The sequence below is a fragment of the Clostridium sp. DJ247 genome, from assembly GCF_014231265.1.
This window is the reverse complement of sequence record NZ_JABAIW010000043.1, coordinates 1-45,080: the sequence shown is the minus strand read 5'-3', so window position 1 is coordinate 45,080 and position 45,080 is coordinate 1. Positions and strand designations below refer to the sequence as shown.

Genomic DNA, 45,080 nt, shown 5'->3' with positions numbered 1-45,080 from the left:
AATAAGTCATTATATTCTGGAGTTCTTAAATGTCTAACAAGTCTTAGTTTTATAACAAACTGATCTATTATTTCCTGAGCTTCTTCTTCTGTTATAACTCCGTTTACTAAATCTCTTTCGATGTATACATCTAAGAAAGTTGTAGTTCTTCCAAGAGACATAGCTGCTCCGTTATTTTCTTTTACTCCAGCTAAATATCCAAAGTATAAGAACTGTACTGCTTCTATTGCATTTTCTGCTGGGTTTGATATATCATAGCCATAAGATTTAGCCATTTCCTTTATTTCTTTCATGGCTCTAATCTGCATAGACACTTCTTCTCTGATTCTTATAGTCTCATCTGCTGATCCTGTTAACTCTGCTAAGTCTTTTTTCTTCTGCTCTATTAAATAATCCATTCCATAAAGAGCTATTCTTCTGTAGTCACCTATTATTCTTCCTCTACCATAAGCATCTGGCAGACCTGTTAAAAGACCTACAGTTCTAGCCTTTCTTGTACCTTCTGTGTAAGCATCAAAAACTCCTTCATTGTGAGTTTTTCTATATTTCTTAAAATTCTTTGCTATATCTTCATCCATCTTAAAGCCATATGCTTCAAGTGACTGTTCTACCATTCTGAAACCGCCAAAAGGATTCATTATTCTCTTTAGTGGAGCATCAGTTTGAAATCCTACTATAGTTTCATTTTCTCTATCTATATATCCTGGTTTAAAATTATTAATACCTGAAACTTCATTTGTTTCTACATCAATAATACCTTTTTTAATTTCTTCTATAATAAGTGCTTCTGCTTTGTCCCAAACCTTTTTTGTTTTTTCTGTTGGAGCTGCTAAAAAGCTTTTATCTCCTTCATATAAACTATAATTCTTTTGTATAAAGTCTCTTACATCTATTTCTTCTGTCCATTTTCCTTCTCTAAAACCATTCCAAGCCTTTGTACTCATAAAATATACCTCCTCAATATAAAGTGAAACTTTAATCAGATGGGGTTTTGACCCCATCTGATTCTTAGTTGAACGAATCCAGGGACGTAGCCGCTCTTTACTCCCAATTTGTAGAAGCTGGGAGTATTAGAGCGGGTAGTCATCGGATAAAAATTTAAAACCATTTATAGGAAACTCCAAAAAGCATAAGACCGCCTAGACTTTTAGCCCAGGCGGTCGGCAATTCTTACATACAGTCACACTCCCTGTGGTAAACTCCACTTCCGCCAGTTATGTGACATAATCTTTACCTAAATTATAAAAATTATTAATTAAAAATTTACATTTATATTTTATATAATAAATACAAACCTTATCTTTGTCAATATGTTTATCATAAATAATTTAAGCTTACTGCCTTTCAATACCACACATAGATTTTTTCTAAGTACATAACCTATTTTTAAAGCACTTTGAAATATGTAGATATAAAAACCAGTAGTAAAAAAAATTATTTATTATAAAAGAAGAATATAGTAAACAAGGTGGTGAGTATATGATAGAAGAACATTTATCAGACATTATAAAAGTTCAAGAAACCCATAGTCAAACTGAAGCAAATGATCTGCTTAGACAAGGCTGGAAACTTTTAAACATTTATACCACAACCTTCTCATACGAACCTAACGATCAAGCTACTATATATGTCTTAGGCAAAACTGATGATAGATAAGTTGTAGGTATATGCTAGGTTTCAGATACGAACCCCAAAATTAGGCTTCATATAATTCAATAGGAAGATCATCAGGGTCACTAAAGAATGTGAATTTTTTACCTGTATTTTCATCAACTCTAATAGGTTCTACATTTATATTCTTAGATAAAAGTTCTTCAACCGCTTCTTCTATATTGGTTACTTCAAAAGCTAAATGTCTTAAGCCTCTAGCTTCTGGATAGCTTGGTCTTTCTGGTGGATTAATGAAGGAAAACAATTCGATTATATATTGATCTCCCACCTTCAAGTCCAGTTTATATGAACTTCTTTCTTCTCTATATATTTCTCTAACTATGTCTAACCCAAGTATGTTAACATAAAAGTTTTTAGATTTTTCATAATCTGAACATATTATAGCAATATGATGAACTCTATTTAATTTCATAATATACTTTATCATCCTTTCCAATTTAATTTTATAAGCAGAATTTCAGCTACATGGGCAACTTGTTAATGATCATTATGTAAATTACTGATTATCACCAGCATGTATACACGTTAAAATATCATTTAAGCATTTAACCTCTGTATGAAACGTAGAAGTTGTTATCTCATTGATACCAATTTCTATTATAACTCACACCCATATATAAAAATAGTATAAATTTACACATATATTTCATAATATACAACATTATTAGTAACTTAAAGTGTTTATGTATAATATTATAATTATTAGAGTTTATTTATATATAGATACCCACAGCTTAAATTTAACTTATACGCAGGGATATATTGCTAATGTTGAAGTCACATTTAAATATGTTTTTATTAGTCTTAGCGAAAATTTGATAAAAATCTTAGAACTTTTGATATGGTTAAAAGCCTAAATGGCTTTTAACCAGCGACTTATCAATGGTAATTGATAAGTTGGTCCGAACTGAGGTACGAGTTTATCAAAGTTCTTTTATATTATTATGAAACTCCTCTTCCTTACAGTCAGAGGAGTGCTCACAGAGTAAGCGACCATATCAAAATCACAGATTTTGTATGTCTGCTTAACCGATTCGCACAAAATCACAGATTTTGGCTCTGTGCTTAAATTTGAACTTTAGACTAATTAAAAATATTTAACGTGACGAAACATGGTAATATATCCGGTGGTATAAGTTAAATTTGGGGCATGGCTATCTATACTATATAATTTTCTAGGAGGTGAAGTAATGAATTTCTCTATACCTTTTATGATGCGTTCTAATGGATATTCAGACTACGTAATACCAGTTTCTTATAAGACCTTGAATCAAGCACTATCATTAATAAAACAGGCTGCTGAAATGAAAAAGGAATCTGAGCTATTTTATGATTATCTAATATCTGCTGCTCCTACAAATGAAGAAAGAAGCATTATAACTACTATTCGTGATGACGAAAAAAAACATATTACTATGTTTAAAGAAATATATAGAATTTTTGCATCACAAGAGCTTGTAACTTCAGAAGACATACAATTTGAAAAGCCAACATCATATATTGATTGTATAAAGAAAGCTAAATTTTCCGAATTAAATTCTATGGAGCTGTGCAGAAACATTAGAGCCGGTGTTCCCGATAGATACTTTAGAGATATGTTATTTGAGATGTTAACTAATGAATTTAAACACTCTAGTAAATTTGATTATATCTTAAATTTGATTTTAGAGAATAAGTTAAATAGTAAGCCTATGCTTAAAGATACAGCAACTACACCAAGGGTTAATTTTACAACTGAAGAAGCAGCTAAAGTAGCTAAGGCTCTTGGCATCGACTTTAGTAAGGAAAAATTTGATGTAGAACAGTTCAAAAATGGCATGAATGTGGAGCTTGAACATGGAAGAAGATCTAGTGTTACTAATGTTACCAATGATGATCCTATTCTAACTGGTAAAATTGCATTAGCACATCTTAAAGAATTTCCTGACTATTATATAAGACTGAAAAAACTTGAAGAAGAAGCTACAGCATATTGGAAGAATATTTAAACATTATTTATATTTAATATGTAAATTTATAAAGTTATAATAAGCACAGCAAAATTAGCTGTGCTTTTAAAATAATTAATTTCTCTGACGTATATAACTTAATGAAACTAATTATATTAGCTGCTGAACTTCCTTCTATACCCACATTTTCTACATAGCTCTTCCACAGCTTCCCTTCTAGAAAAGCCATTGTAAATACTATTAGCTCTTTCACTATTCAATATCTGTGAAAATTCGGTTTCATGAATATTACCTAGCCTAATTACGCCTTCCCCATCCAAACAGCAAGGTACTACAGTACCATCAACTAAGACTGCTATTTGATTTCTAAGACCATAACAAAAGCTTTTACCGTGGTCCTCTGTTTCTTTTAAATCTGGCCATTGAAATTCATGGTCTTGATTTAAGTAAATTCTATGTGAAACTTTAATTCCTCTACCTGGATTTATTTTTTCTTCTATTTTATAAGGCAGTTTAAATTCTTTTTCAATTATTTGAAGAATTTCACGATTTTTTTGTATTTCAGCATTTGTCTTATTATCCTTATCCAAATTCCAAAGTCTGAAGGATATTAGCATATTACTTTTATCAATAGCTTCCTTTGCAAAGGATATAATATTATTAACATATTCATCTTTATTAGCTGTGACTTCATTTTCATCAAAACTATGTAGTGAAAAGTTAACTTGTCTTAATGCCGGCTTTTCTATTATGTTATCCTTAACTTTATTTACAAGAGTTCCATTAGAGGTTATATTTACCTTTAAGCCTTTTTCATAGCTTAAGTCCAAAAATTTGTCTATATATGGATGCATTAAAGGTTCTCCCTTAACATGAAAGTATATATAATCCGTATAAGGTTGTATTTGATCTAATATTTTTTTAAAGGTTTCTATGGTCATAACTTCAGGTTTCCTCATTGTTTGAGGACAAAAATTGCAGGAAAGATTACATACATTGGTAATTTCAATATAAAATTTCTTAAATTTTCTCATTGGTTTATACTCCAGTTCTAGATATTCTTATAGGTACGGAACTTTTAAATTTAATTTATGTGGAGTAAATTGAATTTAAAAGTTCCAGCTCTATACATGTTTACTAAAGATGTGTATACTATAAACAAGCTGCAATTAAATTCATAAAAATAATCTATTTACATTTTTAATAAAGTGTATTACCATTATATAAGATTTTCATTACAAAGTCTAACTGTTGTTAAGTCATATAATACAATAGAGTATATTTTTATTTGGTATTGAATCCAATATACTCTAGTATATGAATCATAGTCTAAGTTTAAAATATTATTATCTCACTAAAAAGGGAGGCCCAACAATGAAATCATTTCAAGCTCTCATTAATGAGACTTTAGAAGCTGAAGATCTGGATGAATTAGAAGCAGCCGCAGATTTATTTCAATATGGTGTTGAAAAAGGATATTACAATAAAAGGCAAGCAGATGAATTTAACGCTACTTATTGGAAGGTAAAAAACATATGTTTAGCTTATGAAGTTGCTAAAGAAGTAAAAGGAAACAAGTTAGATATTATTACTATAGTTTCTAATGCGCCTTCCAATATAAAGAACAATAAACAAGAACTTATTAATTATGTAAATGGACGTCTAAGAGCACTTAAAGGTAAAATTAAAGGAATAAAATAGGCGTCTAAATGGCTGTGTGGTATTATAAGAATAACCTTATAAATTATAAGCAAAATATCACAATAAATGGATTTTAAATATAAATTCAAGGATGTGTAATTATACGGTTCTTAAATTTATATTTAAATATCTATCTTTTACATCCAAGAATAAAAAAGTTAGACATAAGCTGCCTAACTTTTTTATCTTATCTATATATTATTTTAAACCTTGTTCATAAGCTTCAACCATTTTCTTAACCATATTACCGCCAACTGAACCTGCTTCTCTAGAAGTAAGATCTCCATTGTATCCTTCTTTTAAGTTTACTCCTACTTCTCTAGCTGATTCTATTTTAAACTGATCTAATCCTGCTTTTGCCTGTGGTACTAATACTCTATTACTTCTGTTTGCCATAATTTTGTTCCTCCTTAAATTTTAAATTTATTTTTTCTGCTTTGTAATTAAAGTTTATGTAGTTATAAAATTATTACTCTATTAAATTACATACATAATAATGAATTATTACTACATCTGGTAAAATAAAGAAATTGAATTTCCATTATGCAACATTTTTATAGATACCCACAATCTAAATTTAGGGTATGGATATCTGTATAATAAATACCTGTTATTATTCATAACAGGCATATCCTCCCTCTTGTCTTTTTCTTTTAGCAGTTTTACTTATATAAGATCCTTCTATAATATTGTTATAGCCTTTTTTAGAAACAATATTATTAATATAATCAACATGAGGGCAACTATCATAATGATAGTTATCTGTAACCATACAAGAAGATAGATGAACTACAACTTCATCTTTGTTAATGTTATTTTTACTCTTCAGCTTCTTAGAGAAATGCTCTAATTTTGCTGCAACACTCTTTCCACAACATCCTCCGCAGGTAAAAGAAATATATCTTACGTTATCATCATAGTTTTTAAACATTTCTTCTCTATTATAGAAGGCATTTGTACAAGCAAACCCGCTGCACCTTCTATGTGCAATATCACATTGAATAATAACTACATATTTTTTATTCATATTTTACTCCCCCTCTATTTATATATACAAAGTTATTAATAATATAATTTTTAAAGGATTTTAATAAATCTAAGTTACTTTATGGTGACTTAGTAACTAAAATATTTTTTGTTGATTATGAAACTAATTGCATTTATACTGATATTATAAAATGCAGTAAATATGAAAACAAGTATAAAAAGGTGAATGCAAAAATGGATAATAAAATTTATTTTGTCTTTAATAACAATAATTTATTAGTAAAGTCCCAGGATAACAATATATGTTTTCCTAATGAAAATGACATAAGAAATTTAGGGCTGGATATATGCTCTTTAGATTTTCTAACATCTAAAGGTAACCAAGAATTTCTTTTTGGAGAAACAAAACAATCACTGAATAAATTTAATTACATGAAATTTTTGAGTTTTAGATCTCTTTCTGGATTAATTGATGAATCTCTTTATTATCTAGCTGGAAAAGCCTTTCATTTAATTAATTGGGACAATACATACAAATTTTGTAGCAGATGTGGTTCTATAGTGGTACACAAACAGGATGAAAGAGCAAAAGCTTGCCCAAAATGCAACTTAGTAAGTTATCCTAAAATATCTCCTGCTGTAATAACAGCAATAATTAAAGAAAACAAGCTATTGCTTGCTCATAATACTAATTTCCCAAATAAAATGCATAGTGTAATTGCTGGTTTTGTAGAGCCTGGAGAAACCTTTGAGGAGTGTGTTTCTAGAGAGGTTTTTGAAGAAACAGGAATAAAGGTTAAAAATATAAAATACTTTGGTAGCCAACCTTGGCCATTTCCTGACTCATTGATGATAGCCTTCATCTGTGAATATGCTAGTGGTGAGTTAAAAATTGATGGTATTGAATTAGACCATGCTTCTTGGTATAGTGCGGATGAATTGCCTAATATTCCTGTTAACGGTAGTATAGCACGAAAGCTCATTGATTGGTTTGTTGATAACTTTGGAGAAACCTCTAAAAACTAAGTTTCTAAATTAATAGAAAATCTTTTAAGTATCATATATTTCTTAACCTTTGTCTTCATAATTTCTACATAACTATTATATATAATTAGAATTGTTAAACATATATATGTTGATAAGTATACAACATATATCTTATATGAATTTATTATATTCTAATAACATAATAAAATATATAATGGGGTGAATTTATGAATATAAAAAATACAAGACTAAAAGTATATGATATGACTTGTACATCTTGTGAAAAAACTATTGAAAGAACATTGAAAAAGTTAGTTGGAGTTTCCAATGCTGCTGCTAGCTACAAAAGTCAATGGGTAGACGTAGAATATGACTCAGACCTCTGTAGTTTACAAGATATAAAAAATGCTATACATAATGCTGGATATAGTATTAATAAGTCATCTGGTACAGCCTTTGCTGGTATATTAATAATAGCAGCAGCTATTATTCTTATAGGTAATTCTACTAGTGGTTTTGACATGAATAATATGTTAAAAGGAGCTACATATATTGTGCTCTTTATAGTTGGAATTCTTACATCTATACACTGTGTAGGAATGTGCGGTGGAATAATGCTCTCTCAGAGTTTATCAAAAGAAAACACTAATAAATTAGGAGCAATTACACCAACACTTCTATATAATTTAGGAAGAATAATATCCTATACAATTCTTGGAGGAATTGTAGGAGCATTAGGCTCAGTTCTTTCATTATCAATAAAAACTCAAGCTGCACTTCAAATTTTTGCTGGTTTATTTATGATTATTATGGGATTTAATATGGCTGGCTTTAGCTTATTTAGAAAGCTTCAGATAAAACTTCCATGGAGCTTCTGTTCAGTGAAAAATAAGCCAAAAACTCCCTTTATGGTTGGGATTTTAAACGGTTTAATGCCTTGTGGTCCACTGCAGACAATGCAGTTATATGCCCTTGGTACAGGAAGTGCAGTTAAAGGTGCTCTTGCTATGCTTATATTTGCATTAGGTACAGTTCCTTTAATGTTAGTCTTTGGAGCAGTATCTGGAATGTTAAGCAAAGGGTATACTAAAAAAATCTTGAAGTATAGCGGAATTCTTGTAATTGTTTTAGGACTTATAATGGGTAATAGAGGATTATCTTTAGCTGGAATAGACTTTGTTACACCTTTAACCTCTCTTTTATCTGGTAATAGCAAATCAGTTGGTGCTTCTAGATCTAATAGTACAAAAGCTACTTTAAAAGATGGAGTTCAAATTATAAACATGACTGCTGATGGAAGTGGATATAATCCTAATGTACTATACGTGAAGAAAGGTGTACCTGTTAAATGGGTAATAGATGGTAAACAAATAACTTCCTGCAATAACACAATTGTAGTCCCATCCTTGGATATAAAGAAGCAGTTAAATAGTGGTGAAAACACCATAGAATTTACACCAAAGGATAAAGACATAAACTTTAGCTGCTGGATGGGTATGATTAGAGGAGTAATTAGAGTAGTGGATGACTTAGATGCTGTTGATACATCTAAAACAGATCCTTCTGCACCACTTGCTGGTGGTGGTGGTTGTTGTGGTGGAGCTGCACCACCTAGTGATGGTTCTTCTAGTTCGTCACAACCTTCTAGTATATATGGTAATGATCTTAACGTAGTTCCTACAGAAACTATAGTTAACTCTGCTTTAGTTATAGGTAAAAATCAGAATACTATTCAAAGTGCTACAATTAAAGGCATAGGTTACGATTTTAAACCTCTTATAGTTGTTGTAGATAAAAATATAAAAACTAAATTAACCTTTGATCTAACTTCTTTTGACAATGCTGAAGGAAAATTTGATTTAATATCAGCAGAAACCGGTGATACATTTAAGTCCTTTGTAGGTAAGAAAGGTGTGGTTGACTTAGATGTTACCTTTAATAAAACTGGAGGATATGGAATAGTAAAAGACGGTAGCATTCTAGGAGTTATAGAAGTAGTTGATGATATTAAAAAAGCTGACTTTGAAAAAATAAGAAAAACATATACTAAATAGAATATAGTTATAAATATTTATATAAGGAATAGTTAATTATACCAAACTATTCCTTATTATAATTTTTACTAAGGGATTTATTATGGTTTGATATAATGAATATAATAGAAATGGAGGTGAAATTAATCATTGAATAATGTATCATTAATATTAGCATTTTCTGCAGGGTTGTTATCATTCTTGTCCCCTTGCGTTTTACCACTAGTTCCAGCATACATAAGCTACTTAACTGGTAATACAATAGAAAATCTTAATAGGACAAACACTAAACTTAATACATTATATAAATCTATAGGTTTTACTATAGGATTTTCTATAATTTTTATTGCCATGGGAGCATCAATAACCTCAATTGGAAAGTTGTTAACAAAATATCAAAGCTTTTTTAGACAAATTGGTGGAATATTAATAATTATTTTTGGAATACATACTATGGGCATATTTAAGATAAAACTGTTATTTTATGAGAAAAGATTTTTATCTTTTCATAAATCCACAGGTAACTTAGCTTCAATTTTAATGGGAATGGCTTTTGCAACTGGTTGGACTCCATGTGTAGGCCCAATTTTATCATCAATCCTTATTTATGCTGCAAGTACCAATACTCTTAGTAAAGGTGTACTATTACTTATATTTTATTCTTTAGGTCTTGCTGTTCCGTTTATTCTAACTGCAATGGCTATAGAAAGCTTCTCAATTCATATACGAAAAATATTGAAATATTCCCCTATTATATCATTTATTAGTGGTGTTATCATGATATTCCTGGGTATTATAGTTTTTACCAATAAAATTGCCACTTTAAATGGCTATTTAAACTTTATAAACTTTTAGAAACGGAGATGTGAGTCATGAAAAAAATTATTTGCCTATTAGTATTAGTGCTTGTATTTGTTGGAGCATTTTATGAAGTAAAAAACTTTAACAATTCCTTAAATAACAAAAAATCCTCTCAACAAAATAGTACAGCTTCAACTTCTAATGTATCCTCAACAGGAATTGATACTAATGCTTTTAACTTGAAAGCTGCTGATTTTAAATTAAAGGATTTAGAAGGTAATTATGTATCTTTAAGTGATTTAAAAGGTAAAAAAGTATTTCTAAACTTCTGGGCAAGTTGGTGCCCGCCATGCAAGGCTGAAATGCCTGATATTGAAAAAATATATGAAGAAAATCAGGATAAAGATTTAGTAATAGTTACTATAAATCTTGGGGAGGATGTAAACACAGCAAAATCATTCATAGATAAAAATAATTATAAGTTCAAAGTATTACTTGATTTTGATCCAAGTGTAGCAATTGATTCTAATCAAAGTGTAGCAATTAAATATAATATAACATCAATACCAACTTCTTTTTTTATAGATAAAAATGGATTAATTACCGCAAAACATGTTGGATCTATGACATATGAACAGATGAAAGATTATATTAATAAAATTAATAAATAGGTTACATCAACATATAGATTTAGAACTTTTAAATTTAATGTATGCAGCATAGCATACTACTAGATTTGTGCCACATTTAAATAGTTTATTAGAAAGTCTTAGTCTTAAATTAGTAGAAAAGCTTAGCACTTTGATACTGTTTGAGCCTAAGCGAGTTTATCAAAGTGCTTTTATATTATGAAACTCCTCTTCCTTTAGTCAGAGGAGTACTCACAGAGTAAGCGACCATATCAAAATCACAGATTTTGATATGGTCGCTTAACCGATTCACACAAAATCACAGATTTTGGCTCTCTGCTTAATTTGAGGCTTAGACTTTCTTAAACTATTTATCAGTAGCATAATCTAGTAATATGCTATGTGGAATAAATTAAATTTAAAAGTTCCAGACCCATTGTATAGTTCCCATATAAATATAATTTTTATGAAGAAATTCTTTTGAAATTAATAGTAAATGTAGTTCCTTGGTTGACTTCACTTTCCACATCAATAGAAGCTGAATGCAGCATCAGTATATTTTTAACTATAGTTAACCCTATACCACTTCCTTCAATTTTGTGTCTACTCTTATCCCCTCTGTACAGTCTTTCAAATATAAAAGGTAGATCTTCTTTACTAATCCCTATACCATTATCTCTTATACTAACAATGATATGATTCTTACTCTTAGTTAGGTTCACCCATATATTACCACCCTGATCTGTAAATTTTACTGCATTAGATAGAATATTTATAAATACTTGTTTTAACTTATCTTTATTACCTAAAATAACATAACTTTCACCAGCTTTAAAATTATAAGTTAATTTTATATCTTTTTCTTTTGATACAATTGAAAAGTCGTCACATACTGAAGCTATAAGTTCTTCTAAGCATATATTTTCTTGATCAACTAAACTATTTTCTATTTCGAATTCTTTTAATATATTTAAATTATTTAAAAGCTTTCCAAATCTAATAACTTCATCATTAAGAGCTGTTAACTGCTCAGTGTTAACAGGAAAAATACCATCAATCATAGCCTCTAGGTTATTTTGTAATATATTTAAAGGGGTTCTAATCTCATGAGATATATCAGAGACCAGTCTTCTTCTTAATAAATCCTGCTGTTTAAGCTTTTCTCCTAAGGTATTTATACTAATTTTAAGCTTCTCAAGTTCAAGTATATCAGTATCTACATCGGTTCTAGAATTATAATCACCTCTAGAAAGCTTCACAGATATATCTGATACTTCTCTTATAGGCACAGAAAATTGCCTTGAAAAATATAAGCTTACAATTACAACAATAAAAAGTGTGAAAATTATACTAGCTGCAATCCCTTTATTTATTGAAAGTTTAAAATTTATATCATCGGATGATAATATAACTGAAGAATATTGCCCTATTCCTATATATCCTACAATGTTACCATTATAAGTAATAGGAAAATTGGTAGTATTATAAACACCTTCATTTTTAATGTTAACAGATGTAAAATGGTCTTTTTCTCTAATGTCACTAGGATCCATTGTCCACACTAACTTTTTATTTGCATCTAATAAAGTTAAACAATAGTTACTCATAAAAGCTTCATGTTCCATTTCAACTCCAGATTCTTTTGTCCACTGTTTATCTCTTTTATACACTTCTTGAAAGTATTGAACTATTCTATCATTTCTTCTATTTTGAATATTTATCATATACTCATTAAATTTATTGTTTATAGTAAAATTTACAAACAAAGCAATGAGTATTGTAGCCAATATTGAACATACTAGCAATATTATACTTAGCTTTCTCCTAATACTATACATATTATGTTTCACCGCCAAACTTATATCCTACCTTTGTTATTGTTAAAATATACTTAGGATTTTTACTATCTTCCTCAATCTTCTTCCTTATATTTTTTATATGAACATCTATGGTTCTATCAAAGCCGTCAAAATCTATACCAAATATTTTTTCTATTAATTGTTCTCTGCTAAAAGCTCTACCCTTATTTACTGCAAGTAAATATAAAATATCAAACTCATTAGGTGTCAGAGTTACTTCCTTATCTTTTACCTTTACTGTTCTACTGTCCTTAAAAATTTTAAGTTCTCCATTATTAAAGGAAATAATCCCGGAACTTTCAGAACCTATTCTTCTAAACAAAGCATTAACTTTAGCAGTTAGCTCTCTTGGACTAAAAGGTTTTACCAAATACTCATCTGCTCCAATATTTAATCCTTCTATTCTATCTTCTAGAGCAGACTTTGCCGTTAGCATATAAATATATACATCGGACTTAGTTCTTATAACTTTGCATATATCTTCCCCTTGAATATCTGGAAGCATTAAATCTAATATAACTAGCTTAAATTCATTAGAATTGAAAAGTCTTAGTCCATCAGTTCCATTTTCCGCACAATAAACCTGATACCCCTCTTTTTCTAAATATGCCTTCAATACCTTAGATATTTTTTGCTCATCCTCTATTATCAATATTTTGTTCATAAAATTCACCTCAACTAATTAGTATACCATTAGTTTAACAGTTATTTATAAAGATTTTATGTAGAATATATTTAATTCTATATATTTTTCATAAATTAAATATAAAAAATGGCCTCTTGCTAAAGAGACCTCTTAAAAAGTAAAGGTTTTATATTATAGATACCCACAGCTTAAATTTAACTTATACGTAGGAATATGCTGCCAAAACTGATGGCACTTTTAAAAACTTTTTTATCAGTCTTAGTGAAGTGTTTTTTGAAAATCTTAGGAGCTTTGATATGTTTGAGGTACGAGTTTATCAAAGATTCTTAGATTTTCAAAAACACGAACTTTAGACTGATTAAAAGTTTTTAACGTGCCGAAGTTTGGCAGCATATTCCCGAGTATAAGTTAAATTTCGGGCATGGGTATACATATAATTAAACACTATTCATTATATTCTACCAAAGCCGTTTTGAAATTTCTTATACCGCCTCTTGGATTTTGTACATCATATTTATATCTTGGAATTAGGTGAACATGTAAATGCATTACAGTTTGACCTGCATAGTATCCTACATTTATTCCTATGTTATAACCTGCTGGTTCATACTGAATATTCAGCATCTCTTTTACCTCATGCATAAGGCTATACATTGCTTTAATCTCTTCTTCTGTAGCTTCAAAAAAACTTTTAAAGTGTCTTTTTGGTATTATTAAAGTGTGTCCATCATTTACTGGAAACTTATCCATTATAGCAAAAGCAAGTTTGTTTTCTGCTACTATATCTGATTTATTATAGTTACAAAATATACATTCATCCATATGTTATCTCCTTTTGATTCTATTAAACGTTATTGTATATCATGATAAGCAAAGTTAACTACTAGAGCTACAGTATGTTATTTTTTCTTTCTATAAGCAGTATCTTCTAAAGGTAATTTTGTTCTAAACTTACCATCAAGTTTATAGTAAGCTCCCTGTACTGCTGGTGCTGTTGGTACTGATACTATTTCCCCTATACCTTTAGCACCATATGAAACAGAAGCCTTACTCTTCTCAATAATTATTGATTGAATTTCAGGAACACTTGGTGCTCTAAATAACCCTAAAGTTCCAAATTTAGCTGTTGGTACTGAATCTTTTAGAGGATAATCTTCTGTGAGGGCATATCCAAGTGACATTACTACTCCCCCTTCTATTTGGCCTTCTACATTTGTTGGATTTACAGCTTTCCCCACATCGTGAGCAGCCACTACCTTTTGCAGTACCCCATTTTCGTCTAAAATAACCACCTGTGTTGCATATCCATAGGCAACATGGCTTACTGGATTAGTTTTATCTGAACCCATAGGATCTGTAACACCTACATATTCTCCATAGAAATCTTCACCATTAAGCTGTTCAAAGGAATTTTCTCTTAATGCTTCTTTAAGCTTCATAGCCGCTTGTCTTGTAGCTTCTCCTGCAAATAAAGTCTGTCTTGAAGCTGTAGTTGTTCCAGAGTTAGGAGTAATTGCTGTATCCGGTGGATCTATTACAACAATTTCTGGTGATATTCCTGCGGTTTCGCACAACATTTGAGTGGTTACTGTTGCAAGCCCTTGACCTATACAGGCTGCAGCAGTTCTTATATGAACCTTTCCATCTATAACAGTTAATCTACACCTTCCTATATCCGGAATTCCAACCCCTACTCCACTATTTTTTAAGGCACAAGCTATACCTGCATAGGGATGTTTTTCAAACACGTCTTTAACTGCTAAAAGTGTTTCTTTAAGTGCAGTATCTTCCCCTGCAATCTGTCCATTAGGAAGTACTTGTCCTGGTTCTATTGCGTTTCTAAATCTAATTTCCCAGGGTGATATTCCAACTTTTTCAGCTAAAAGATTTAAATTACATTCAGTGGCAAAAGCTGATTGAGTGACGCCAAAACCTCTAAAGGCCCCTCCTGGTGGGTTGTTAGTATAAACAGTTATACCCTCTACCTCTATATCTTGATAGTTATAAGGCCCTGCTGCATGAGTACATGCCCTTTGAAGAACTGGTCCTCCAAGAGATGCATAAGCCCCAGAATCCGTTATAATTCTAGCTTTCATAGCAGTTAATTTTCCATTTTCATCGCAAGCAGTTGTAAACTCCATGTCCGCCGCATGTCTTTTTGGATGAACCATAATACTTTCTTGACGACTTAAAGTAACTTTTACAGGTCTCTTAGTATACCAGGTCAGGAGTGCTGCATGATGCTGCACGCTCATATCTTCTTTTCCACCAAATCCTCCACCTACATATTTACTAATGACTCTTACTTTGTCTGCTGGTAATCCTAAAAGCGCCATGATTTCATGCTGCTCATCATATACGTTTTGTCCACCAGTATATACAACTACTCCATCACCCTCTGGCATACCTACAGCACATTCTGGTTCTAAAAAAGCATGTTCTGTAAAAGGAGTAGAATATTTTTGTGTTACTACATATTTAGAATTAGCTATAACTTCATCTACATTGCCTCTCTTTAGTAGCTCCCTTTTTAATATATTACCACCAGGATGAATATTAGGAGCACCTTCTTTCATAGCCATAGTCGGACAGGTAAGTGGTATTCGTTCTTCATACTCCACATGAACTAGCTTTAAAGCTTCTTTTAAAGCTTTTTTACTTGTGGCAGCAACTAGTGCAATGGAATCTCCTGCGTATCTTGTTTCTTCTCCTTCTGCAATCATGGCTGGCCAATCCTTTATAAGATGACCTAAAAATCTCTTTCCTGGTATATCCTTAGCTGTTAATACTGCTATAACTCCAGGATATTTTTCCGCTTCAATGGTGTCAATTTTCTTTACCAAGGCCCTTGGATACTTACTTCTTAGTGCGGAACCATAAATCATTCCCTCTACTTGTATATCATCTGCATATTGCCCAGTTCCTAGTGCCTTATCTATAGCATCCACTCTATGTATACTTTCTCCTATATGTCCAGTAAATTCTGTCTTAGGTGGAATAATATTTTCTCTTAAAGCCTTTGCTACCATAGCAACAGCTTTTTCTATTTTTACATATCCTGTACATCTGCATATATTTCCTTTAAGAGCATTTTTTATATCTTTAGATGTAGGGTTTAAATTCTTATCTAACAAGGCTTTAGCACTTATAATCATTCCAGGTATACAAAAACCACATTGTACAGCTCCTGCATCAGCAAAGGCCCAAGCATATAATTCCTTTTCTTTTTCAGTTAAACCTTCAACAGTTAAAACTGTCTTATTCTCAACTTTAGCTGCGGTTAAGATACAAGCTCTCATGGCTTTTCCATCTACTAAAACCATACAGGCTCCGCAGGCACCTTCTCCACAACCATTTTTTACAGAAGTAAGTCTTTCATCTTCTCTTAAATATTCAAGTAAATTTTTATCTTCTTCTATTATTACTACATTTCCGTTTAGATTAAATTTGTACATGTTCTACTCCCCTTTTTAAAAAGATCTTCTAAGAAAGATACTTCCCTTTAGGAAATCCTTTGCTTACATTATAAGCAATAAATCCTTTTAATTTACCTTAGCAATAAACGTGCCATATATAATATAGATTTATCAGCAATAAAGTTAAAATAAGAATAACATGAGGTTTGTCTACGATTTAGAGTTTTGCCTATTAAATGCCATTTAGGCATTTAACACCAACTTGATCTTAATTTAACCATCACAAAAGCTTAATAGCAGTTGGATGTAATATAAAAAATATTACTTTAAAGTGTTATACACCTTTTCTTTTAAATTTAAACTTATGTTATTTGTTATCAAAATGATAATAAATAATAATTTTGATAACAAATAATATAAGATCAAGATATGTTATGAAATTTTCTATAAAAAATTGTTATCCATATACCTATATTCAATGATTTATGAAACTATGCAGTGATGACATTAGTTAACTTATTATACCATACATTTTAATAAAATTAATACGTTATTTTATCAATATATCAAAACAAATATATTATATTGATATATTGATAAAACAATTTCTGAATAACTTATGAAATTTAGTAGATTATTTTCAAACTTTCATAAAAAAACTACGCAGATTAATGAATTTTATGTTTCTCATATTGGAAAAGTTTTTATTAAAAATAAATATATGTTGTATTAATTATATAGTTTCATATAAAATGTTATCAAAGCAATATTTAAAATTGGCATAGTTGTTGCTTTAAATTTTAGAAGCACTAGTATTTTAAATTATTACTGGAGGCGAAAATGAAGTTAACAAAACTAATAAACTTAAGCAAGAATTGTATTGTTTCTATTGTAGGTGCTGGTGGTAAAACATCACTTATGTTTTCAATAGCCCAAGAGCTAAGGCACCAATATAAAGTATTAGTAACTACTACTACAAAAATTTACGTACCTAATAAAAACCAGTATGACTTTATAACTATGTTAAAGAATAATTACTTAAATTCTATATCTAATGCTTCAAAAGGAATTTATGTTTATGGAAATCACATTAATTCAGAAGATAAAATAATTGGATTGAGCTCAGACTCTTTAGAAAAAGTATATAAGTACTTTGATTGTACATTAATAGAAGCAGATGGTTCCAAAAGGAAATGCATTAAAGGCTGGCGAGATGATGAACCAGTTATATTTTATAATACCAATAAAACTATAGGGGTATTAGATATATGCTCCATAGGTAAAAAAATAAATGAAGCTAATGTTCATAGAGTAAATAATTTTATTCACATAACTAACTCCAAAATAGATAGATTTATAAATATAGAGCATTTAATATCCTTAGTATTCCATCATAAAGGCCTGTTTAAAAATTCTTTAGGTGAAAGAATACTCTTCATTAATAAAGTAGAAAATATAGAAAATAAAATAATAGCTCAAGAATTAGCAGCTGAAATTATAAAAAGAAATAATAGCTATATAGATAAGGTTATTATAGGTAGCGTAAAAAGTAAAACCTATGAACTAATATAGATACCCACAACTTAAATTTAACTTATACGTAGGCATATGTTGCCAAAACTGAAGCACATTTAAAAACTTTTTTATCAGTCTTAGTGAAGTGTTTTAGAAAATCTTAGGAGCTTTGATATGTTTGAGGTACGAGTTTATCAAAGCTACTTATTTTATATGAAACTCATCTTCCTTACGTCAGATGAGTAAGCGATTCGCACAAAATCACAGATTTTGGCTCTCTGCTTAAAACACGAACTTTAGACTGATTAAAAGCTTTTAACGTGCTGAAGTTTGGCAACATATGCGGTCGTATAAGTTAAATTTCGGGCATGACCATCTATAGGCTAGTAGAAATGGAGGTTATATTTTGATTAGTGCTGTTATACTAGCTTCTGGTTATGGAAACAGAATGGGACAAAATAAACTTCTTCTACCTTATAAAGGAAAAACTATAATTGAACATATTTTGGATACAGTATTAAGTTATCCTTTCCATGAAATAATTTTAATTGGTAGAGAAGAAGAAATTTTAAATTTAGCTGAAAAAAGACATATTAAAACTGTTGTAAATAATCATGCATATAAAGGTCAAAGTGAATCTATAAAACTTGCAATACAAAATATAGATTATACTGATGGCTATATTTTTTTTACAGGAGATCAGCCCCTAATAAATTTAGAAACTATAGAATTTTTAGTGAATACATTTAATAAAAACAGTAATCATATTATAGTTCCTAAATATAAAGAAAACAGAGGCTCTCCGGTTATATTTCCTAAAAAATTTAAGGGTGAACTTTTAGAGTTAAATGGTGATATGGGTGGACGAATAGTAATTAATCATCATTTAAATGATGTAATCTTTGCTGAATTGGACAAAGGACATGTATTATTTGATGTAGATACTCCAGAAGATTACCAAACTTTATTAAACGCAAATTTACGATAAGGATGGATAAAAATATATGTTCAATGATATTGCCATTGTTAGAGGAGGCGGTGATATAGCCTCTGGTACAATACAAAAATTGCATAGAAGTGGTTTTAAAGTTTTAGTTTTAGAAATATCAAATCCTACATCTATAAGAAGAAACGTATGTTATAGTGAAGCAATATATGAAGGTGAAACTACTATTGAAGGTATTACATCTACTTTAGTTAACAGTATTACTGAAATAGAAATTGCTTGGAGTGAAAATAAAATACCTGTAGTTATAGATCCTGAAGGTTATTACATCAATATCATTAAACCAGAAATTTTAATAGATGCAGTTCTTGCTAAAAAGAATCTAGGAACTAAAATCACCATGGCTAATATAACTATAGCTGTTGGACCAGGTTTTGAAGCTGGTAAAGATGTTCACATAGTAATAGAAACAATGAGAGGTCATAATCTAGGAAAACTTATTTTTGAAGGCTCTGCTATGAAAGACACAGGAGTACCAGGAGATATAAAAGGTTTTTCAAAGGAAAGAGTTATATATAGTCCAAGCAACGGAATTATAGAAAATGTCAAGAACATTGGTGACGTAGTTAGAGCTGGTGAAGTTATTGCATATGTAAATAATAATGAAGTATTAGCAACTATTGACGGATTACTTAGAGGTATAATAAGAAATGGAAGTACAGTATGGTATGGCCTTAAAATAGCTGACATTGATCCAAGGATTTCAGAACTAAAAAACTGCTACACTATTTCAGATAAAGCTAGAAGCATTGCAGGTGGTGTATTAGAAGCTGTACTATATTTAAAAAACAAATGATTCTAATACCTTTGACCAAGGCATTACTGCTTCTATAGTTTGAAAAGGATCAAGGTTTTGACTAAGTTCAAAAAGATATAAGGCTAGTATTGCATAGCGCTTATCTTCATCAAATCTACTATTAGTATATCTTGTCTTAAATATCTGCTCAATTGTCTATGACAGTTCAAATGTCTTACTATTTTCCAGTTTATTATTCTAGTTATTATATCACACTTTTAGAACTATGAGCATAAATTATTATTAAAGTTAGCTTTAGGAAACAAGGTTAGTCACATGAAATCAAATTAAATATACTAAATCACTTTTAATTATGTAACTATTAATTCTAAGGAACCTTCGAGCATATTTTACATATTATGATATTAGCTTAAGTTAAAACATTTATTTGAATCTAACATTAATGGATTAAGTTTTTTTAGGAGGAGATTTTATGTTGAAACTTGATAACGTATCTGTAGGAAATTATGTTACCATTGAGAATTTAGCATCTACTGGCATGTTAAGGGAGAGAATGCTTGCACTTGGTCTAACTAAAGGTGCCACAATAGAAGTAGTAAGAAAAGGTCCCTCTGGTGATCCTACTGTTTACAATATTAGGGGCACAATGATAGCTCTTAGAAGTGAAGAAGCATCCTTAATTTTTGTAACTCACAAATAAATCTGTATACAAGCAGGTTAGCCCCTGTTTTTCATAAGCAATAATATTTTCGGAGGTTTATAATGGGTTTAACATTTCAATCCACGCAAAATAATGCCTTAACAGACCTATTTAAAATTGAGAAAAAAGAAGGGCAGTATGTCATTGCTCTTGCCGGTAATCCCAATACCGGTAAAAGCACTGTTTTTAATGCACTTACAGGACTTCATCAGCATACCGGCAACTGGCCTGGAAAAACAGTAGTAAACGCAAGAGGAGAATTCACACATAACGGTAAAGAAAACATTCTGGTAGACCTTCCAGGAACCTATTCACTGTTTGCATCCTCTGTAGAAGAAGTAGTAGCAAGGGATTTTATATGCTTTGGTAATTCAGATGCAGTAATAGTAGTTACAGATGCAACCTGTCTTGAAAGGAATCTTAATCTTGTTTATCAGGTAATGGAGCTTACTGACAATGTTATACTATGTATAAATCTCATAGATGAAGCAAAAAAGAAAAATATAGTGATTGATGCAAAAGGTTTAGAAAAGGAGCTGGGTGTTCCTATAGTTTTATGTTCAGCCAGAAGCGGCATAGGTATAAAAGAACTCAAAGAAGCGGTGTATAGGGTTACTATAGGCCAGATTAGGCCAAAGCCTAAAACAGTAAAATACCAAGATTATATTGAAGAAAAAATTAAATCCATACAGCCTCTTATTGAAAAAAACATAAGCGGCATAAATTCCAGATGGCTTGCCTTAAGAGTTATAGACGGTGATACAAAATTGATGGATTCTATCTTCAATAATATAGACAAGAACTCCTTAGAAGAAATACTTAAAATCACAAACGCATCTACTACACATAATGATAAGAGAAATATAAGAGATGATATTTCAGAGCAGATTTATAGAAAGGCAGAAGAAGTAAGAGATAAATATGTAAAAGAAGATAAGGCTAAAATTGACAGAGATAGAGTAATCGATAATTATATTACCTCAAAAATATTTGGTATTCCACTAATGCTTTTAACTTTAGCTGTAGTATTCTGGATCACTATAACCGGAGCTAATGTGCCTTCTAAAATTATAGCTAATGTACTTTTTGGTATAGAGGACAAACTTACTATATGGTTTAACAACATGAACGCTCCCAGCTGGCTACATGGAGTTCTCATACTTGGACTTTACAGGACTCTGGCCTGGGTTGTGTCTGTTATGCTTCCTCCAATGGCAATATTCTTCCCTCTCTTCACAATACTTGAGGACTTAGGATACTTGCCAAGAGTAGCCTTTAACCTTGATCACCTGTTTAAAAAAGCCCGTGCTCACGGCAAACAGTGTTTGACAATGTGTATGGGCTTTGGATGTAATGCAGCTGGAATAACAGCCTGTAGAATAATAGAATCTCCTAGAGAAAGACTTATTGCAACCTTAACTAATAACTTTGTTCCTTGCAATGGGAGATTTCCTACTTTGATAGCTATATCTACGGTTTTTCTTGTTGCAAAAGGGGGCAGTGGGTTAGGCATTCTATCGGTTCTCTCAGTAACAGGATTAGTCATTATCGGCATAGTTGTGACTCTACTAGTGTCCTATGGACTATCTAAGACAATCTTAAAAGGAATTCCCTCTACTTTTACTCTGGAGCTTCCTCCTTATAGAGTACCTCAAATAGGAAGAGTTCTATATACTTCTATAATTGATAGAACCATATTTGTTCTTTGGAGAGCTGTAATAATTGCTGCTCCAGCAGGTGCCATAACCTGGATACTTGGAAATGTATATATTGGTGACTTAAGTATCATCGGTCATGCTGCAGCTTTTCTTAATCCTTTTGCCAAGATTATAGGTCTTGATGGATTTATATTAATGGCCTTTATACTTGGATTGCCTGCAAATGAAATTGTACTGCCAATACTATTAATGTGTTATTTGTCAACAGGTTCTATGATTGAATTTGAAAGTATAGAATCATTAAGAAAGATATTGTTGGACCATGGCTGGACCTATCTTACAGCACTTAATGTTATGTTGTTCAGCTTACTACACTGGCCCTGCGCCACAACACTTTTAACTATAAAGAAAGAAACAGGAAGCTTAAAATGGACAGCGCTATCAGCAATTATTCCAACCAGTGTGGCAATTGTTGTATGCTTCATAACAACTATAATATTTAGAGCTCTAGGTTTAGGTTAAATTAAGCTCTTGCAAAGGGTTGGTATCTTATAAGGACTGCCAACCCTTTTGCTCTAATTTTACATAAAATTTCCAAAGAACAACTATACAATCCTTTTATATTCTAATATAATATATATTAAGTATTGTTCAATATTTATTATCAGTATATAGACATCTTTACTGTGATAAGTGTTAGGTATTATATAGTAATATCTAGGAGGAGAAAAATGGAGAATATTTTATTTGCTTTCGGATTAACTCTTTTCGCTGGTCTATGCACAGGAATAGGAAGTGCCCTTGCTTTCTTTGCAAAGAAGACCAATACTAAATTTCTTTCTGTAAGCCTTGGATTTTCAGCAGGAGTAATGATTTATGTTTCTATGATAGAAATATTCTTTAAGGCAAAGAATTCTCTTACAGCTGAACTTGGAATAAAGGCAGGGTCCTGGCTTACAGTTGGGGCATTTTTCGGAGGAATGCTTTTCATTGCGCTTATTGACAAGGTTATTCCAAGCGGCGAAAATCCCCATGATGTGTATAAGGTTGAGGATATTAACAATAGGAACAGTCATTCAAATTCTAAACTGTTAAGAATGGGAATATTCACTGCACTGGCTGTTGGAATCCATAACTTTCCTGAAGGTCTTGCAACATTTATTTCTGCACTTCAGGAACCGGCTATAGCCATTCCAATTGCTGTAGCTATAGCTATTCACAATATACCAGAAGGAATAGCAGTATCAGTGCCTGTTTACTATGCTACAGAAGATAGGAAGAAAGCCTTCTTATATTCCTTCCTATCCGGTCTTTCTGAGCCTGTAGGAGCACTTGTAGGTTATTTAATATTGATGCCTTTTATCAATAATCTTGTATTTGGTATAATTTTTGCTGGAGTTGCAGGGATAATGGTATTCATATCTCTCGATGAACTACTCCCTTCAGCAAGAGAATATGGTGAGCATCATCTTTCCATATATGGCCTCGTAGCTGGCATGGTAGTGATGGCCATAAGCTTGTTGCTATTTATATAAAAAGCAAATGAACAGGATATTTGTAAGTTTAACTTGAATATCTAATTAAAAGTATAGAGTACGGGACAAAGCTTCACCGCGTCACGCACTCTTTATTTATTATTTCTTGCATTTTTGAATTCATTGCGGCTACTTTTAATCAAATGAGATAACTATACAAGGGATCAAATAGTACAAGATAAAATTACTATATAAATAACAGATTTATTGTATAATAGTAATTAGATTTTATTTAATATTTATAAAAAACAGGGAGATAAACATATGCAGAAAATTATATGTACATTATTAGCTTGTATCTTATCTACTCTATTTATTACGTCTTGCTCCAGCCTCAGCAGTAAGACAAGTGAACAGCCATACGAAAAAAGTAACATAACCATGGATACGGTGATAAAACTAAAAGCCTATGGACCAAATGCAAAATCTGCTGTTGAAGATGGTTTTAAAAAGGTGGACGAGCTTAATGAAATGGCAAGTCCTAGTTTGAGCACTAGTGACGTTAGTAAAATTAATGCTGCTGCTGGAAAAGAATATGTGAAGGTTCATCCAGAAATAATTAAAATGATAAAAACCTCCATACAATACTCAAAATTAAGCGGAGGAGCATGGGATATAACAATTAGTCCATTAATAAATTTATGGGGTATTGGCACTGATAACCAAAAACTGCCCTCAGATTCTGAAATAAAGGCTAAATTACCGATGGTTGGATATAATTATATTAGCATTAATGAAGCAGATAATAGTGTTATGCTTCAAAAACAAGGTATGGCCATTGATTTAGGTGGTATTGCCAAAGGCTTTACTGCTGATGAGATTCTAAAGATTTTTAATAAGTATGAAATTAAAAAGGGTCTTATAGACTTAGGTGGAAGCAGCATATATGCAATTGGCACAAATGCAAATGACAATGTCTGGTCCATTGGAATTAAACATCCAAGAAATGAAGATAGTCAAAGTTATCTAGGAATAACTAAGATATCAAATCAGGCATTATCTACATCAGGAGACTACGAAAGATACTTTATAATGAATGATAAAAGATATCATCATATACTTAATCCAGCTAATGGATACCCAGCAGATACTGGAGTAATGTCCAATACAATAGTAGTAGATAGTAGTGTTCCAGACTGCAATATGTTAGCAGATCTTTTGACAACAATAGTTTTTATATTAGGTCCTGATGAAGGTATAAAGTTTGCAAGTAGTATACCTGGAGTATCCTGCGAAATTACCACAAAGGATAACAAAATATATACTACAAAAGGATTTAAAGAAAAAATTTCAAATTTAAATAAGGATTTTAAGTTTGTGAATTAACTTATAAAAAACATCTATTTGAAGTGTTAGATTCCCAATTCTGTTCCAATCATAGTTTTTTGTATATGAAATTGATTAATTACAATTAAAGTACCTAATTGACCAACGCTGCATTTATTAAGGCTAGTGAATATATGCCATAATAATTTTCCCCCCTGAAGAGATTCAGGGGTTTTATCCTTCTAATTGTATCTTTAAAATAATTGTTATTTAAATTTATAGTCAAATGCTAATATTTTTGAATACATGAATTTGTTAATCACTACTGGTTTTGCTATTTACAAAATGAATGTGATTATTTTCTGGTAGAACTTGTCCGTTTATATAGTGAAAATGTCCTCCATTAGGAGCAGGATAATCTATACTAGTAGGAATATTATAATAATGACTGTGTCCGTCATCAAAGGTAGTATATCCTTGAATATAGTGTATATGCGGTTCAGCATTAGGAGCGTAGGTGCTCTCTCCATAATAATAATGAGCGTGTCCAAAATCATATGAGGTTATATCGTTATAATAGTGTGCATGATATCCATCATCCATAGTGCTTCCCTCCCTAAGTTTAGTTCGGTTTATATTATGAATTAAGATATGTATTGGTTACATGGAACTAGCTATTTTTTATGTTTAGATTTAAATAAGAGACTAACTATAGTTATACTAATCCATTTAAATATTACATAGTCATTAATGGCAAATCCATATTGTGATAACAAACTAAAGTTAAAATAAAATGCTTCTATATATAAATTTCTTGCTTAAATCATTACATTACATGGTATAATTTAATTTATAATCATAATACAGTTGTGTATGAAATAAAAAATTGGTATATCAATAGTATTATAATTTATGTAGATATAATTTAAGGAGTGGAATATATGAACGTACAAAGTACAGATGTAGCAAAGGCTTCTGTTGAGATGGCTATATCTTCTAGGGAAAATGAGAAAACATTAGATGAGACTTTTAAAAATAGTGGAATTTTAACTGCAGCAGTAGATATAGGAGGAAACATAAATAATACTCTATCAAAGATTATAGAAAGAGCATTAGTTGTTTCAAAAAAGAAAGGTCTAATAAAAGAAGATTATCATGTACATGATGGTGCTGTAGCTGGAGCAACAAGGGAAGCTCTTTTTCAAATTATGCAAAAGGCAAATGGACTTAATGTAGGCGGTAAAATTGGTATAGCTAGAAGTGGTGAGCATATAAGCGTATGCATATTTATGAGTATAGGATTACTTCACCTAAATGAAGTGGTAATTGGTCTAGGCCATCGCTCTATACCAGACGTGTATTGAGAAAATAAAATACAGGAAGTACAAGTTAGTTATCACAACCACCACATTATGAATTTAATAGACCTTTGATAAACTCGCTACGCTCCTTCGGACCAATTTGTCAATTACCATTGACAAATTGCTGGTGAAAAGCCATTCAGGCTTTTCACCATATTAAAAGGTCTAAACTTTTTTTCAAATACGACCCTTAGACACATATCCTAGGGTGTAGACGAAGTTATGAAGTTACCAACTTGTAACCCTATAGTTCTCCCCTAATTTAACTATCAGCAATAGTTTTATCCTGCTTTTGGAAAACTTCTACATTAAATATCTTAGCTGTGAGAAGCATACCTATAAAGAATAGAACTCCCGCTGCTATATATAGGGTTATCAGTGAAAACTGAACCTTTAACCAACCAGCTAAGCTCATGGTAATAACCATAGATCCCATAAACAGTGGAATTAGTACTCCGTTTACCCTGCCAACAAATTCTTCTTCTGTAAGCTGAAGAATTAATGTGTTAACCCCTATGTGAATACAAGGCATAAATAAGCCATTTAGAAATTGGAACATAAGAATAGCTGCCCATGTGTTACATAGTCCAATACCCATCACTGCTATAGCGTTTGTAATGAGTCCTAGAGCAAGAAGTTTTTGTGGTGTAACTTTCTTGGAAATCCATAAAACTAAACCACCACCTATCAGCATAGCTGCACCATTTACCGCCAATAGCCATTGTAAATTTTCCTTTGGCATGCCTAATTTTTCTACTATAATAAAAATTCCTAAAGGTTGAATAATGCCCACTGCTAAGCCACATACACCAAATACTCCTCCTAGTATAGTAAGTGCCTTTCTTTTCCATACATAACGAAATCCATCACTTAGTTCTTTGCAGAAATCTGGCTTTATTTGTTCATTGTTATCTTTTTTATCCGGTGGTAAAAATGTTAGAACACAGGCAGACAGCATAAATGCTACTCCCATTATTCCTACTGCAATATTAATACCAAATCTTTGATAAATCAGTGTACCCAGCATAGGTCCAATAATCATGAAGATTGCCATTAAGGTTTGAAACATAGCCATACCCATTTGCAAATGCTCAGCATCCACATGAACCTTAAACAACTTCATGCCAGAGGGTTGAGAAAATTGTGAAAGAATAGCTGAAATAAAGGTTACAAAAAATACAGCCTGCCAAGTTCCAAAGACTATTGTAAGCAGTACAATAAATACTGAAACAGCACTTAAGAAATCACACCAAACCATAGTACGTTTTGGACGCCAACGATCAGCATAAGTTCCTCCTATAAAGGAAAATAAAAATATTGGAGCAAATTCAGCAACAGAAATCATAGATACAGCAAAAGGGTTGTTGTTAGTTTTTTCCATAACGAACAGTAAAATAGAAAAGTTACGAACCCATATACCTATTTGCAGTAAAATAGATGAAACCATAATAGCCTGAACAAAAGGATTTTTTAAAAAAACTGCCATTACCGATGAAGGCTTTGTCATGTGACCACTCCTTAAATTAAAAAATACATACTACTACATATTTATATTTTTGCGTAATCTTTTAATAATATTATCCTATAACTAAATCATATTTTTTACTTTTTACTATTTATATTGCAATTATTAGTTAATGGAAATACCTTATGTTGGCTTAACTCTTAAAAAATTACTATAACAATCTTTTTAATTATAATTTAATGTACAGAGCTAGTCAATAACTTAATTTTATCCATTGAAATACCAGCCTCATAAGACTCTCGCTTTTATATGTTGGAAGTTAAGCGTTGCTGCGAGCTGGATTGCTTCAACTAAAATTTAACTCCCAGCATCTATTTTAGACACTGGGAGTCTTTTGCGTACAGAGTTAAGTTTTATTAAGTTTCATTTTATACATTTTCAGCAATATAATTAATTAAACTTTCAGTTTGTGTCCAGCCTATACAAGGGTCAGTAATGGATTTTCCAAATACGTTATCTCCTATTTCCTGTCTTCCATCCTCAAGATAGCTTTCAATCATTAATCCTTTAATCATTTTATTTAGCACTGAATCATATTTTTTACTCATTAATATTTCTCTTGCAATTCTTGGTTGCTCATTATGTTTCTTCATAGAATTTGCATGATTACAATCTACAATTATTGATGGATTAGTAAGCTTTTGAGCTGCATAATCCTTAGCTAACTGCACTAAATCTTCATAGTGGTAGTTTGGAATATTTCTACCATAAGAATCCACAGCTCCTCTTAAGATAGCATGTGCTAATGGGTTTCCAGAAGTTTCTACCTCATAACCACTATATATGAAACTATGACTTACTTGAGCTGCCTTAATAGAATTAAGCATTACTGATATATCTCCACTTGTAGGATTTTTCATTCCAACAGGAATATCCAAACCACTTACAGTTAATCTGTGCTGCTGATTCTCTACAGAACGTGCTCCTATTGCTACATATCCTAATACATCTGATAAGTATGTATAATTTTCTGGATATAGCATTTCATCTGCCGCTGGTAAGTGATATTCTGTTAAAGCTTTTATGTGCAGGGATCTTATAGCTCTAAGTCCTTCTAATAAATCTGGCTCTTTGCTTGGGTCAGGTTGATGCATCATACCTTTATACCCTTCTCCTGTAGTTCTTGGTTTATTGGTATAAATTCTTGGTACAATTATAATCTTGTCCTTAACCTTTTCTTGCATTTCTGCTAATCTTCCTATATATTTACAAACTGAATCTTCGTTATCAGCTGAGCAAGGTCCTATGACTAACACAAACTTATCACTTTTTCCTTCAAAAACCTTCTTAAGTTCTTCACCCTTATTTTTTTTAATTTCTGCTACATCCTTTGGAACAGGAATACTATCCATAATTTCCTCTACGCTTGGTAACTTTTTAACAAATTTAAAACTCATTTTATAGCCCCCCTATGTCTTTAACACTTGTTTAATTGCTATTTTACAATTTTACTAAGATTATTACAAGACATTACATAAAAATAAATTAATATTACGTAAAAAAATCAAATGTAATCCTTTAAATCAACATTTTAATTTACTACGTTAGCACAATTTGTTATAAAATAAGTTTGCTTTATAAAGTGAAACTTGAATCAGATGGGGTTTGTCTTACGACTCCGGGGAAGCTTCTTAAAAAAGATAAATCACCAATGCTTCATAGCTTTAGTTTATAAAATTCCATGGTTTTGCATAATATTTGCAGTAAACTATAATATTTAAGTTTACTCTATAGTAGCTTTTACAGGCTCATAATTTTCCACTTCTTCTAATGTAGGTAGTGCAGCTATAGCTCCAAGCTTAGTACATACAATAGCACCCACTTTATTAGCAAAGGAAACAATTTCTTTAAAGGCTCCAAAGTTTTGTGCTAAAATTTCTTGTGGATTTTCTTGTTCTGCTAGTTTATAAAGGATAGCACCTACACAAGCATCACCAGCTCCAGTGGAATCTATTGATTTTATTTTTATACTTGAAACTGTGTCTAGTTCGGTTCCATTAGAAATTAAGGTTCCATTTTTACCTAAAGTAACAGCTACATTTTTTGCTCCTAATTCATGAAACACTTTCACACCATCTTCTAGACTTTCTTTTCCGGATATTATTCTTATCTCTTCATCACTAACCTTTACAAAATCAGCATAGCTTAAGCATTGTCTTGATATATCTATAAACTCTTCTAATCTACCTTTCCATAAGTCCACTCTATAATTTGGATCAAAGGAAACAAAAATTCCTTTTTCTCTTGCTATTTCCATTACCTTTATGTAAGTACACTTTGATGGTCCTCCAAGTAAAGCTGTAGCAGAACCAAAATGAATTATTTTGGAGTCGTTAACATTCTCTTCATCTAACTCATCATATGTTAACAATTCATCTGCTCCTCTATTAAATACAAAATCCCTCTCACCATCAGATTTTAAGGAAACAAAGGCAAGAGTGGTATTAGAATTGTTATCTAATACAAGCATAGAAGTATCTACACCAACAGAATCCAAAGTTTCTTTTAAGAATATTCCAAAGGGATCTGCTCCAACTTTACCAGCAAAAGAAGCCTTTCCACCTAATTTAGATATAGCTGCTGTTACATTTGCTGGTGCTCCTCCTGCCTTTTTTACAAAGTTAACTCCTTCTACTAAACTGGAATTTACATCGGAACAAATAAAATCAATTAGTAACTCACCTATACATAAAATATTTTTTGTCATAATCGTACTCCTCCCAAAAGTTTAATTTAGTCATCTAAAAAAATTATCCGTTAAATTGGCTTTTTATTTTTTGAAGATGCCTTAAGTTTTAATATTAAATATTAACTAAGGCTCCAAGTGGAATAACCATTGAAGCCGTTATCTTTATCTATTATACACCTTTTACTACATATTTTACTATATGTTTTACTGCATATTTTTCTGTATTTTAAAATTCAATTAGTACTAATTCATCTTTTAAGTCAACATCACCAGTTTTTATTTCTTTTACAGACTTAAGGTCATCGCTGTTAGTAATAACTACAGGTGTAACAGTTGACGCTGCTTTTTCTTTTATTAAGTTTAAATCTACTTCTAACAGCTTATCACCAGCTTTAACTGTATCTCCAGTATTTACAAACGCTTTAAAGCCTTCTCCATTCATCTTAACTGTGTCTAAACCAACATGCATTAGAATTTCAGCTCCTGAATCTGTTACCATTGCAATAGCATGTTTTGTTTCAAAAACTAAAGATATTTTTCCATCAGCTGGTGCTACAAGTACTCCATCTTCTGGTTCTATTGCTATACCATCTCCAAGCATTTTATCTGCAAAAGTTTTATCTGGAACTTCCCCTAAAGAGATTGCTTTTCCTTTCATAGGAGATAAAATTATATCCTTTTCTACTGTATTTTGCTTATTTGAGTTTACAGGATTTTCATCTACAGAAACTTCTACATTGCTTTCTTCTGATTCATCAACCTCATCTTTAAAGCCTATTACAAATGTAACTATAAATGCTCCAGCAAAAGCTATAATTAAACCAATTATATAGTTAATCATTGAACCTTGTTTAACAATTGCGATACCTGGAATACCTGTAACTCCTACTGCTGTCATAGCAACTTTAGTTAAAACTATATACCCTCCACCTAAAGCACCACCAATTGCAGCAGCTATAAATGGTTTCATTAATCTTAAATTTACACCGAAAATAGCAGCTTCGGCTATTCCAAGTAAACAGGATAATGAAGCTGGTGCAGCTATTGACTTTAGCTTCTTGTTTTTTGTTTTTACGTATACTGCTAAAGCTGCTCCCCCTTGAGCTACATTAGCCATTGACCAGATTGGAAGTAAAAAGTTTTTACCTATAGCTGGATTTGAAAGAAGTCCAGCTTCTATAGCATGAAAGCTGTGATGCATTCCTGTTATAACTATTGTTGAATATAGTCCTCCAAACACAACTCCAGCAAGTACACCAGTAGTATTATATAAGCCTTGTAAACCAAAGGAAATTCCATCACCTATAATTCTACCAAATGGTCCTATAACAAGTAGTGAAACAAAGGCAGATATCAGTAAAGTTAAAAATGGCGTTACAATTATATCGAGAACATTTGGAATAACTTTTCTTAGTGTTCTTTCTATATATCCCATTACCCAAACTGCAATTAAAATAGGAAGAACTGTTCCTTGGTATCCAACCATACTAACATGCAATCCAAAAACAGTTATAGTATTCTTAACACCTTCATCTAAAGTCCAAGCATTTTGTAATGCTGGGTGAATTAGTATAGAGCCTAAGGCTGATGCTAAGAATGGATTTACATTAAATTCTTTAGCTGCACTAAAGGATATTAATATTGGTAAAAATACAAAAGCTGCGTTAGAAAACATATCTAAAAGCTTAAGTAGTCCACTATCTCCACTTATCCATCCAAAAGTCTTGCCCATTCCTAAAAGTCCCATTAAAAGACCACTAGCAACTATAGCAGGAATTATTGGTACAAATATATTTGATAACATTCTTGCGAATCTCTGAAACGGATTCATATTCTTCATAGCTGCCTTTTTAGCATCATTTGAATCTGATTGTGTAATTTTTGTGCCTTCAACTAATGCTGCATAAACTTTATTTACAGCTCCTTGGCCAATAATAATTTGAAGCTGACCTGAAGTAGAGAAAACACCCTTAACTTCATTAATTTTGTCTAAAGCTTTTTGGTCTACTTTTTTTTCATCCTTAACTACAAGTCGTAATCTTGTAGCACAGTGAGTAGCACTTTCAATATTCTTTTCGCCACCAACTAATTCTAGAATTTTTTTAGCTACTTTGTTATATTCCATAAATTACTCCCCCTTATTCTATTAATATATCTTTATTAAAATAATTTTATTTATAAAAAAACCTAAATCGGTGAATATACATTATGTTAATAGAACCCTATAATAAAGCATAAATATTCTTTAAAAAAATACTTAACTTTATAATTCTATTAATTAAGTGTATAATCACTCAATTTAGGTTTAGCCTGCATTACCAGTAACAATCCTCTATTAAGTTTCAACTACATAATTTATTTATGTTATTCCCTTAAACTAGATAAAACTCTTTGTAAATGAAGACTTAAATATACTATTTCCCCATTACTTATATTATAGGAATAATTTTTTTCTATATAAGCCTTAATTTTTAATGCACATTTGTATACATCATTATAATTTTCTTTAATCAAATCAAGAAAAGGTGAAGTATCTTCATTTAGAAACTTTTTAGATACTACCCTTTGGGCAAAATATTTAAGATGAGTTACTAATCTATCATAGGATAAATCATCCTTATGAAACTCTATAGTAAAATAATATTTTATTATATTTAAAATATCTTGAACTACTTTAGTTATATTCATGGTATTAGGCATGCTCTCTTTAATAGCTGCGTTGATTAAATGTAAAGCTATAAAACCTGCCTCATGTTCATTCATCTTTACACCTAACTCTTCTTCTATAAACTTTACTGCCCATAGTCCTATATCATATTCCTTTTTGTATATTCTTTGTATTTCCCAAAGAAGACTATTTTCAATTGATATACCAGAAAGAGATCGTTTTATTGCAAAAGCCAAATGGTCTGTTAGAGCTATATATATATGTTCGTCAAAGTCAGCATACAACTGCTTTTTTGCATAGCTTATTATTTTCTCAGAGGCATTAACATATTCTAAAGGTATCTGGTTAATTAATTTTTGGAACTTTATGTTTTCAGTTTCGTTTTTAATTAAGAATATCTTTTCTATTTTGCTTTCATCAATTTCTTCTCCAACTTTCTTTTTAAAGGCGATACCTCTTCCCATTATTACTTCTTCTAAACCAGTCTTCTCATCTATAGTTGTAGCCACATTATTATTCAGTATCTTTTCAATTTTCATCTATACCACTCCAAGTTATTATAAGCTTTATCAAGTGATTCTTAATTTTAGATGGTAGCCATGAAATAAATAGCAAAAAACCTAAATTAAAATAAAATCATAAACATTTTATCCTAATCTAGGTTTTGCCTGCACTACCAGTAACAATCCCATTTCTATGTTCTTATGACTTTATGATAACAGTTTCAGAAAAGCTTGTCAAGCAAAATCGAATAATGGAATATAAATAAATTTCATATATTAATAACAGCTCTTATATATATTTATTTCCATATCTTTCTCCTGAAGCTTTGATAACTCTGGCACTATTTTTTTAAAATGAGATGAGTTCATATGTAGGTCTAAAGCCTCTTTATCTTTCCAATCTTCTATAAAGGTTAAAATCTGTTTATTATTAGTATCTTCATAAAGATTATAAGATATATTTCCCTCTTCTTTTAAAGTTTCTTTAATTAATTCAGCAGCATATTCTTTAAACTTTTCTACTTCCTCTGATTTAACGTAGTTTTTAGCCACAACCTTAATCATAATAATTATCACCTTTCTTTCCATATTCTATAATTGTACTATATTAAGTATTTTATTACTAAATAGTGAAAAATGCAATTTCCTTATTATGAATAAAGTTTTATTATATTTTATACTTTTTAAAGAAAAAGAAAGTTAGCTTCGGAAACAGAGTTTTAATTGCAATGCTACTAGGAGTGGTAGTTGGTGAAGCATTCAGTAAAAAGTTGTAGTAACTACGATAGCTTCTATAGGAACTGCAGGTGTACCTGGAACTGCTTCTATTATGGCAACAGTTGTATTAGCAAGCTTAGGTCTTCCTATTGAAGGGATTGCAATGGTAAAGGGAATTGACACCGTACTAGATATGGCTAGAACTGCTACAAATGTTACTGGAGCTTCAGTGATATCACTTTTAGTTGCCGAATCTGAGGGCGAGTTTGATAGAACAGCATTTGACGTAAATGGATTAGATGAATTAGAGCTCAGCGTATAAATCAAATCCTCTCAAAAGTCAAAGGTAATACAGGATTTTAAATCTTACTTTTAAAAATAGTTGTCTTAATACGAAAAAACCCTGTTTGGTTATAAATTTTACTTAACCAAATAGGGTTTTTTCTATTCTTAAAAGTTAGTACAAAAGTTTAGTAAGTAAAAATTCTTTTAGATCAATCTTTAATTTTATACTTTTTTATAATGTTTTTAAAGTAACAATTTAAAGCTTTATTGCTTTAAAGGCCTGTTCTAAATCATCTATTATATCCTCTACATCTTCTAGTCCAACTGACAGTCTAACAAGACCATCCGTAATACCGCTCTTTATTCTTTCCTCCTTTGGAAGAAAAGTATGTGTCATAGATGCAGGATGCTGTATCAATGTATCTGTATCTCCTAGACTAACTGCAAGTGAACATAATTTAAGATTATTCATTAACTGTTTTCCAGCCTCAACTCCACCTTTTATTTCAAAACTAATCATAGAACCAAAATTTTTCATTTGCTTTAAGGCTAAATCATATTGAGGATGACTCTTCAGCCCAGGATAATATACTTTTTCAACCAAATTATGTTGTTCTAGATACTCCGCTACCTGCATAGCACTGCTGCAGTGTCTTTCAACCCTAAGTCCTAAGGTTTTCATTCCTCTTAGAATGAGCCATGCATTAAATGGACTTATACATGCCCCTGTAGTTTCTAGTAATCCGCTAAATCTCAATTTATTTATAAACTCTGCCTTCCCTACTACCAAACCTGCAATAACATCTCCATGTCCATTAATAAGCTTTGTAGCACTATGGATGACTACATCTGCTCCAAGAGAAATTGGATTTTGTCCACAAGGAGATTGAAAGGTATTGTCTACCATTACTATGGCATTTGACTGGTGAGCTACTTTGGCAGCCTCTTCTATATCGATAAGACTCATAGTTGGATTTGATGGGGTTTCAATATATACAATTTTTGTATTACTTTTCATTGCTGCTTTTATATCTTCAGCAGATCTAATTTTCACAAGGGAAACTTCTATACCAAGTCTTGGAGCATTTTTTGTCAGGAATCCGAAGGTACCACTATATAATTCAGTTGAAGCTACAATATGATCTCCTGCACTGCAAAGAGTCAATATAGATGTTGAAATAGCTGCTATACCTGATGCAAATGCCAAAGCTGCTTCTCCACCTTCTAATAAGGCTATTTTTTCTTCTAGCTGCTGCTGAGTTGGGTTGTGTACTCTAGTATAAAGGAATTTGTCCTCCTGAAGGCTAAATACAGCTGCAGCCTGTTCAGCACTTTCAAATGCATAGGTTGCAGTTTGATAAATTGGAGTTGATAAAGAGCCTGTGTCTTTATCATAATGCTGTCCTCCGTGAATTATCTTAGTGTTATCTCTCATGTTCTTTACCTCTTTCATTTTATCCTCCCAATAATAAAAGTTTTGTCTCCTGTATCAACAACTATAAAGACCCTATGATTTTAACATAAGGTCTCGGATTGTCTCTTGAATTTTCAAACTTTGTTTCATACTAAATATAATCTACAATGGATTTCTCATTTCTCCATAAAATCACTTTATTTGAATATAATTTAACATAACAATTCTTTATTGCTATATACGAAAAAATAACTTATTACATTTTAACACAAAAAATAACAATTGTCATTTTTAAAAAACTGATATTATTATTTTAAATATTAGCATTATATTTATTAAATGCAAGTATACACTTTCTACATACATAGTTACAAAAAAATGCAGATAAAGTGAAACTTGAATCAGATAGGGTTTTGACATAACTGATATTACTATTTTATTCATTTTGCTTGACATTAAAATATTAGTAATGTATGTTCATATTGAACCTTTTAATTTAGAATTGCTCAAAACTTTATATAAATAAAATTTATAGTTTAGTACAAGGAGTTTAAGGTTTGACTTAGCTTAAAGGAGGCTTTTATAATGATTTCATCAAAAAAAATGGAGGGACTTTCTTCTGCAGTATTTTCAAATCTTGACCATAGAAAAAAGGAATTAATAGAAAAAGGCATAGATGTAATTGATTTTAGTATAGGTACACCAGACATGCCCCCTTCTCCAAAGGTTGTCGAGAAACTAATAGAAGAATGTAGTAAATCAGAAAATTATAAATATGCTATAAATGATTCTGAAGAACTAGTAAATGCTGTTATTAACTGGTATGATAAGAGATATGGAGTTGAACTTAAAAACCATGAAATAGTTTCTCTACTTGGTTCACAAAGTGGCTTTACAGAATTGGCCCTATCTCTTATAAATCCTGGAGATATAGTATTAACTCCTGATCCAGGATATCCTATATTCTCAATAGGACCCATGCTAGCTGGTGCTGAACTTTACAAGATGCCTCTACTTAAAGAAAATAACTACCTTATAGATTTTGAGGCCATAGACCCAGAAATTGCAAGCAGAGCAAAACTCATGGTAGTTTCTTATCCAAATAATCCTACCGCAGCTGTTGCTCCAAGAGAATTTTACATAGAACTTGTGGAATTTGCGAAAAAATACAATATTATTGTTTTACACGATAACGCCTATAGTGAACTTATATTTGATGGCACTGTAGGTGAAAGCTTTTTAAGTATTCCCGGAGCAAAGGATATTGGCATTGAGTTTAACTCTCTTTCAAAAAGCTACAGTATACCTGGCTGTAGAATCGCTTTTGCAGTAGGTAACAAGAACATAATTCAGGGTATAAAAACCATTAAATCTCACCTTGATTATGGAATGTTTTTACCTTTTCAGAAGGTTGCTGTAGAACTGCTATCTAGTACTGACGATTATGTAGATATAGTAAGAGATACATATAAAAAAAGACGTGATATACTTATTGATGGTTTAAACAATATTGGATGGAAAACGGACAAGTCTCCAGGAAGCATGTTTGTATGGGCACCAATACCTTCAAATTATAGTTCTTCCTTAGAATTTACCATGGATCTTATGGACAAAACAGGTGTCATTGTAGTACCTGGCAGCAGTTTTGGAACTGAAGGTGAAGGCTTCGTCAGAATTGCCTTAGTTGAGAATGAAAATAGGATTCTCAAGGCTATTGAAAATATCAAAAATAGCGGAATTTTAAATACAAAAATTACTGAAACAGAGTAAAAACAAACTCTATTAAAATAATAATTATATATAGTATCTGTTTATAGTAATAGTGAGTATTGTCAGAATCCTAATATAGATACCCATAACTTAAATTTAACTTATACGTAGGAATATGCTGCCAAAACTGAATGAAACTACTCTTCCTTCCGTCAGAGTAGTAAGCGATTCGCACAAAATCTCAGATTTTGGCTCTCTGCTTAAACACGAACTTTAGACTAATTAAAAGTTTTTAACGTGCCGAAGTTCGGCAGCATATTCGGTGGTGTAAGTTAAATTTCGGGCATGGGTATCTATATTATTTAAATTCCTGAACCAATTTTTCAAAGGCAGGAACAGAATTCTCAATCATATCAAATTTTACACAGTAAGAAATTCTAAAATATCCTGGGCATCCAAAACCACTTCCAGGAACAAGCAATAAGTTATACTTCATAGCTCTTTTTACAAATTCTACATCATCATCAATTAATGCTTTTGGGAAAAGATAAAAAGCACCTTGGGGTTTTACACATTCAAACCCTAATCTGGCAAGGTTTTCATGCAAGAAGTTCCTTCTTTTTTCATATTTTGTAACATCTACTTTAGCATCTATTGTATCTTCAACAACTTTTTGAAATAATCCTGGAGCATTTACAAAACCAAGAGTACGGTTGCAAAAACTTAATGCATCCATAAGAACATCTATATTTTCAATTCTGCTACTTGCAGCTATATAACCTATTCTCTCCCCTGCGAGACCTAAAGATTTACTAAATGAATTTACTATAATAGCATTTTTGAAAACAGACAGTAAATTTAGAAGCTTAATATTATCATAAACTATCTCACTATATGGCTGATCTGAAATAACAAATATAGTGCTTCCATACTCTTTTTCCTTCTTTGTTATGATTTCTTCAATGCTTCTAAGAGTTTCTTCGCAGTATATAACTCCTGTTGGATTGTTTGGGTTATTTATTATTATAGCTTTTGTCTTTGAAGTAATACTTTTCTCAAAAGCCTCTAAATTCGGTTCAAAAGTTAAAGTATTTGGTTCTACCACTACCGTTCTTCCGCCATTGTTATTAACATAAAAATTATATTCCACAAAATATGGAGCAAAAACAATAACCTCTTCTAATGGGTTAAGAAGTGCTTTTAATACAACATTTAATCCGCCGGCAGCTCCAACTGTCATGACAATATTATTTGCTGAAAGCTCAACTTTACTTTCTCTCTCTAAAGCTTTAGCTATTTTTTCTCTAACCTCTGGGTAGCCTGCATTATTCATATATCTATGTAATCCTTTTTCATCGCCTAATACATGCTTTTTAAGAGATTCTATAACTTCTGCTGGAGGTTCTGCATAAGGATTTCCAAGACTATAATCATATACCTTGTCTTCTCCATATTTTTTAGCCAGTCTTGTACCCTCTTCAAACATTAATCTTATCCATGATGAGTTATTTAGATCTTTTACTACCTTTTCTGAAAACATAAAATTGCCTCCTATTTTATCTGATATAGTCAAAAATTATAATATAACTTTTAAATCAATATTTATTATACCACTATTTTATATACTATAGCACATATATATAACTTAAATATGGTGCTTGTTTTTATTATTCAATATATTTTTTAAATAAAAACTTTAAATTTATTCTTTTCATGTACTGTTCAAAATCAAAAATTATAATAGAAACCTTAACTATGCCTATGAATATAATATGTTTTTAAAATATCTTCAATGAAAAGTAATACTTGAATATAGATAAGGTTTCCATTTTTCTAATATGCTTATGCTAAAAATGCACTTTTTTCACCAGTGTGATAAATAACTAACTGATGAAGGGCTCTTGTACATGCTACATATAATAGTTTTCTATCAAATTCATTTTTGTAGTTTTCACTAGAAGCATTATATACAAGCACAACATCGAATTCTAAGCCTTTTGCCAAATAAGCTGGTACAACAATGACTCCTTTTTCAATATTACCCTCACTAATATTTAGAATTTTACTATGAGTTAAACTTCTTAACCTTGACTGAATTTCATCTGCTTCCTTTTGAGTCTTACAAATAACTGCTATAGATCCATAACCCTGGCTTTCATAGTGTTCAATATCTTTTATAATAGTCTTATCTATTAAACTCTGCTTTTCTTTAAATATAACCAGTGGTTCACTGCCATACCTATCAAAGGAAATAATTTCTTGTTCATTATTTAATAATTTCTGTGCAAATACTGTTATTTCATAAGATGATCTATAACTCTTTCTCATGAAGAGTTTTACAGATTTTCTCTTATTTAATATCTCATCAATTTCGTCATAAATAGATTTATCACAATCCTTTTCGAGACTTTGATTAAAATCTCCTAACACAGTATACCTTGCCCCTCCAAATAGAAGCTTAAAAATTTCATATTGAAGTGGATAATAATCTTGAGCTTCATCTACAACTACCTGTTTTATATTTGAATATTCCTCTAAGCCTTCAAGCTTTAGCTTAAGATATATAAGTGCTGCACAATCTTCATAAGGTACCTTACCCTGTTCAAGCTGCTTAGCTGTTTCTAGTATTATTTCTTTAATATTATAAGGAAGTTCTAAGCCTTTAGATAGTTTAAATAATAAGCCTTTTTTATTGAATAGAGTTTTATACAAATGCATAAAATCTACTTCAGTAAAACTACGAATATAATCCATAAATAATTTTGATTCTTTTATAGAAAGCAATCTACTAAAAGACCTTATCTCAAATACATGGTCATCGCTTTTTTGAACAATTTTTTCAATTTTTTCCAGTCTTCTTTTCCTTAGAGGGTGAATCTTATTCAATATAATGCTTTCAATTCTCTTAAGTCGTTTTGCTATAGGCATACCTATCTTATTATCAAGAAAACTGTTCTTTAACTGTTCCTTTGTTTCAACAGTTTTTCCGTCATAGTATATATCCTTAAACTTAATTAATGATCTTTCACAGTATTGAAGTAATCTATCAAGAATGTGTTTAAAAACTAATGATCCTTTAAATTCTATACTGCTCATTCTTGTGTTAAACCCTTCAATATTTCCTGCATTAATTAAAGTTTCAAGCTGCTCATGTCTTGTTTGGGCCCTAAATCTCTTACCAAAATGTTTTAAAACAATGCCGTCAAAGGTTACCTGTTCCACATTTTCCTCCCCTAACTCTGGAAGAACATGAGAAATATATTTGCTAAATATATCATTTGGAGATATTATAATAACATTATTAGATGCTAACTTTGAATTTAAGCCCTCATATAATAGAAAAGCAATTCTATGAAGAGCTATTGATGTCTTTCCGCTTCCTGCCACGCCTTGAACAATTAGCAGCTCATTTTCTGTGTCCCTTATTATAATATCCTGTTCTTTTTGTATAGTTTCAACAATGTTTTTCATCTTTGTAGAAGAATTACGGCTTAAAACTTCCTGAAGAATATCATCATTTATTCTTATATTACTATCGAAAAAGAATTCAAGCTTAGAATTTTTTATCTTGTACTGTCTTTTTAAAAATACATTACCATTTATACTTCCATTAGGAGAATTATAAGCCGCCCTACCTAGTTCGTTTCTATAAAATATACTTGCAATAGGTGCACGCCAATCATACACATAGATTGAATAATCTTCAGAATCCATTAAGTTATGAAGTCCAATATAAATTTTTTCTACATCCCTAAAGCCTTCCTCTAAAAAATCAAATCTTCCAAAGTAAGGTGAGTTAAGCATCCTTTTGTAATTGTTAATTTTCTTTACTGTGTATATATAATTTTCGTTTCGGTTATTAACTTCAGAAAGGTAATGATTCATCTCTGGAATTCTATCAAAATCTTCAGAGAAGTGAACACTTTCTTCCCACATGTCTTTTCTTGATCTAATTAGGTCACCTATATAATCCTTTAAATTATTTTCTTCCTTAATTAGTTCATTTTTAATAAAATCTAGAGTTTTATCCAGATAGTTTACCTCTTCCTGTTTATTTTCATTAAAATCTTTCATTTCATCACTCTCCCACAGTTTTTTAAAAACTCTATTGACATCTACACTTCAATTATGTTATGATTATTATGAAATATATAATATAATTGTTATTATTACGTCTAATTTTGAGAATACCATAAAAATGCATTTTTGTAAAGGTTACATGCATTTTTATGGTATTCTCTTTTTCTTTATTCATTTCACCAACTTATTCTGAACCAATCCATACATCTGTTCTATGTACAATACTAGCATTTGTTAGTTTATTTAATTTGTTACATATATCTACTTGCTATTTTTAGCTATTTGCCTTATTTTCACGTCTCTCACTTTCTTTTTTATGTATGTGTATTAAAATTTTTATTAACAATTTTAATACTTCTTCATAGTATATTAGTGTAGTAAATTTTATGGAGGTACCTTATGAGTGTCGAAGACTACAATTACAACAATAATGAAGAAATAGCTGAAAATTACTATCAGCCTATAAATGTGAATCCACCTACTTATCCTATATATTCTTACCCTCTATATAACTATGCAATTCCTTACGATGAACCTATGAGGGATGAATATGAGGACGATCCAGATGAATATGAATATTTTGATCCAGGATACAGACAAAGAAGGCGCAGACGCAGACGCAGACGTAGACGTAGACGTAGATATCCATATTTCCCAAGACCATATTATCCATACTATCCATACTATCCATATTACCCATATTACTCACCATTCATGTCTCCATATGGCGGATATGAAGACGAATGGGATGAATATTAGGAAAAATCTCTGCACACCAGTTATTTCTGGTGTGCTTCTTTAATTCTCTTAGTAACTACACATTCTCCCCTTTACTCAAAACTCTTGCTATTTCTAGCAGCAACCTATCATATTGCTTTTGTAACTTGTCAGGACTTAATATATTCTTAAACTTAAAATATTTATTTTGGCAGTAATTATGTTAAAATATAATCAGGTACCTTGCTCAAGTTTAATAAATTTAAAATTGTTTTAACACTACTTTAAGATATATTTAAAAATAATTATATAGAATTAACTTATATTATGAATACCTGTTATTCATTATAAAGCAATATATTAGGAGAGGTTTTTATGAATATATTAAATCGCTTAGAGCACAATGATGCAAATTTATTAAAAATACTTAACTCTTCATTAAAATGCAAACCCTTGGATGTCATTATGCCATTAGTGACCCGTCTGGTTTCTAATTATTTCCTAATTTTATTCTGCACGTTATCAATATTAAGTCCTAATCTGTTAACTCATAATCTAGGGGTTAAGTGTGCTGTTTCAATAGTTTCAAGTACACTTGTAGCTCAAATACTAAAGAAAACTATAAGTAGGCGCAGACCTTTTTTATCAATAAGCAATCTTAATATAAAAAAAATAGGAATAGATAAGTATTCTTTTCCATCAGGTCACAGTACTACAGCTTTTGCTATAGGAGTTATGATTTCACTATTCTATCCAAGTATAGCACTAATACCTATTATTTTAGCTAGTCTTATTGGTTTTTCAAGAATTTACTTAGGAGTACATTATCCTTCTGATGTTTTGGTTGGAGTACTTTTAGGTTCTGTTACCTCCTATTTAGTATTTTATTTAACTTAAATAGTAAAAATATATATACTTTGCTATAATTTTTAGTGTGAGAGGTGGAATAAAATTATGTTTGTTAACACAAAAATATATCTAACTTTCTGTATTTTGGTTACGTTGATATTCTCATGCTTTATTATAAGTGCTTCCAGCATTAACATTAATACTTCAATACAAATGGTTAACACCTATGACCACATAAGTAAATATTTTAGCTTTGAAAAAACACCAGATGAAATAGCAAGAGCCTCTGAAGGCGTTATAATTCATAATATAGAACGAAGTACAATTAATAACAATTAGTACAGTTTTTTAAAAAGACAACAACTTATACCGCACTTCCTTTACAAATCTATACTAACTAACCTTCTTTCTTTTCAATACATTAAGAGCCCATTAGTTTTCTAATGTGCTCTTAATCATTAAAAACTTATTATATGCTCTTTTTCAACTGAAGAGAGAATTATGAATGTCTCGGTATTGCCAAACATCTGTATCTTTCCAATAAGTTTTTCTAGTTCTGCAATATCGTCAAGTCTAGCTTTTAAAATTTTACAGTACGGCCCGGTAACATGATGACATTCAATTATAGAATCTTCTGTTTTAATAAATTCCATAAATTTTTCAGTCCTTTGAACATTCATATCTACATTTATAAGCACATTAATTTTTTTTCCAAGTTGCTTATAGTTTATTACAGCTTTATACCCAGTTATAATATTTTCTTCCTCAAGTCTCTTTACTCTTTCTGCAACTGCTGGGGGACTGAGCGCTACCTTTTTGGCCAATTCCTTCATAGGTATTCTTCCATCTTCCAGAAGTATTTCAACTATCTTGTAATCAGTAGAATCCATAAATATTCCTCCTAGAAAAATAACTCTTTAGTAAAAATCAATATATAAATATTTAACTTTCCAATTATTAGTTAGTAGTAGTTCTTTTCAAATATATCTTTAATCTTGGATAAATCTTTGGTAAGCCCCAGAGCCACCATTAACTTGATTCTAGCCTTTTGTCCTGGAAGATTATCACCAAGAATTACCCCTCTTTGAGTAAGTTCTCTTCCAGCGCCTTCATAACCATAGTCATCAAGAACTTTACCCATGAGACATCTAGAAACTAAAACAACAGGTATGTTTTTACTTAAAGCATACTCAACTCCAGAAACCATTTTTGGTGGAATGTTGCCTCTTCCCATACCTTCAATTACTATGCCATGTGTTCCGGAATCTGCACAGAACCTTAAAAGACGATGATCCATACCACATCCACATTTTATAAGATCTACGTTACTATCAATTTTTTCTGTGGATATATATTGCTTTTTGGTATAACTATAGTAGAAGTGTACTTTGTTGCTATCTACAAAACCAATAGGACCAAAATCCATACTTTTAAAGGTATCCAATG

39 protein-coding genes, 2 pseudogenes and 1 riboswitch are annotated in these 45,080 nt (G+C 31.0%); of the genes and pseudogenes, 20 read left to right on the top strand and 21 right to left on the bottom strand.

Annotated features, from left to right (window positions below; genetic code table 11):
* Positions 1–944, bottom strand: a 944-nt coding sequence (locus HGI79_RS16265; protein WP_278046724.1) for a pyruvate formate lyase family protein, incomplete at its 3' end; no start/stop codon positions are given.
* A gap of 199 nt (positions 945–1,143) precedes the next feature.
* Positions 1,144–1,228, bottom strand: a riboswitch (ZMP/ZTP riboswitch).
* Positions 1,229–1,479: 251 nt separating this feature from the next.
* Here HGI79_RS16265 and HGI79_RS16260 point away from each other — a divergent pair.
* Complete coding sequence (locus tag HGI79_RS16260) at positions 1,480–1,656, top strand: hypothetical protein (protein WP_185651739.1); 177 nt, start codon at positions 1,480–1,482, stop codon at positions 1,654–1,656.
* Between the two features lie 40 nt (positions 1,657–1,696).
* On the opposite strand, the gene HGI79_RS16255 is transcribed toward HGI79_RS16260, so the two are convergent.
* Positions 1,697–2,083 carry a VOC family protein gene (locus HGI79_RS16255; RefSeq protein ID WP_185651738.1) on the bottom strand — a complete coding sequence of 129 codons (387 nt, stop codon included), beginning with the start codon at positions 2,081–2,083 and terminating at the stop codon, positions 1,697–1,699.
* Between the two features lie 778 nt (positions 2,084–2,861).
* On the opposite strand from HGI79_RS16255, the gene HGI79_RS22910 reads away from it, so the two are divergent.
* The gene (locus tag HGI79_RS22910) at positions 2,862–3,659 is read left to right on the top strand and encodes a DUF5661 family protein (protein ID WP_241428239.1); all 798 of its coding nucleotides are present in this window, start codon (positions 2,862–2,864) and stop codon (positions 3,657–3,659) included.
* 116 nt (positions 3,660–3,775) lie between these two features.
* Here the strand turns inward: HGI79_RS22910 and HGI79_RS16245 are convergent, their stop codons facing one another.
* Entirely contained in the window at positions 3,776–4,654 is an 879-nt protein-coding gene (locus HGI79_RS16245) for a radical SAM/SPASM domain-containing protein (protein WP_185651737.1), read from the bottom strand.
* A 340-nt stretch (positions 4,655–4,994) separates the two neighbouring features.
* Between HGI79_RS16245 and HGI79_RS16240 the strand changes: the two genes are divergently transcribed.
* Entirely contained in the window at positions 4,995–5,321 is a 327-nt protein-coding gene (locus HGI79_RS16240) for a hypothetical protein (RefSeq protein ID WP_185651736.1), read from the top strand.
* 198 nt (positions 5,322–5,519) lie between these two features.
* Here HGI79_RS16240 and HGI79_RS16235 read toward each other — a convergent pair whose 3' ends face one another.
* The gene (locus HGI79_RS16235; RefSeq protein ID WP_185651735.1) at positions 5,520–5,717 is read right to left on the bottom strand and encodes an alpha/beta-type small acid-soluble spore protein; all 198 of its coding nucleotides are present in this window, start codon (positions 5,715–5,717) and stop codon (positions 5,520–5,522) included.
* A 217-nt stretch (positions 5,718–5,934) separates the two neighbouring features.
* On the bottom strand, positions 5,935–6,348 hold the full coding sequence (locus HGI79_RS16230; protein WP_185651734.1) for a CGGC domain-containing protein: 414 nt from the start codon (positions 6,346–6,348) through the stop codon (positions 5,935–5,937).
* A 194-nt stretch (positions 6,349–6,542) separates the two neighbouring features.
* Here HGI79_RS16230 and nudC point away from each other — a divergent pair, with 194 nt between their 5' ends.
* From nudC to HGI79_RS16210, 4 genes are all read left to right on the top strand, one after another.
* Positions 6,543–7,334 carry an NAD(+) diphosphatase gene (gene nudC / locus HGI79_RS16225; RefSeq protein ID WP_185651733.1) on the top strand — a complete coding sequence of 264 codons (792 nt, stop codon included), beginning with the start codon at positions 6,543–6,545 and terminating at the stop codon, positions 7,332–7,334.
* A 188-nt stretch (positions 7,335–7,522) separates the two neighbouring features.
* A complete protein-coding gene (locus HGI79_RS16220) occupies positions 7,523–9,349 on the top strand; it encodes a sulfite exporter TauE/SafE family protein (RefSeq protein WP_185651732.1) in 1,827 nt (608 codons plus the stop codon).
* Positions 9,350–9,478: 129 nt separating this feature from the next.
* Complete coding sequence (locus tag HGI79_RS16215; protein ID WP_185651731.1) at positions 9,479–10,183, top strand: cytochrome c biogenesis CcdA family protein; 705 nt, start codon at positions 9,479–9,481, stop codon at positions 10,181–10,183.
* 17 nt (positions 10,184–10,200) lie between these two features.
* Positions 10,201–10,800, top strand: coding sequence for a TlpA disulfide reductase family protein (locus HGI79_RS16210; protein WP_185651730.1), 600 nt, complete (start codon positions 10,201–10,203; stop codon positions 10,798–10,800).
* Between the two features lie 422 nt (positions 10,801–11,222).
* Here the strand turns inward: HGI79_RS16210 and HGI79_RS16205 are convergent, their stop codons facing one another.
* The 4 genes from HGI79_RS16205 to xdh form a co-directional block, all read right to left on the bottom strand.
* Positions 11,223–12,596: a cell wall metabolism sensor histidine kinase WalK gene (locus tag HGI79_RS16205; protein ID WP_185651729.1), complete on the bottom strand. Its 1,374-nt coding sequence runs from the start codon at positions 12,594–12,596 to the stop codon at positions 11,223–11,225.
* A gap of 1 nt (position 12,597) precedes the next feature.
* The gene (locus HGI79_RS16200) at positions 12,598–13,281 is read right to left on the bottom strand and encodes a response regulator transcription factor (protein ID WP_185651728.1); all 684 of its coding nucleotides are present in this window, start codon (positions 13,279–13,281) and stop codon (positions 12,598–12,600) included.
* A 426-nt stretch (positions 13,282–13,707) separates the two neighbouring features.
* Positions 13,708–14,085: an HIT family protein gene (locus HGI79_RS16195; RefSeq protein ID WP_185651727.1), complete on the bottom strand. Its 378-nt coding sequence runs from the start codon at positions 14,083–14,085 to the stop codon at positions 13,708–13,710.
* Positions 14,086–14,162: 77 nt separating this feature from the next.
* A complete protein-coding gene (xdh, locus tag HGI79_RS16190; protein ID WP_185651726.1) occupies positions 14,163–16,718 on the bottom strand; it encodes a selenium-dependent xanthine dehydrogenase in 2,556 nt (851 codons plus the stop codon).
* Between the two features lie 801 nt (positions 16,719–17,519).
* Between xdh and yqeC the strand changes: the two genes are divergently transcribed.
* From yqeC to HGI79_RS16155, 7 genes are all read left to right on the top strand, one after another.
* Positions 17,520–18,251, top strand: coding sequence for a selenium cofactor biosynthesis protein YqeC (gene yqeC / locus HGI79_RS16185; RefSeq protein WP_185651725.1), 732 nt, complete (start codon positions 17,520–17,522; stop codon positions 18,249–18,251).
* A gap of 349 nt (positions 18,252–18,600) precedes the next feature.
* Positions 18,601–19,182 carry a molybdenum cofactor cytidylyltransferase gene (gene mocA / locus HGI79_RS16180; protein ID WP_185651724.1) on the top strand — a complete coding sequence of 194 codons (582 nt, stop codon included), beginning with the start codon at positions 18,601–18,603 and terminating at the stop codon, positions 19,180–19,182.
* Between the two features lie 16 nt (positions 19,183–19,198).
* Complete coding sequence (gene yqeB / locus HGI79_RS16175; RefSeq protein ID WP_185651723.1) at positions 19,199–19,996, top strand: selenium-dependent molybdenum cofactor biosynthesis protein YqeB; 798 nt, start codon at positions 19,199–19,201, stop codon at positions 19,994–19,996.
* Between the two features lie 433 nt (positions 19,997–20,429).
* Positions 20,430–20,657, top strand: coding sequence for a FeoA family protein (locus tag HGI79_RS16170; protein ID WP_185651722.1), 228 nt, complete (start codon positions 20,430–20,432; stop codon positions 20,655–20,657).
* A 62-nt stretch (positions 20,658–20,719) separates the two neighbouring features.
* Positions 20,720–22,837 carry a ferrous iron transport protein B gene (gene feoB / locus HGI79_RS16165; protein ID WP_185651721.1) on the top strand — a complete coding sequence of 706 codons (2,118 nt, stop codon included), beginning with the start codon at positions 20,720–20,722 and terminating at the stop codon, positions 22,835–22,837.
* 209 nt (positions 22,838–23,046) lie between these two features.
* Positions 23,047–23,850 carry a zinc transporter ZupT gene (gene zupT / locus HGI79_RS16160; RefSeq protein ID WP_185651720.1) on the top strand — a complete coding sequence of 268 codons (804 nt, stop codon included), beginning with the start codon at positions 23,047–23,049 and terminating at the stop codon, positions 23,848–23,850.
* A gap of 264 nt (positions 23,851–24,114) precedes the next feature.
* Positions 24,115–25,176, top strand: coding sequence for an FAD:protein FMN transferase (locus HGI79_RS16155; RefSeq protein ID WP_185651719.1), 1,062 nt, complete (start codon positions 24,115–24,117; stop codon positions 25,174–25,176).
* 255 nt (positions 25,177–25,431) lie between these two features.
* Here HGI79_RS16155 and HGI79_RS16150 read toward each other — a convergent pair whose 3' ends face one another.
* Positions 25,432–25,719 (bottom strand): YmaF family protein, encoded by a 288-nt coding sequence (locus HGI79_RS16150; RefSeq protein ID WP_185651718.1) that lies wholly within the window; start codon positions 25,717–25,719, stop codon positions 25,432–25,434.
* Positions 25,720–26,057: 338 nt separating this feature from the next.
* On the opposite strand from HGI79_RS16150, the gene HGI79_RS16145 reads away from it, so the two are divergent.
* Positions 26,058–26,480: a HutP family protein gene (locus tag HGI79_RS16145; RefSeq protein WP_185651717.1), complete on the top strand. Its 423-nt coding sequence runs from the start codon at positions 26,058–26,060 to the stop codon at positions 26,478–26,480.
* Between the two features lie 259 nt (positions 26,481–26,739).
* Here the strand turns inward: HGI79_RS16145 and HGI79_RS16140 are convergent, their stop codons facing one another.
* From HGI79_RS16140 to HGI79_RS16115, 6 genes are all read right to left on the bottom strand, one after another.
* A complete protein-coding gene (locus HGI79_RS16140) occupies positions 26,740–27,984 on the bottom strand; it encodes an MFS transporter (protein ID WP_185651716.1) in 1,245 nt (414 codons plus the stop codon).
* Positions 27,985–28,370: 386 nt separating this feature from the next.
* Positions 28,371–29,399 carry a 3-deoxy-7-phosphoheptulonate synthase gene (locus tag HGI79_RS16135; protein ID WP_185651715.1) on the bottom strand — a complete coding sequence of 343 codons (1,029 nt, stop codon included), beginning with the start codon at positions 29,397–29,399 and terminating at the stop codon, positions 28,371–28,373.
* 326 nt (positions 29,400–29,725) lie between these two features.
* Positions 29,726–30,709, bottom strand: coding sequence for a carbohydrate kinase (locus HGI79_RS16130; protein WP_185651714.1), 984 nt, complete (start codon positions 30,707–30,709; stop codon positions 29,726–29,728).
* A 208-nt stretch (positions 30,710–30,917) separates the two neighbouring features.
* Positions 30,918–32,816, bottom strand: a complete 1,899-nt coding sequence (locus HGI79_RS16125; RefSeq protein WP_185651713.1) for a sucrose-specific PTS transporter subunit IIBC — start codon at positions 32,814–32,816, stop codon at positions 30,918–30,920.
* Positions 32,817–33,055: 239 nt separating this feature from the next.
* A complete protein-coding gene (gene licT / locus HGI79_RS16120) occupies positions 33,056–33,898 on the bottom strand; it encodes a BglG family transcription antiterminator LicT (protein WP_185651712.1) in 843 nt (280 codons plus the stop codon).
* Between the two features lie 240 nt (positions 33,899–34,138).
* A complete protein-coding gene (locus HGI79_RS16115) occupies positions 34,139–34,426 on the bottom strand; it encodes a putative quinol monooxygenase (RefSeq protein WP_185651711.1) in 288 nt (95 codons plus the stop codon).
* A gap of 217 nt (positions 34,427–34,643) precedes the next feature.
* On the opposite strand from HGI79_RS16115, the pseudogene HGI79_RS16110 reads away from it, so the two are divergent.
* Positions 34,644–34,901: pseudogene (locus HGI79_RS16110) on the top strand (cation:dicarboxylate symporter family transporter); the annotation flags it as partial.
* A gap of 219 nt (positions 34,902–35,120) precedes the next feature.
* On the opposite strand, the gene HGI79_RS16105 reads toward HGI79_RS16110, so the two are convergent.
* Positions 35,121–36,317, bottom strand: a complete 1,197-nt coding sequence (locus tag HGI79_RS16105; protein WP_207725800.1) for a PLP-dependent aspartate aminotransferase family protein — start codon at positions 36,315–36,317, stop codon at positions 35,121–35,123.
* A gap of 546 nt (positions 36,318–36,863) precedes the next feature.
* Here HGI79_RS16105 and HGI79_RS16100 point away from each other — a divergent pair.
* A complete protein-coding gene (locus HGI79_RS16100; RefSeq protein WP_185651710.1) occupies positions 36,864–38,048 on the top strand; it encodes an aminotransferase class I/II-fold pyridoxal phosphate-dependent enzyme in 1,185 nt (394 codons plus the stop codon).
* Positions 38,049–38,346: 298 nt separating this feature from the next.
* Here the strand turns inward: HGI79_RS16100 and HGI79_RS16095 are convergent, their stop codons facing one another.
* A complete protein-coding gene (locus HGI79_RS16095; protein ID WP_185651709.1) occupies positions 38,347–39,528 on the bottom strand; it encodes a pyridoxal phosphate-dependent aminotransferase in 1,182 nt (393 codons plus the stop codon).
* A gap of 302 nt (positions 39,529–39,830) precedes the next feature.
* A complete protein-coding gene (locus HGI79_RS16090; RefSeq protein ID WP_185651708.1) occupies positions 39,831–42,062 on the bottom strand; it encodes a UvrD-helicase domain-containing protein in 2,232 nt (743 codons plus the stop codon).
* Positions 42,063–42,467: 405 nt separating this feature from the next.
* Here HGI79_RS16090 and HGI79_RS16085 point away from each other — a divergent pair, with 405 nt between their 5' ends.
* The 3 genes from HGI79_RS16085 to HGI79_RS16075 all read left to right on the top strand — a co-directional run bounded on the left by HGI79_RS16085 (position 42,468) and on the right by HGI79_RS16075 (position 43,973).
* On the top strand, positions 42,468–42,827 hold the full coding sequence (locus tag HGI79_RS16085) for a hypothetical protein (RefSeq protein WP_185651707.1): 360 nt from the start codon (positions 42,468–42,470) through the stop codon (positions 42,825–42,827).
* 333 nt (positions 42,828–43,160) lie between these two features.
* Positions 43,161–43,682, top strand: coding sequence for a phosphatase PAP2 family protein (locus HGI79_RS16080; RefSeq protein ID WP_185651706.1), 522 nt, complete (start codon positions 43,161–43,163; stop codon positions 43,680–43,682).
* Positions 43,683–43,739: 57 nt separating this feature from the next.
* Complete coding sequence (locus HGI79_RS16075; protein ID WP_185651705.1) at positions 43,740–43,973, top strand: hypothetical protein; 234 nt, start codon at positions 43,740–43,742, stop codon at positions 43,971–43,973.
* Between the two features lie 119 nt (positions 43,974–44,092).
* Here HGI79_RS16075 and HGI79_RS16070 read toward each other — a convergent pair whose 3' ends face one another.
* Positions 44,093–44,524: an Lrp/AsnC family transcriptional regulator gene (locus tag HGI79_RS16070; RefSeq protein ID WP_185651704.1), complete on the bottom strand. Its 432-nt coding sequence runs from the start codon at positions 44,522–44,524 to the stop codon at positions 44,093–44,095.
* 71 nt (positions 44,525–44,595) lie between these two features.
* Positions 44,596–45,080: pseudogene (locus HGI79_RS16065) on the bottom strand (asparaginase); the annotation flags it as partial.

Bases quoted from the DNA above. Each gene is read 5' to 3' on its own strand.
- HGI79_RS16090 (WP_185651708.1), bottom strand. From the start codon at position 42,062: ATGAAAGATTTTAATGAAAATAAACAGGAAGAGGTAAACTATCTGGAT.
- HGI79_RS16105 (WP_207725800.1), bottom strand. From the start codon at position 36,317: ATGAAAGAGGTAAAGAACATGAGAGATAACACTAAGATAATTCACGGA.
- HGI79_RS16170 (WP_185651722.1), top strand. From the start codon at position 20,430: ATGTTGAAACTTGATAACGTATCTGTAGGAAATTATGTTACCATTGAG.
- HGI79_RS16150 (WP_185651718.1), bottom strand. From the start codon at position 25,719: ATGGATGATGGATATCATGCACACTATTATAACGATATAACCTCATAT.
- HGI79_RS16080 (WP_185651706.1), top strand. From the start codon at position 43,161: ATGAATATATTAAATCGCTTAGAGCACAATGATGCAAATTTATTAAAA.
- HGI79_RS16145 (WP_185651717.1), top strand. From the start codon at position 26,058: ATGAACGTACAAAGTACAGATGTAGCAAAGGCTTCTGTTGAGATGGCT.
- HGI79_RS16100 (WP_185651710.1), top strand. From the start codon at position 36,864: ATGATTTCATCAAAAAAAATGGAGGGACTTTCTTCTGCAGTATTTTCA.
- HGI79_RS16230 (WP_185651734.1), bottom strand. From the start codon at position 6,348: ATGAATAAAAAATATGTAGTTATTATTCAATGTGATATTGCACATAGA.
- HGI79_RS16260 (WP_185651739.1), top strand. From the start codon at position 1,480: ATGATAGAAGAACATTTATCAGACATTATAAAAGTTCAAGAAACCCAT.
- HGI79_RS16195 (WP_185651727.1), bottom strand. From the start codon at position 14,085: ATGGATGAATGTATATTTTGTAACTATAATAAATCAGATATAGTAGCA.
- HGI79_RS16085 (WP_185651707.1), top strand. From the start codon at position 42,468: ATGAGTGTCGAAGACTACAATTACAACAATAATGAAGAAATAGCTGAA.
- HGI79_RS16205 (WP_185651729.1), bottom strand. From the start codon at position 12,596: ATGTATAGTATTAGGAGAAAGCTAAGTATAATATTGCTAGTATGTTCA.
- nudC (WP_185651733.1), top strand. From the start codon at position 6,543: ATGGATAATAAAATTTATTTTGTCTTTAATAACAATAATTTATTAGTA.
- HGI79_RS16130 (WP_185651714.1), bottom strand. From the start codon at position 30,709: ATGACAAAAAATATTTTATGTATAGGTGAGTTACTAATTGATTTTATT.
- HGI79_RS22910 (WP_241428239.1), top strand. From the start codon at position 2,862: ATGAATTTCTCTATACCTTTTATGATGCGTTCTAATGGATATTCAGAC.
- HGI79_RS16140 (WP_185651716.1), bottom strand. From the start codon at position 27,984: ATGACAAAGCCTTCATCGGTAATGGCAGTTTTTTTAAAAAATCCTTTT.
- HGI79_RS16210 (WP_185651730.1), top strand. From the start codon at position 10,201: ATGAAAAAAATTATTTGCCTATTAGTATTAGTGCTTGTATTTGTTGGA.
- HGI79_RS16070 (WP_185651704.1), bottom strand. From the start codon at position 44,524: ATGGATTCTACTGATTACAAGATAGTTGAAATACTTCTGGAAGATGGA.
- yqeB (WP_185651723.1), top strand. From the start codon at position 19,199: ATGTTCAATGATATTGCCATTGTTAGAGGAGGCGGTGATATAGCCTCT.
- HGI79_RS16240 (WP_185651736.1), top strand. From the start codon at position 4,995: ATGAAATCATTTCAAGCTCTCATTAATGAGACTTTAGAAGCTGAAGAT.
- HGI79_RS16115 (WP_185651711.1), bottom strand. From the start codon at position 34,426: ATGATTAAGGTTGTGGCTAAAAACTACGTTAAATCAGAGGAAGTAGAA.
- xdh (WP_185651726.1), bottom strand. From the start codon at position 16,718: ATGTACAAATTTAATCTAAACGGAAATGTAGTAATAATAGAAGAAGAT.
- HGI79_RS16095 (WP_185651709.1), bottom strand. From the start codon at position 39,528: ATGTTTTCAGAAAAGGTAGTAAAAGATCTAAATAACTCATCATGGATA.
- zupT (WP_185651720.1), top strand. From the start codon at position 23,047: ATGGAGAATATTTTATTTGCTTTCGGATTAACTCTTTTCGCTGGTCTA.
- feoB (WP_185651721.1), top strand. From the start codon at position 20,720: ATGGGTTTAACATTTCAATCCACGCAAAATAATGCCTTAACAGACCTA.
- HGI79_RS16220 (WP_185651732.1), top strand. From the start codon at position 7,523: ATGAATATAAAAAATACAAGACTAAAAGTATATGATATGACTTGTACA.
- HGI79_RS16155 (WP_185651719.1), top strand. From the start codon at position 24,115: ATGCAGAAAATTATATGTACATTATTAGCTTGTATCTTATCTACTCTA.
- HGI79_RS16075 (WP_185651705.1), top strand. From the start codon at position 43,740: ATGTTTGTTAACACAAAAATATATCTAACTTTCTGTATTTTGGTTACG.
- HGI79_RS16135 (WP_185651715.1), bottom strand. From the start codon at position 29,399: ATGAGTTTTAAATTTGTTAAAAAGTTACCAAGCGTAGAGGAAATTATG.
- yqeC (WP_185651725.1), top strand. From the start codon at position 17,520: ATGAAGTTAACAAAACTAATAAACTTAAGCAAGAATTGTATTGTTTCT.
- HGI79_RS16200 (WP_185651728.1), bottom strand. From the start codon at position 13,281: ATGAACAAAATATTGATAATAGAGGATGAGCAAAAAATATCTAAGGTA.
- HGI79_RS16255 (WP_185651738.1), bottom strand. From the start codon at position 2,083: ATGAAATTAAATAGAGTTCATCATATTGCTATAATATGTTCAGATTAT.
- HGI79_RS16235 (WP_185651735.1), bottom strand. From the start codon at position 5,717: ATGGCAAACAGAAGTAATAGAGTATTAGTACCACAGGCAAAAGCAGGA.
- HGI79_RS16125 (WP_185651713.1), bottom strand. From the start codon at position 32,816: ATGGAATATAACAAAGTAGCTAAAAAAATTCTAGAATTAGTTGGTGGC.
- licT (WP_185651712.1), bottom strand. From the start codon at position 33,898: ATGAAAATTGAAAAGATACTGAATAATAATGTGGCTACAACTATAGAT.
- HGI79_RS16245 (WP_185651737.1), bottom strand. From the start codon at position 4,654: ATGAGAAAATTTAAGAAATTTTATATTGAAATTACCAATGTATGTAAT.